Raw genomic sequence first — 42,466 nt, 5'->3', positions numbered from 1 at the left:
GTACTAAACCCACCAGCGGACCGCAGGGACACGAAAACGCTCGGCCGGACACCCCGGCCGAGCGTTTTCGCATGCCCGCATGCCCACGCGCATGCACGTCAGTGTGCCGCCGGGTCGATGTTGCAGCTGGCCCGGCGGCGCCCGATGGTGACCAGCGCATGGTGGAGGGCGTCGAGGTCGGCGCGCCGGACCTCGTGGATGGCCCCTTCGACCGGCTCGAGTCCCGGGCTGATCGCCTCGGCCGCCTCGTGCGGGTCGCGCCGCAGGATGATCCCCGTGGGCGGGTCGAAGGACCGAAGGGCGCTGACGAGGGTCCGGCGGTCACGTTCTCCCTGGGCGTCGGGACGGTGGAGGGTGACCACGGCGATGTCCGGAAGCAGCACACGGGCCTGAGCCAGGGCGACGTCGGCTTCGTGCGTGTGGGCAACGATGCGGAAGTGCGGCCCCGTGTGAATGCATGCACGCAGGGCTTCCAGCTCGGCACCGTCCGCCACACCCGTTACCAGAACCGTCATCATTTCCCCCATTCTTCACGAAATGTGAAATTTGGGTAGAGGGCGTGCGGCGAGGGGCCGAGCCCGGCCGGTGCTTCAGAGGGAGAGCGCCCGGCCTACTCCGCCCCCGCGCGCGGTACGACCAGTACCTCCGTGCCCATGCCGCGGATGGCCCGTACCTCGCGGTCGGGCAGGCCGTCGTCCACCACCAGCAGGTCGAAGGCGCCCAGTGAGGTCAGCGCGTACATCCCGTCGCGGGTGAACTTCGTGTGGTCGGCCAGCAGCACGGTCCGCGCCGCGGCCGCCATCATCGCCCGCTTGACCTGAACGGTCTCGGGTGACGTGTGGTAGCAGCGGCCCCGGGTGACCGCAGTGGTCGACATGAACAGCACATCGGCCCGCACCGCCGCCACGCTGTCGGCGGTGAGCAGCCCCATGAAGGCGTCGTAGGCCGGGAAGTAGCTGCCGCCCAGCGAGATCAGCGAGACCCCGCGTTCCTTGGCGAGGGCCGTGATGGCCGGCAGCGAGTTGGTGATCACGGTGATCGGGGTCCGGGCGGCGAACTCCCGTGTCAGCGGCAGGCAGGTGGTGCTGTCGTCGAGCAGCACCGTCTGGCCCGGAGCCACCAATGCCGCGGCGGCCCGGGCCAGTTGCCGCTTGATCCCGCTCATCGTCGACATCCGGGTGGAGACGCTGCCGTGGAACTGCGTCGAGTGCAGGCACGTCGCCCCGCCCCGCACCTTGCGCAACCAGCCCTGGGACTGGAGGAAGTCGAGGTCCCGGTGGATGGTCATGAGGCTGACGCCGTACTCGTCGGCGAGGTCCGAGGCGCGCAGGAAACCGTCGGTGGCGACCGAGTCCCGGATGTGGCGGCGGCGTTCCTCCCGCACCTCGGAGCGATCGGTTCCCGACATCGATTCCGTCCTTTCCCGCAGATTTTCCGGATTCCGTCCCGAGTGAACTTCGCACGTCTTTCACACGGTCGAACGGTGCCAATCCTGGGCTACCGCACGGAATGCGATAGCAGGTCAAAAGTCCTTGTCGCATGGCGAAAGACCCCTGCCGCGTGAGGTTTTCCACCGCGGTTGACGGGCGAATCGACGGGCTTGTTATCTCGTGATCACCCAGGCCGTCCGGTCTGGCGTACGGGCCGCGCACCCAGGCGTCCCGATCCGTTCATTGCAAGAAGGGGAGCTTCAATGGCGAACACCCCGGACACCGCGACCGCCCGACCCGGCACGATCTTCTCGCGGCTCGGCATTCCGCGCTCCATCTCGTGGGGCTATCTCGGCCTCCTGGTCTTCATGTCGGGCGTCGGCATCGAGGCGGGATATCTCTCGCCCTATCTGGAGGGCCTCGGCATAGCCGCCTCCAGCGTGGCGATGGTCTTCACCGTCTACGGAGTCACCGGCGCCGTCGCCGCCTGGTTCGCCGGCGCGCTGTCCGACCTGTGGGGCCCGCGCAAGGTGATGTGGCTCGGCCTGCTCACCTTCGCCGTCACCCACGTCTTCTTCCTGGCGGTCGCGATACCGAGCAAGTCGTACCCGCTGCTGCTGCTCGCCTACGCGCTGCGCGGCCTGGCCTTCCCGCTGTTCGCGTACTCCTTCCTCGTCTGGATCGCGGCCGTCGCCCCGGCCCGCCAGATGGGCAGTGCCATGGGCTGGTTCTGGTCGGCCTTCTCCGCGGGCCTGCCCACGATCGGCTCGCTCGGCGCGAGCCTGCTGATCCCGCACATCGGCGAGTACGCCACCCTGTGGGTCGCCCTCGGCGTGGTGGGGGCCGGCGGCCTGGTCGCACTGCTGATGGTGAAGGAGCCCACCGGCCGGGCGCGGCTCGCGCCGGCCGGCGAGAGCCCGATGGCCGGCCTGGTCGGCAGCCTCACGATCCTCTACCGCAACCCCAAGGTCGGTGCGGGCGCGGCGGTGCGCATGTTCAACACCGCCTCGCAGTTCGGATTCATGGTCATGCTGCCCGTGTGGTTCGTGAACACGATCGGCCTCACCAACGAGCAGTGGCTGCGCCTGGTGGCCGTCATGTTCGGCACGAACATCTTCACCAACCTGATGTTCGGCGTCATCGGCGACCGGATCGGCTGGCGCACCACGGTCACCTGGTGCGGCGGCCTCGGCTGCACCATCTCCACCCTCGTCCTCTACTACGTACCGACCGCCGTCGGCTCCCAGTACCTGCTCTGCCTCCTGGTCGCCGTCTTCTACGGCGCCACGCTCTCGGGCTACGTACCCCTCTCCGCGCTGATGACCGCCATCGCCCCGAGCCACAAGGGCCAGGCCATGGCAGCCCTGAACCTCGGCGCGGGCGCGTCCGCCTTCCTCGGCCCGCTCACCGTCAGCGTGTTCCTCGGACCGATCGGAGTCGGTGGCGTCACCTGGATCTTCGCCGGATACCACGCGGTGAGCGCCCTGCTCACGCTCCTGCTGAAGACCACCCCCACCCCCCGAACGCCGGCCGCTCCCGAGCCGTCGACCGAGGCCCTTGCCACGACCGGCGACGCCGCGCTGCTCGCCGCCCCCGCCCCGAAGGGACTGTGACCCGCCATGTCCGTACTCGCCATCGACGTCGGTACGACAATGATCAAGTCCGTGGTCTTCGACGACCACGGCAACGAGCTCGCCGTCTCCCGCCTCGCCACCGAAGTGCGCCGCCCGCACCCCGGCTGGGCCGAGCAGGACATGGACACCGTGTGGAACACGGTCGTCTACACCGTCCGCAACGCCCTCGCCGACATCGACGACCCCGTGTGGCTCGTGACGTTCACCGCCCAGGGCGACGGCGCCTGGCTCGTCGACTCCGCGGGCCGCCCCACCGGACCGGCCGTCCTGTGGTCCGACGGCCGCGCCGGCGACATCCTCACCCGCTGGGAGCGCGAAGGCGTCCTCGAAGCCGCCTTCCGCCGCAACGGCTCCCTCACCTGCAGCGGAATGCCCAACGCGGTCTTCAGCTGGCTCGACGCGCACGAGCCGGACCGCCTCGCCCGCTCCAGCGCCTCCCTGACCGCCGCCGGCTGGCTGTTCCTGCGCCTCACCGGCGAGGTGGCCATGGACGAATCCGACGCCTCCGCGCCGTTCCTCGACCACGCCACCGGCGACTACGACCCGAAGATCATCGAGATGTTCGGGCTCACCGAGCACACGCGCCTCCTCCCCAAGGTCCTCCACGAGGAACAGCGCATCGCCGAGATCACCACCACCGCGGCCGGCCAGCTGGGCCTGCCCACCGGACTCCCCGTCGTGATGGCCCCGTACGACATCGCCTCCACCGCCCGCGGAGTCGGCGTGGTCAACCCCGGCCAGGCCTGCACCATCCTGGGCACCACCCTGTGCACCGAGATCGTCCGCAAGGACATCGACACCAGCGGGGAGCCCTCCGGCATCAACATCGCCTACCGGGGCCGCGAGCGCGTGCTGCGCGCCTTCCCCACCCTCAACGGCGCCGAAGTCCTCGGCTGGGCCGCCGGGCTCCTCGACCTCGACGGGCCGCCCGAACTGTCCGAACTCGCCTTCAGCGGCTCCCCGGGCGCCCAGGGCCTGATGTTCCTCCCCTACCTGTCACCCGCGGGCGAGCGGGCACCGTTCCTGGACCCGCACGCCCGGGGCCTGTTCTCCGGGCTCTCCCTGGAGCACACCCGCGCCGACATCGCCCGCTCCGTCTTCGACGGTCTCTCCCTCGTCCTGCGCGACTCCCTGGAGGCCGCCCGCACCCCGGTCACGGAGCTGCGCCTGTGCGGCGGCGGCGCCAACAGCGAGGAATGGTGCCAGCTGATCGCCGACGTCACCGGAGTGCCGACGGCCCGCTCGGGGGACACCGAGCTCGGCGCCAAGGGCGCCTTCCTCACCGGACTCGTCCTCAGCGGAGCCGAGAGCAGCATGCACAGCGCCGCCGCGAAGTACGTGCGGATGCGCTCCGTCTGGGAGCCCGACCCGGTCCGGTCCGCCCACTACGACGAGACGTACGCGGCCTTCCTCAACTGGCGCGGCCTCGCCCGCGGCGCCGGCTGGTCCGCCCCCGTACCCGCTTCCGCCCCCGTACCCGCTTCCGCACCCGCGTCCGCCGGAACCCCGCGGCCGCGCGCGGCGGACGAGAGCACCCACACCCCGCGAACCGGAGCGCACCATGCCTGACCAGCCCCTGCCCGCACCGCCGCGGCCCGAAGGGACCCCGCCCGAGGACGCCACCCTCCAGCTGGCGCCCGTCCGGCCCACTGCCGGGCACCTCCCCGCCGACTCCGTCTGGCTCGGACTCGACCTCGGCACCCAGTCCGCCCGCTGCGTCGCCGTCGACGCCACGGGCGAGGTCCTGGCCGCCGCCTCCCGCCCGCTGACCAGCCACCGCGAAGGCACGCACCACGAGCAGGACCCCGAGCAGTGGTGGGGCGCACTGGCCGCCGCCTGCCGCGAAGCCCTCGCGGACATCGACCCGCGCCGGGTCCGCGGCCTCGCCATCGACGCCACCTCCGGTACGGTCCTGCTCGCCGACGCGGACGGTACGCCGCTCACCCCGGGCCTCATGTACGACGACGGGCGCGCCGCCGCCCAGGCCGAACGGGCCAACGCGGTGGGCGGACAGGTCTGGGAAGAGCTCGGCTACCGCTCGATGCAGCCCTCCTGGGCCCTGCCCAAACTGCTCTGGCTGCTCGAACACCCGACGCCCGCCATCAGCGGGGCGGGGGAGGGGCTCCGGCTCCTGCACCAGCCCGACCTGATCACCTGGCGGCTCGCCGGGCACCAGGTCCCCGCCGACGCCAGCCACGCACTCAAGACCGGCTACCACCTCGTCGAGGAGCGCTGGCCGGACCCCGAACTGGAGAAGCTCGGCGTCGCCGCCGGTCTGCTGCCCGAGGTGGTCCGTCCCGGCACGGTGCTCGGCGCCGTCTGCGCGGCCGCCGCCGAGGCGACCGGCATCCCCGAGGGCACCGCCATCGTGGCCGGCATGACCGACGGCTGCGCCGCCCAGATCGGCGCGGGCGCCCTCACCCCCGGCGCCTGGAACTCGGTCCTCGGCACCACCCTGGTGTTCAAGGGAACGAGCCCGCACCTGGTCCGGGACCCCGACGGCGTCGTCTACTGCCACCGGGGCCCCGGCGACAGCTGGCTGCCCGGCGGCGCCTCCAGCAGCGGCGCCGGCGTCATCTCCCGGGAATTCCCCGGCGCGGACCTCGCCGACCTCACCCGTCGGGCCGCCGCGGCCCCCACCACCGCCGTCGCCTACCCCCTGGTCTCCACCGGAGGAGAGCGCTTCCCCTTCCGCGCACCCTGCGCGGAGCCCTTCGTCCTCGGCGAGCCGGCGGACGAGGCCGAGCGCTTCCACGCCCACCTCCTCGGTGTCGCCTGCGTGGAGCGGCTCTGCTTCGACTACCTCGACCTGCTCGGCGCCCCCGTCGACGGCCCGCTCACCCTCACCGGCGGCGGTGCGAAGAACCCGTACTGGAACCGGCTGCGCGCCGACGTGCTCGGCCGCCCGGTCCACGTGCCCGCGCAGGCGGAGGGCGCGGTCGGGATGGCCGTACTCGCCGCCACGTCCAGCGGCGTCGGCGTGGTGGAGGCCGCCGCGCAGCTGGTCCGCGCCGGCGAGCGGATCGAACCGGACCCCGCGCGCACCGCCCACTGGACGCCGGTCTACCTCGGCTTCCTCGACGAACTCGTCCGCCGCGGCTGGCTGCGTCCCACCGTCGCCGCCCACGCCCGGGAAAGGGCCACCCAGCGATGAACACCCCGACCCCGAACACCCCGGCCCCGAACACCCCGAACACCCCGAACACCCCGGCCCCCGGCGCCGCGACCGAGTTCGTCCTCGTCCGCCACGGCGAGACCGTCTGGCACGCCGAGAACCGCTACGCGGGCCGCGCCGACGTGGCCCTCACCGCACGGGGCCTGCGCCAGGCCGAGGAACTCGCCGACTGGGCGCGCGGCCGGACCTTCTCCGCGGTGCTGCACTCGCCGCTCTCCCGGGCCCGGCTCACGGCGGCGCCCGCCGCCCGCGCGCTCGGCACGACCCCCCGCGAGGATCCGCGGCTCTACGAGATCGACTTCGGCCGGGGCGAGGGCCTGAACCTGGCCGAAATGGCGGAGCGGTTCCCCGAGGAGCACGCGGCCTTCCTCCGCGACCCCGTCACCCATCACCTGCCCGGAGGCGAGGACCCGAGGGCCGCCGCCGCCCGGGCCCGGGCCTGCCTGGAAGAGGTCCACCGGGAGTTCCCCGGCGGCCGGATCCTCGTCGTCGCCCACAACGCGCTGTTCCGCGTCCTGCTCTGCGAGTTGCTGGGCATCGACATGGCCGCCTACCGCCAGGTGTTCCCGGTGCTCGACAACGGCACCCTCACGGAGGTCCGCCTCGGAGCCGGCCGGCCGGCGCTCCTGCGCTTCAACGCCCAACCGGTGCCCGTACCGCCGCCCGAGGGCCGGTAGCACCGGCAGGCCCCGCCCCTCACTTCTCTCCCCCCCCCACGCACCGTCACCAGGAGTACCCATGTCCACCAAGGTCCTCGCAGCCGGCGACCACTTCGTCCTTCCCGGCCTCCTCACCCAGGAGGTCGTGGCCGCCACCGCCGCGGCGGTCGACGTGACCGAGATCCGGCTTCCCTGGCCGCACACCCCGTTCGGCCCGGTGGCCGAGGTCATCGAGGCCTCCGGCACCGAGGACGAGCTGATCGAAGCGCTCCAGGGCGTCGAGGTCTGCGTCACCCAGCTCGCCCCGCTCACCGAGCGCATCCTCGCGAACTGCCCCGACCTCAAGCTGATGTGCATCAGCCGCGGCGGCCCGGTGAACGCCAACCTCAAGGCGGCCACCGCACACGGGGTGGCCGTGTGCTTCGCCCCCGGCCGCAACGCCGTCGCCACCGCCGAGCACACCCTCACCCTGCTGCTCGCCGCGGCCCGCGGCGTCGGCGACACCCACGCCGACCTGCGTCAGGGCGTATGGCGCGGCGACTACTACGACTACGACAACTGCGGCATCGAGATCGACGGCGCCACCGTGGGCCTGATCGGCTACGGCGCCATCGGCTCCCGCGTAGCGAAGGTCCTCCTCGCCATGGGCGCCCGGGTCCTGGTCCACGACCCCTACGTGGACCCCGCGGCGCTCGCGGAAGGCGTCGAGCTCGCCTCCCTGGACGACCTGCTCACCCGCTCCCGCATCGTCTCGCTCCACGCCCGGGTGACCGAGGAGACGAAGGGCATGATCGGCGCCGAGCAGATCGCCATGATGCCGCGCGGCTCCGTCCTCGTGAACTGCGCCCGCGGCGCACTCCTGGACTACCCGGCGGTGTGCGACGCGCTGGACTCCGGGCAGCTGTCCGGCGCCGGCTTCGACGTGTACGACGCGGAGCCCGTCCCGGCCGGCTCGCGGCTCCTGTCCACGCCCGGCATCGTCATGACCCCGCACATCGCGGGCGGCAGCCAGGAGGTCGCGCACAAGGCGGCCCGCATCGTCGCCGGCGAGGTGGGCCGCTACCTGCGCGGCGAACCGCTCGCCCACTGCGCGAACCCCGAGGTCCTGGACTCACCGAAGGCCTGACCGCCCGCACCCGCCCGCCCCACACCACCCCGGGCGGCACGCTCCCACGCCAGGGACCTTCGTGCCGCCCGCCCCGTACCGAGAACAGCAGGAGAGATCATGGACCAGTCGAGCCGCTACGCCAACCTCGCCCTCACGGAGGAGGCCCTCACCGAGGGCGGCCGCCACGTGCTGTGCGCGTACACCATGAAGCCCAAGGCGGGCTACGGCGACTACCTCTCCACCGCCGCCCACTTCGCCGCGGAGTCCTCGACCGGCACCAACGTCGAGGTGTGCACCACCGACGACTTCACCAAGGGAGTCGACGCCCTGGTCTACGAGATCGACGAAGCCCGCGAACTCATGAAGATCGCCTACCCGGTGGAGCTCTTCGACCGCAACATCATCGACGGCCGCGCGATGATCGCCTCCTTCCTCACCCTGACCATCGGCAACAACCAGGGCATGGGCGACGTCGAGTACGCCAAGATGCTCGACTTCTACGTCCCGCCGGCCTACCTGCGCCTGTTCGACGGCCCCACGATGAACATCCGCGACATGTGGCGGGTCCTCGACCGGCCGGTCGAGAACGGCGGCATGGTCGTCGGCACCATCATCAAGCCCAAGCTGGGCCTGCGGCCCCAGCCGTTCGCGGACGCCTGCCACCAGTTCTGGCTGGGCGGGGACTTCATCAAGAACGACGAGCCCCAGGGCAACCAGGTCTTCGCCCCGCTCAAGGAGACGATGAAGGCCGTGGCCGACGCGATGCGCCGCGCCCAGGACGCCACGGGCGAGGCGAAGCTCTTCTCCGCCAACATCACCGCCGACGACCCGGCCGAGATGATCGCGCGCGGCGAGTACATCCTGGAGACCTTCGCGGAGAACGCCGACCACGTGGCCTTCCTCGTCGACGGGTACGTCGCCGGCCCGACGGCCGTGACCACCGCCCGGCGCAACTTCCCCGGCCAGTTCCTGCACTTCCACCGGGCCGGCCACGGGGCCGTGACCAGCCCCCAGTCCAAGCGGGGCTACACCTCCTTCGTGCACTGCAAGATGACCCGGCTGCAGGGCGCCTCCGGCATGCACACCGGCACCATGGGCTACGGCAAGATGGAGGGCGACACCGCCGACAAGGCCATCGCCTTCATGCTGGAGCAGGACGCCGCGGACGGCCCCTTCTACCGGCAGGAATGGCTCGGCATGAAGGCCACCACCCCGATCATCTCCGGTGGCATGAACGCCCTGCGCCTCCCGGGCTTCTTCGACAACCTGGGCCACTCCAACGTCATCCAGACCTCCGGCGGCGGCGCCTTCGGCCACCGCGACGGCGGCACGGCGGGCGCGAAGTCGCTGCGCCAGGCACAGGACGCCTGGCAGCAGGGCATCGACCTGGTGGACTACGCCCAGGATCACCCGGAACTGAAGGGAGCCTTCGCCTCCTTCACCGCCGACGCCGACAAGCTCTACCCGGGCTGGCGCGACCTCCTCAAGGGCGACGCGTAGCCGTCCGCCGGTACGTGCCGGGTGCGGTCCCGTGCGCGCGCTTGAACGCGTGGGCGAAGGCGAACTCGGACGTGTAGCCCACCTGAGCGGCGATGGATCTCAGCGGTTCCTCCGATGCCCGCAGCAGCCGCGCCGCCGTGGTCATCCGCCACCAGGTCAGGTAGCCGAGGGGCGGTTGGCCGATCAGCAGGGCGAAGCGTCTGGCGAAGGAAGCCCGGGAGAGCCGGGCTTCCGCGGCGAGTTCCGCCACGGTCCAGGGCGCGGCCGGGTCCCGGTGGATCGCGTGCAGGGCGGCCGTGACCGACGGATCGTTCAGTGCGGCGGCCCATCCGGTGGTGGCACCCCGGGCGGGCTGCTCGCTGAACCAGATGCGCAGGATGTACAGCAGCAGGGTGTCCAGGAGGGCGGGGACGACGGCATCCGTGCCCAGCCGCGGGTCTTCCAGCTCGGCGGCCAGGAGGTGCACGGCGCTGAGCAGTCCGGGACGGGGGACCGGCTGCGCCGGCAGGTGGATCAGATCGGGCAGCGTCAGCAGGAGGGGGTGGGTGCGGGACGGGTCGAGCCGGTAGGCCCCGCAGAGCACCACGGTGGCCGGACCGCCGTCCCCGCTCCGGTCGACGCTGTCCGAGGCGTAGGCCTCGTAAGACACCTGGTCGGCGGGGCCGCATGCCGGGGTTGTCACCGGGGTGCGGGGGCCGTCGGCCAGGGTGTACCCGCTGCCGTGCGGAAGGAACACCACATCGCCCGCGGACAACCGCAGGGGCTCCCCGCTCGGGGGCAGCAGCCAGCAGGTCCCCTGCAGGATCACCTGGAAACCGGCCGAGCCCGGAACGGAGGCGAACTCCTGTGCCCAAGGGGCGTGCCACCGCACATGCGCCGACCGAGGCCGGCCGGTCCGCGTCACCGCGACCACGTCGCTGAGTACATCCACCCGCCGAGACTACGGGTGCGAGACGTACGCGCATGAACGGGGCAGCCTGACGCATGGATCGTCTCCGCGTGCGGTCATAGATTCGCGGCATGACGACGATGAAGAGCGCGCGCATCCACGAGTACGGCGATACCTCAGTGATCCGCTACGAAGACGTCCCCCGCCCTCGACCCGCCTTCGGGGAAGTGCTGGTCCGTGTCGCCGCGACCTCGTTCAACCCCACCGAGGCCGCCCTGCGTGCCGGACTGCTGCAGGCATTCCTTCCCGTGAGCCTGCCCCACACGCTCGGCTGGGACCTCGCCGGCACCGTGGCCGAAGTCGGCGCGGGAGTGGCAGGGTTCGCCGTCGGCGACCGGGTCGTCGGGCGGCTCGACGACGGGGGTGCGGCGGCCGAGTACGTCCGCGCGCCCGCCGCCGTACTGGTCGCCGCGCCGGCCTCCGTCCCGCTCGCTCACGCTGCGGCCCTTCCCGTGGCCGGCCTGACGGCCTGGCAGGCGGTGTTCGAGCACGGGAAGGTGGCCGCCGGTCAGCGGGTGCTGGTCAACGGCGCGGGGGGAGGCGTCGGCGGCTTCGTGACGCAGCTCGCCCGCCGCGCCGGGGCCGAGGTGATCGCCACGGCCAGTCCGCGAAGTACCGGGGCCGTCCTGCGGCAGGGGGCGGACCGAGTGATCGACTACACCGCCGGGCCGGTGGGCGCGGGGCTCGACGGCTCCGTGGACACACTGCTCAATCTGGTCCCGCTGAGTCCGCCGGACGCCGCAGCTCTGGCACGCGTGGTGCGGCGGGGCGGGAGGGCCGTGTCGATCGCGACCCCGATCGAGCCGGCTGCCGATGCCGGGGTGAGCGCCCTGCACATGGTCGCCCGCAACGACACCGCACAGCTTGCGGCGCTCGTGGAACTCGTCGACTCGGCTGTACTCACCTTGGACATAGGGGAAACACGCCCACTGGCCGACCTCGCCGACGTCCACCGCCTCAGCGAAGCAGGCCGGACCCGAGGCAAGGTCATCTTCATTCCCTGATCGAACTGACTCCCCCGGAGCGGGTTCACGGCCGGAGCGTGGAGAGGAACGTCCCGTTCACGCGAACAGCGCCCCGACGGTTTCGGCGGCCAGGTCCCGCAGCCAGCCGTGGGCGCGGTCGTTGTCGTAGCGCCGGTGCCACTGCAGGTACAGCGGGACGTCGGGAAGGGTGAAGGGCAGCGGCAGTGTGGCCAGGCCGAGTTGCTCCCGTGCCGTGCGGGTGACCGCGTCCGGCAGGGTGACGACCAGGTCGGTGTCGAGGGCGAGCTGCAGTGCGAAGGCGGCGGTGGGCCCGGCGGCGGCGACGCGTCGTTCGAGCCCGAGTGCGGTCAGGGCGTCGTCGACCGGGTCGCGCAGGCTCCCGCGCCGCGAAACGGTGAGGTGCTCGGAGGCCGCGTAACGCTCGGGACTGAGCGGGCCCGCGGTGAGCGGGTGGCCCGGTCGGACGGCGAGGACCAGCCGGTCCCTGCCGACGAGGTGGTGGCGGATGTCGGGGAGCGCAGGAACGCCGGAGCTCGATTCGAGGTCGACCTCACCCCGGCGCAACTCGGCGTCGTCCGTCCCTGGTTCGGCGGACAGGCGCAGCCGGACTCCCGGGGCCCGGCGGCGGACGGCGGTGATCAGGGCCGTGCCGCATGCCGCGGTCAGGGCGTCGTGCCAGCGCACGGTGAACACCCGGTCGAGGGCCGCCAGATCGAGCTCCTGCTGCGCGGAAAGCAGCTGGTGAGCATGCTGCACGAGCGCGTGGACCTCGGCGCGCATGGCCAGCGCGCGCGTGGTGGGCACCATGCTGCGGCCGGTGCGGACCAGGATCTGGTCACCGGTGGCCTTGCGGATGCGGCCCAGGGAGCGGCTCATCGCCGGTGACGTGACGTGGAGGCGTGCCGCCGCGCCGGCGACGCTCCCCTCCTCCAGCAGGGCATCCAGGGCCGTGAGCAGGTTCAAATCCAGTTGCATGACAGTAACTCTACAAGTGAAAAGCATGCACTTGTTGTTAATGATCGGGCGCCCTACCTTCGAAGTGCGGGTGAGACAACCACCCCGCTTCAACCGATCCCCAGGGAGCCCACCATGAGCACCGTCATGCCTTTCGCCGCCGGTACGACGCTCCTGTCCGACGTGACCGCGGCGGTGCGCGCCGCCGGCGTCACCCTGCGCGACCGCTACACCTCGCACGCCCGGGGCACGAGCCTGGACGAGGTCGTCGCCGAGATCCACGCCAACGACGACGCGGTGCTGGACGTGCTGCGCGGACCGCTGCTCCGGGCCCGCCCGGGGTCGCAGTGGGCCGAGGACGAGCTGGCCGGCGGCGCCCTCCCGGCCGGGGAGTGGTGGGTCGTCGATCCCGCCGAGGGCAACATCAACCACGTCCACGGCATGGACGACTGGGCCGTCACCGCCACCCTGGTCCGCGACAACCAGCCGGTGCTCACCGTCGTCCACCTGCCGCTGACCGGCGACACCTACACCGCGGTCGCCGGCGGCGGTGCCCACCTCAACGGCCGGCCGCTGACGGTGTCCGCCAAGACCGACCTGGGCGCCGCGCTCATCGGCACCGGCCAGGCCAAGCCCGGTGAGGACGAGCACACCTTCCGGCGGATCGGCGACTCCGTCACCGCGATGCTCGTCAACGGCCTGGTCGTACGGGTGTCCGTACCCGCCACCCTGCAGCTCATCCACGTCGCCGCCGGACGCATGGACGCGTTCTGGCAGTTCTCCGACGTCCGCTCCGGCCTGGTCGCCGGCGCCCTGCTGGTCGCAGAGGCCGGAGGCACGGTCACCGACCTGGCGGGCGAACCCTGGAGCACCGCCGGCCGTGACTTCCTGGCCGCGGCCCCCGGCATCCACGGCGCCGCGCTGAAGGTCCTCGCACCGATCGTCTGACCGGCAGCCCCCCCCCGCTCGTCCCCACCCTGATACGCAAGGAGCATCACCACATGAGCAACATCGGCATCCTGGGCGCCGGCCGCGTCGGCGCCAACCTCGCCGGCAAGCTCTCCGCAGCCGGACACCACGTCACCCTCGGCAGCCGCAGCCCCGAGGAAACCGCCGCCCGCACCATCGGGCCCGCCCCGCACCTCGCCTTCGCCGACCAGCGCACCACCGCCCGCACCGCGGACATCGTGATCAACGCGACGCCCGGCGACAGCTCCCTGGACCGACTCACCGACCTGCGCACCGAACTCGCCGGCAAGATCCTCATCGACGTCTCCAACGCCACCCGCGACACGGAGGACGGTCTGCCCGGAGACCTGTGCTACCCCGGCAGCAGCCTCGCCGAGAAGCTCCAGGCCGCGCTCCCCGACACCCGTGTGGTCAAGACCCTCAACACCATGCTGTTCATGGTCATGACGGCCCCCGACACCCTGGACACTCCGGCGACCGCCTATCTCTCGGGCGACGACCAGAACGCGAAGACGACCGTCACCGATCTCCTCGGCGACCTCGGCTGGAAGCCCGAACGGATCGAGGACCTCGGCGACATCACCACGGCCCGCGCCACCGAGGCCATGATCCTGGTCGTACCCCACATCCTGCGCCGGCGGGGCTTCCAGCCGTTCGCCGTCTCCCTCGCCCGCTGACCCGGCCGGCCCCGCGCCCCGGACCACGCGCCCCGCTGCCCCTCGGCGAGCTCCGCCTCAGGGGAGGCGGAGGACGAAGTGGTGGTGCCGGCCGATGCCGGGGACGGTGTACTGGTCGCCGACCGGGGTGAAGCCGTGGTGCCGGTAGAAGCCGGCTGCCACGAGGCGGCCGCTGCACCAGACGAGCCGGCCGCCGCGTGCCGTGCAGGCGTCCAGGCCGGCGCGCAGTACGGCCCCGCCGTAGCCCTGCCCCCGTACCTGCGGCGCACTGGCCATCTTGCGGAGCCGCCAGACCCCCTCGGTCACGAAGGGGGCCAGGGCGGGGGTGTCGGGCAGGGGTTCGGTGCTGAAGGTGGCGCAGGCGGCGAGTGCGCCGCTGTCGGTACGGGCGGCCAGGTGGAAGGTGTCGGGGAGCATGTCGACGTCGGTGAGCGCGCTCTCGCGGGGCTGCCCGGGCCGCAGGACCTCCTGCCGAAGGTCCAGGATCTCTTCGACCGGGACGAAGCTGACGAACACGGTGCTCCCTCTCATGCCGTGGCGGGTGTCGCCCGCCGGGCGCGTTCCGGATGGGTAGTTTTCCAGCAAAGGGGCCCGGAAACGATGCACCGCCACCCGGTGTGCCCAGGTGATGCCCCGGCGGGCGAGTGCGGCCCGGGGCGCCCCCGCGCGGCCCGTTGTCAGCCGGCTCCCGCCCCGGGGGAGCGGTCCGGGCGGGGCGGGGTCCGCTCCTGCCGTGGTCGTGCTCCGGCTTTGGGATGGCTGAGCTGCGCGGCGTGAAGTGCGTGGCGGGTGAGGGCTTCTGCGGTGTCGGTGAGGGTGCGGGCGTGCGGGTGGTTCGCGACGGCCGGCGGGGCGGTGGGCTCGGGGACCGGTGTGCCGGTGGCGGTGGCCGCCGTCCGGCGCAGGTGGGCTGCGAGGAGGCGCAGCTGCTGCGGGTCGAGCGCCTCGTCGGCCGCTTCGTAGGGCTGGTGGACGGTGATCAGGTCGCGGAGCTCTCCGGCGGCGTCGAGGGTGTCGTCGAGCGCGGTCAGGAGTTCCGGGGGCGTTGTGGGCCGCTGGGCGAGCCGGTTTCGGCCGGCTGCCAGTTCGGTGGCGGCGGCTTCGGCCTTGAGAATGTTGTGTTCGCGTTCGAGCGGGGGGCCGAACTCGATGACGGTGGCGACGCGGTCGATGAAGCGGGCGTGGGTGTCGAGGAGGAGCTGGAGGCCCGCGGGGATGCGTGCCTGCTCGTGCGAGGGCCAGAGGAAGAGCATGGTGGCGGCTGCCAGCAGGGCTCCGCAGATGTTGTTCGCGAGGCGCTCGGCGACATCGACCCAGCCGAGCCGGCTGTCGAAGTCGGCCAGGAGCAGGAGCATGGGGGTGGCGAAGACGGGCCAGAAGCCGTAGTTGATGCCGCGGACGGGGCGGGCGATCGCCGCGCAGACCATGACGGCGAGGGCTTCGGCGACGGGCGCCTGCGGGGTGAGGACGAGCAGGACCCCGGTCAGTACGCAGCCGATGACCATGCCCCCGAGTCGTTTGACGATGCGGGAGCGGGTTTCGCCCCAGGTGGGCCGAAGGGTGGTGAGGATGCCGGTGAGGACCCAGTTGGAGTGGGGGACGTCCAGGAGGGTCACGGCGGTGCAGGCGAGGGTGAAGCAGGTGCAGACACGGATCGCGTAGCGGAACTTCGGATCGCCCTCGGCCGCCGCCCGGAGCAGGGTGGTCCAGGACCTGCGGGCCCGCTCGGGGAGCGGCGGGCGCACGACGCGGGGGCGGGGTGGCTGAGCCTCGTACCGTCCGCTGGTGAAGGGGACCATCAGGAGGGCGGCGGCCCACAGGCCGCCGGTGAGGAAGAGGAGCAGGTACTCGGTCCCGCTGATGCCGGGCTGCGGGTGGGATGCGGTGATCATCATGATCAGCGGGATGATCCCGAAGCCGGGCAGGGGTACGGCCAGGCCGAGGACGGCGGCCGCGAGGAGGGTTGCGGCCAGGTGCCCGGCGACGAGGATGCCGAGCACGGTGGCCGACGCGAGCAGGGCGACGCGCCTGAGGAGTTGCCCGGCGCGGTCGCGGGGAGTCTTCCTCGGGGTTTCCAGCAGGGTGAGGAGGGCCGCGACGGCGACCACGACGGCCGGCCGGGTCTGCCCGGTGGCCAGCCCGACGATCAGGGGGATTCCCACTCCGGCGGCCGATCCCAGGGCCAGACGCCAGTCGAAGCGGGCGGCCGCGTCCCGGGCGAGAAACGTCTCGGTCAGCCCCCGCAGGGTGTGCAGGGCCCGGACGGGGAGGGCGGTCGGCATGGTCATCCTCCGGGAGAGCGGGACCCGGGGGAGTGGCGGATGCTCGTGCGCGCACGACCGCCCGTAGCGGGTTCCAGCAGGATACCAAGGTTACCTTTGCAGTTTTACTGTTTGTCCGTTATCGTCGTGTTGTGGGAGATGAGAATTCACTGCAGCAGATCGCCGAGGAGCTCCAGCTGGCCGTGGGCCTGCTGGTCCGCCGGATGCGGGCTGCCTCCGCCGAGGGCGGGGTGACCCTCTCGCAGAGCTCCGTCCTCAAGCGCCTGGGCCGCGACGGCGCCCACACCGCGACCGAACTGGCCCGGGCCGAACGAGTCCGTCCGCAGTCGGTGATCGCCACGGTCAACGTGCTCCAGGCCGAAGGCTACGTCGAACGCACCGCGCACCCCACCGACGGCCGCCGTCAGCTCATCGCCCTCACCGACAAGGGCCGCGCCTTCCTCGCCCACCGCGAGGAAGCCGGCCACGACCTGATCGTCCAGCGCCTGGCCGACCGGCTCACCCCCGCCCAGCTGGACGCCCTCGGCCAGGCCCTCCCGGCCCTGCACCGCCTGGCCGAGGACTGACCCGGCCCGCACCCCCGGGCTCCGCCCGCAGGCGCACGGCCACACCTCCCGTGCTCACGCACGCTCCCTGCGCGTGCCCGCACCACCAGCGAACGAAGGAAGATCCTCCATGTCCGAGATCACGCTCGACAAGAACACGGCCCTGGTCCTGATCGACCTCCAGAAGGGGATCACGGCCCTGCCCGTCGTCACCCCCGCCGAGCAGATCCTCGACAAGGGCATCCGGCTCGCCGACGCCTTCCGCGCGGCCGGCCTGCCCGTCGTCCTCGTCAAGGTCGCCTGGTCCCCGGACGGCGGCGACCTTCCCACCACCCACACCGACGCACCCGGACTCACCGCCGCGCCCCCGGCCGCGTTCTCCGAGCTCCCGCCCGCACTGGCCGCCGGCGCCGACGACATCGTCATCACCAAGCGCCACTGGGGCGCCTTCACCGGTACCGAACTCGACCTCCAGCTGCGCCGCCGCGGCATCAAGCGCATCGTGCTCGCCGGCATCGCCACGAGCATCGGGGTGGAGTCCACGGCCCGCTCCGCCTGGGAGCACAGCTACGACCTCGTCTTCGCCCAGGACGCCACCACCGACATGGACGCCGACGCGCACACCCACACCTTCACCAAGATCTTCCCCAGGCTCGGCCGTGTCAGCACCACCGACGAGATCCTGACCGCCCTCAAGCACCTCGGCAACTGACCCCGGCCCGGCCGGTCGAGCCGGCATGCCGGCCCCCGGTGCCCTGCTGCGCAGTGCCCCGCCGTCCGCGGTCGTCAGGGTGACCGCGGGCCGGCTCCGGGCCTTCGCGCGGCACCAGGTATCCCATCGGCCGCGACAACCGTGACTACCGCATCGCACTGCTGCGGCGCTTTCCAGAGGAACGCGCCGCCATCACCGCGTACTTCCGGCTCCTGCGGACCTGGCGCGGACTGTTCCTCGCCGGCCTCCCCAGGCTCCCCGGCCCCACCGTGCGCCTCGCCACGCGCGCCCTGTACCGGTCCACCCCCGCCCACCTGCTGCCCTCCGCGGCGGAGGTCCTCGATTCCCTCACCGCCACCACCGAACTGCGGCGGTGAGGTCTCCGTGCGGGCCGCCGTCGAGGAGATCCTCGTGGAGGACGGCAGAGTCCCCTGACGCAGGCCGACGGGGGCAGCGGAACGCCGTTCACGGGGCCTGGTTGCCGATGCCGGGCTGCGCAAACGTCTCGGGGATCGGCAGGGTGCTCCAGCGGGTCGTGGGCCAGGCGACCAGCACTGCGCGGCCGACGACGTCCCCCACCGGAACGAAGCCGTGGGTCGCGGGATCGTCCATGTGCCAGCGGGAGTCGAGGGACTTCTGGCGGTGGTCGCCCATGACCCATAGGGTGCCCGCGGGTACCGTGAGCGGCCCGAACGGCTTGTCGTCGCAGGCCGTGTTGCCCGGATACACGTACGGCTCGTCCAGAGCCTTGCCGTTCACTTCGACCGGCCCGCCGACGCGGCACTCGACCGTGTCGCCTCCGATCGCGACGACACGTTTGATCAGGTCCTTCTCGCCGCCCGAGGGGATCAGCCCGATCGTGCTCAGCACCCTCTGGGCGACGTTGCGCTCTTCGGGCTCGTGCTCCAGCCAGCCGCCCGGATCCTTGAAGACGACGACTTCGCCCCGCTCCGGTTCTGCCCCGAACCAGGGGGTCAGCTTGTCCACCAGGACCCGGTCCCCGATCTGGAGGGTGTTCTGCATCGACCCGGAAGGGATGAGGAACGCCTGGACGAGGAAGGTCTTGATCACCAAAGCGACCAACAGGGCGACGACGGCGAGAAGCGGCACTTCCTTCCACCAGGCAGACCGGCGAAACCGCTTCCCCCGGCGCCCACCCCTCGATCGCGGGGGCGCAGCAGCTCGCGCCGACGGCTCTTCGGCCAAATCCACGGGGTGGGCCTTTCGTGATGCTTCAACTCGTCCACAAGAAGTACCACGCAGCATGAACTACCAGCACATAGCGCTTATTTGACCCATACGCGTGAGAGCGGTCCGTTGTGCCGACAGAGACGAGGATCACCGTCGGCGGCGCAGGCCGCCGCGAGCCTTACGTCCTATGTTGGGTTGTATGCACCATTTTCCCGATCCTGGAGACATCGGTCCGACCCCGGCTCCGCACCACGCCGTCGGAGCCCCGGCCCAGGCCCAGGTCCAGGCCGGCCATGGACACGGAACCGATGCCGCGGTCGTCGCGATCATCCCGGCAGGCGGGACCCAGCCCGGGCGAAGCCGCGGGCTCACTCCCAGATCCCGAACCGACAGGGCCCGCCACCTTGCCGCAATGGCCTACCTGTCCGTGCTGGGAATCCTCGCAGCGGTGGCGACCGCCCACCGGTCGGGCATCCTCTGATCCACCTGGCGGCCGCAGGCGGCGCCGATGGCGGCACCGGTCTCGCGCAGCTCCTCGGTGATCCCCGCCACGACCTGCCGGTCGGCTGCGGTCGACTCCCTTACCTGTCGGGTGACCTGGGCGAGCGTCAGCCACGCGGTCGCGGCGGTGGCGGTGACCACGACGAGGATGAAGAGCGCGAACACCCGGACCCGGAAGCTCACGCGCCCGCCCCCGCGCCGTCGGCGAGCCGGTACCCCCGCCCGTACACCGTTTCGAGCAGCCGCGGCCGCCCCGGGTCCGTCTCCAGCTTCCGCCGCAGGTTCATCACGTGGGCGTCGACCGTCCGTTCCAGGACGCCCCGGTCCAGGCCGAAGACGTGCTCGATGAGCTGGGCCCGGGTGAAGACCCGTCCCGGTTCGCGGGCGAGGACCCGCGCCTTTTACACGCTGACGTCGACCGGCGGGTGTGTTCCCGTCGGTGTCAGGGCGTGGCCGGCAGGTCGACGCGGACGGTGAGGCCGCCGCCCGGGTTCGCCGTGGCGGCGACCGTGCCGCGGTGGGCGGTGGCGACGGAGCGGACGATGGCCAGGCCGAGCCCGTGGCCGCTGCGGTCGCTGCTGACCCTCGCCCGGACACGGTAGAAGGGCTCGAAGAGCCGCTCCAGCACGGCCCGGTCCACCTGCGGGCCGGTGTTGTCGACCTCGATCACCACGCCTTCGTCTCCGCCCGCCCCCTCCTCGCGGTGGACGGACAGGTGTACCGAGCCCCCCGCGGGGAGGTTGTGGGTGAGCGCGTTGTCCAGCAGGTTCAGCAGCAGCTGCCTCAGCAGCGTGGTGTTCCCGGCGACCTCGCAGTCCGGCTCGGTCTCCGCTTCGAGCCGGATCCCGTACGAGGCCGCCTGCCCGGCCCGCTCGGCGGCGGCCCGCTCCGCGAGGGCGCTGAGGTCCACCGGCTCGGGGTCGAAAGGAGCCCGGTCGGCGGCGGCCAGGTCGAGGAGGGCCCGTACGACGTGGATGTTGCGCTCGTTGGTCTCCCACAGCATGGGGACGAGTTCCGTCAGTTCCTCACCGGTCGGGTCGTCGCCCGCGAGCTGAAGCAGGGTACGGGTGGTGGCCAGCGGGGTCAGCAGCTCGTGCGAGGCGTTCGCGGCGAACCGCTGGTGCGCTGCGAAGGACTCCTCCAGCCGGCCCAGCATGCCGTCGAAGGTGTCGGCCAGCTGCTTGAGCTCGTCCTCGGGCCCGGCGGCGCCGATACGGTCCCGCAAATTGCCGTCGGCGGCCCGCGCCGCGGCCTCGCTGATCGTGTGCAGGGGGGCGAGGAGCCGTTTGGAGAGGACCCAGCCGGCGCCGAGGCCGAGGACCATCACCAGGAGCACCCCGCCGACGGAGAAGGTGAGGACGGTGGACCACACCTCCTCCTTCGTGGTGATGTCCGCGGGGGAGCCGGCCTTCACCCCCTCGGCGGGCGCCGGGCACGGGATGTTCCCGGGGTGCGACGGGAGGGCTCCGGGCGGGGTGCAGACCTGCGGCGGCACGGACCCGGCGGGGACGTCCACCGTCCGGGTGAGGTCGTAGGTCGGGACGAAGCGCATGCCGACGTAGATGATCGCGACCATCAGCGCGCCGCACACCCCCAGTGCGCCGCCGAAGCCGAGGAAGAGCCGGCCGTGGATGCTCAGCGACCGCCGTCCGGACCTGCGCGGCGCGGGCCGTCTCATTCGGTGCCCAGGTAGTAGCCCGCGTTGATCGCGGTGTGCACCAGCTGGGGTTCGCCGAGCTTCTTGCGCAGGGTGTGCACGACGAGGCGGGCCGCGTTGGTGAGGGGGTCGGTCTGCGCGTCCCAGGCCTTGTCGAGGAGGTACTGGGCGCTGAGCACACCGCCCTCGGCGCGCATCAGGAGTTCCAGTACGGCCAACTCCTTTCGGGTGAGCCGGATTTCGGCGCCCGCGCGGGTGACCCTTTGGCGGTGGGTGTCGAATTCGATGCCGGCGTACGAAAGGACCGGGGCGTGCGTCATCGGACTGCGGCGGTACAGGGCGCGCAGCCGCGCCACCAGTTCGGGAAAGTCGAAGGGTTTGGCCAGATAGTCGTCGGCGCCCAGGCCCAGGCCCTCGACCTTGTCGCCGAGGCGCCCGGCGGCCGTCAGCATCAGCACCCGGCATCCGAGCCGCATCTCCATGATCCGGCGGCACACCTCGTCCCCGTGGACCCCGGGCAGGTCACGGTCCAGGACCACGGCGTCGTAGTCGTAGACGGCCACCCGCTCCAGGGCCGTCGCCCCGTCGTGCACCACGTCCACCGCGATGGCCTCCCGACGCAGGCCCATCTCCAGGGCCCGTGCCATGTACTGCTCGTCCTCCACCACCAGCACGCGCACGCGCGACAACCTTTTCTTTTCATTAATTCACCGGGGCACGTCCCCGGCCCGGCCACCGCTTCCGGCCTCGTACCGCATCCGTCTTATCAAACGCCAGATTTGATCCGTGTATGAAACCCGTGGCGCCGCCGGGATTCGCATACACCGCTCAAAAACCCGCCTTCGTAGCGTGGCGGCCATGAATCTGTTCAAGCGAGCCTGGTGGCGGCTACGGGGCCATCTGGGCAAGACGGTGATGCTGGTCGGGCTCTTCTTCGTCATCTGCACCCTGGTCCTGTCGGGGTTCCTGATCCAGTCGGCCGCGGCACGCGCCGCCGAATCGGCGAAGAACAGCGTGGGCGCCGTGGCCACGATGCAGCTGGACCTCAACGCCCTGATCAACTCCGGGAAGTCGCAGAAGCCCTCCGGCGGGCAGGGCGGCATGATCGGCGCCGAGGGCGACCTGAGCCGCGGACTGGTGGACAAGATCTGCAAGTCCTCGGTGGTGGCGCAGTGCAACTACTCGAAGGACGGCGGCGCGGCCCCCACGGACCAGGTCAAGCTCCACCAGCCGGTCCCGAAGCCGGCCGGCCAGGACTCAGGCGGCGCGGACTTCTTCAAGGCGGACGGCGTCCGGGACCTGGACGCGGTCTCCGCCTTCCGCAACGGCGACTCGAAGATCATCGCCGGTTCCGGCATCAAGCCGGACACGAAGAACGACATCGTGGTCATCGAGGAGCGCGTGGCCAAGGACAACAACCTCAAGGTCGGAGACAAGGTCAAGCTCAACGCCAACATCCAGAACCCGGACGGCCGGCTCGGCACCAAGGAGATGGACTTCACGGTCGGCGGCATCTACACCAACGGCGTCCCCGACCCCCGCACGTACGTCCCGCCGATGATGGCCCCCTCGAACCAGATCTACGTCAGCCCGGACGGCGCGACCCGCCTGGACGGCAAGGAGCCGGCCGCCGACGGAGGCGTCCTCAAGCAGGCCACCTTCACCCTGCGCGACCCCGGCGACATGGACAAGCTGAAGGAGGACGCGAAGGCGGCCGGAGCCGACCTCAAGATCTTCCCGCTGACGATCAACGACAAGCAGTACAAGACCCTCGTCGGCCCGATCGGCAAGACGGCCGACTTCGCCTCCATCACGGTCTGGCTCGTGGCCGTCGCCGGCACGGTCATCCTCGCCCTGATCATCGCCTCCAACCTGCGCGAGCGCCGCAAGGAGATGGGCATCCTGCTCTCCCTCGGCGAGAAGAAGCCCAAACTGCTCGGCCAGCACCTGGTCGAGGTGATCGTCTGCGCGGTCCTGGCCATCGGCTTCGCCGCCGCGGGCAGCCAGTTCCTCTCCCAGGCCATAGGCAACCAACTGCTCTCCGGCGAGGTCTCCTCCGCCAACGAACAGGCCGCGAACGAGGCCAACAAGCCCGACCCCTCCAACGTCAACGGCGGCCCGAGCAACAACGACGAACCGAAGATCGAGCCCATCGACTCGATGGACATCCGGCTCGGCCCCGCCGACATAGGCAAGATCGGCGCCACCGGACTCGGCATCGCCGTCCTGGCCACCCTGATCCCCGGCGCCCGTGTACTGCGCCTCAATCCGCGCGACATCCTCACGAAGGGCGACTGACGTGGCCACCCCGATCCTCGAACTCAGCGGCCTCAGCCGCGCCTACCAGAGCGGAAACCGGCGGCGCACCGTCCTCAAGGGCATCGACTACGCTTTCGAAGCGGGCCGGATGTACGCCGTGGTCGGCCCCTCCGGCAGCGGCAAGACCACCCTCCTGTCCCTCGCCAGCGGGCTGGACTCGCCCACCACGGGCAGCATCCGCTTCCAGGGCCAGGACGTCGCCCGGCTGGGCCTCGGGCGCTACCGCAACCGCCATGTCGCCACGGTCTTCCAGTCGCTGAACCTGCTCACCTACATGACCGCCGTGCAGAACATCACCTCGGCCATGGAGATCACCGGGGTCAAGGGCGTCAACCGGAAGCGGCGCGCCGTCGAGCTCCTCGACCTCCTCGGCATCGACAAGGCGGACCAGAACCGCCGCACGCTCCAGCTCTCCGGCGGCCAGCAGCAGCGGGTCGCCATCGCCCGGGCCCTGGCCTGCGAGGTCGACATCCTCTGCGCCGACGAACCGACCGGCAGCCTCGACCACGATACGGCGGCCGGAATCATCGAGGTGTTCCGCAAGCTGGCCCACGACGAGGGCAAATGCGTGATCGTGGTGACCCACTCGCGCGAGGTCGCCGGCTCCTGCGACGAGGTGCTGCAGCTGAAGCGGGGCAAACTCATCAGCGTGTGAGCGGGGGCCCGCCGGGGTCCGGCCTTCCGGCCCGTCCCTCCGCCCCCGCGCCCAGGTCTGTCTTGAAGGTCCCGGCCCCAGCTCTCCACCCACGGCTGGGGCCGGTGGCCCGCAGCACGTTTGCGGGCTCCCCGCACGACGTAGGGCGTGCGATTGCTCCACATGGCAGGAACGGATCACTCCGCTTAGCGTGATCCGTATGGGTACACCCGGAGAGCCCGTATCGCTGACCGAACCCGGCGCACCTCGCTCCCCGGAGCCGAGGGGCAGACGCGGACCCGACGTCGATCATCCCTCCCACCGGTGGTGGGTGCTGGGCGTCATCGGGCTCGCGCAGCTCATGGTGGTGCTCGACGCCACCATCGTGAACATCGCGCTGCCCTCCGCCCAGGCCGACCTCGGCTTCAGCGACGGCAACCGGCAGTGGATCGTCACCGCGTACGCACTCGCCTTCGGCTCCCTGCTGCTGCTCGGCGGCCGGATCGCGGACCTGATCGGCCGCAAGAAGGTCTTCCTCATCGGACTCGTCGGCTTCGCGCTGGCCTCGGCACTCGGCGGCGCCGCCACCAGCTTCGGCATGCTGGTCTCCGCACGCGCACTCCAGGGCGTGTTCGGCGCGCTCCTCGCACCGGCCGCGCTGTCGCTCCTCACCACCACCTTCACCGACCCCAGGGAACGGGCGAAGGCCTTCGGGATCTACGGCGCGATCGCCGGCGCCGGCGGCGCGGTGGGGCTCCTGCTGGGCGGGCTGCTGACCGAGTACCTCGACTGGCGCTGGTGCCTCTACGTCAACCTCATCATCGCCGTGGTCGCCTTCGTCGGCGCGGTCCGCCTCCTGCAGCCCGGAGCCCCCGCCGACCGGCCCAAGCTCGATGTGCCGGGCACGATCCTGGTCTCCGCCGGGCTCTTCTGCATCGTCTACGGCTTCTCCAACGCCGAGACGCACGCCTGGAGTTCGGCCCAGACATGGGGCTTCCTGGTGGTCGGCGCCGTACTCATGGCCGCGTTCGTGTGGCGGCAGACACGAGCCGCGCATCCACTGCTCCCGCTGAGGGTCGTCCTGGACCGGGACCGCGGCGCTTCCTTCGCGGCCATGTTCATCTCGGGCGCCGGAATGTTCGGGGTCTTCCTGTTCCTGACGTACTACCTCCAGCAGTCCCTCCACTACTCGCCCGTGAAAACCGGCTGCGCCTTCCTTCCGATGGTCGCCGTGATGGTCGTCGTCTCGGTGGTCACGACCAACAACCTGGTCCCTCGCTTCGGCGCCAAGCCGATCGTCCCCACCGGCATGCTCCTCGCGGCCGGCGCCATGGTCTGGATGACACAGCTCGACCTGACGAGCACCTACGTCCCGCACGTGCTGTTCCCGCTGATGCTGATGGGCCTCGGCCTGGGTCTCGTCTTCGCGCCGGGCATGAGCCTGGCGACCTACGGCGTGGCCCCGCACGACGCGGGTGTGGCCTCGGCCATGGTCAACACCAGTCAGCAGGTGGGCGGTTCGATCGGCACCGCGCTGCTGAACACGCTCGCCACCAGTGCGGCCACCAGCTACCTGGTGGGCAGGAAGCCGACTCCCGGCGCGCAGGCGCAGGCACAACTGGAAAGCTATTCCACCGCGTACTGGTGGTCGGCCGCGTTCTTCGTCCTGGGAGCCCTGATCACGGTGGCCCTCTACCGGCGCGGTGCGCCGCGGATCCACCCGGTGGACGAAACCGCGGCCCCGGCCGTCCACATGTGACCGTCCACTGGGAGATCAGGCCCTTCTCCACCATGGTCTCGGCAGCGGCGACGACGGCTTCACACCCGGACAGGCCGGCATCAGCAACGAGTACTACCTGCGGCTCGAAGACACACGACCGACAAGAGACCGCAATACTGGAGCGGAATCGGCGCCCGGCCGAAGGCCGTTGATGCCGGCATGACCATCGGAGTAGTTCTTCACACGACCGGCCCCGAGAACCAGATCGACGCCACCGTGCGGCTCGCCGAACAGGCCGCGCAGGCGGGGCTGCGCTCGGCCTGGTTCGGGCAGACCTTCGGGGCCGACTCCCCGCAGCTCGCCGCCATCGTCGGGCGGGAGGTACCGGCCCTGCAGGTCGGCACGTCCGCCATCCCCGTGTTCGGCCGCCACCCGCTGATCGTCTCCAGCCAGGCCCAGACGGCGCAGGCCGCCACGCACGGCCGCTACCACCTGGGACTGGCCCTCGGCACGAAGCTGCTGACCGAAGGCGGCTTCGGCATCCCCTTCGAGCGTCCCGTCGCCCGACTGCGGGAGTTCCTCACCGCCCTGCGCCCGCTCACCGAGACCGGCACGGCGGACTTCCGCGGCGAGCTGCTCACCGCCACCACGCCGATCCCGGCGCGCGTACCGGGAGCCGAGATCCCGGTACCGCTGCTCGTTGCCGCGATGGGACCGCAGGCCCTGCGCGTCACCGGAGAGCTGGCCGACGGCGTACTGCCCTACCTCGCCGGTCCGCGCGCCCTGGCCGAGCACATCGTCCCGGCCGTCACCGCGGCGGCCGAGGCCGCAGGGCGGCCCGCACCCCGCATCGTGGCCCTCGTCCACGGCGTGGTCACCGACGACGTGGAATCCGTTCGGGAGAAGGCCACCGAACAGCTCGCCTTCTACGAACAGATTCCCTCCTACGCCAGGATCGTGGAACTGTCCGGCGGCCGACGGGCAGCCGATGTGGCCGTCATCGGCGACGAGAAGACGGTGGCTGCCGAGGTCCGGCGCTACCGGGATGCCGGGGCCACCGAAGTGGTGTTCTCGGGAACCGACCTCGCCGGAGAGGCCGACCGGCTGCGCACCTGGGCCCTCCTGGGAGAACTGGCGAACTGACCTTCCCCGGGGACGGGCCCGACCATGAAGTTACCGCGGGGTAGTCTCGGGTCCAGCCGGAGCGGCCGCGCCCGGCCCTGTGAAGGGGGAACCATGCCTCGTACGCTGACGGTGTCCGACAGCATCGTCGTCCGTGCCCGTCCCGCGGAGGTCTACCGGCGCGTGTCCGATCCCGCCCGGATGGGGGAGTGGAGCCCGGAGAACCTCGGCGCCACCGTACACGGCGGCGCCCGTGAGTCGAAGGTCGGGATGGTCTTCGACGGCCGCAACAAACGCGGTGCCTTCCGCTGGACCACCCGGTGCACCGTGACGGCGCTCGAGCAGGACCGGCTGTTCCGGTTCCGGGTGCATGCCATCGGTGTCACGCGGCCGCGGCTGCCGGGGCCCATCGCCACGTGGGAGTACCGCTTCGAGCCCGTACCGGAAGGGACCCGGGTGACCGAGACGTGGACCGACGACCGCCGCTCGTGGCCGGACTTCGTGGCGAACGCCTTCGACCGGGTCGCGACGGGCGGAAGCGTCTTCGCCGACTTCCAGCGCAGGAACATCGGCACGACCCTGCGCAACCTCAAGAAGGCCCTGGAAACCGGCTGAACCGCCGGGCTCCCGGTTGATCACGGGCCCGCCCGCCCCTCACCGGTTCGGGTGGTTCTCCGTACCGGCCGATTCCTCAACGCACCCCTTCCGACCGGCTCGTATGCCCGTCGGGCACGTCTGCGACGTCAATCCGCGCGTTTGCTCAGGCTGTTGCCGAATGCGAGAAAAGGGCGGCGCAGGCGCGATTGCCTGAGGCAACGAGGGGAGCAGTACGTGGGCGGTATCACTCTGGTGACGGACGAGCAGGCCGCTCCGCGGCCGGCTCCGGTCCGCTTCGAGAAGACGAGCCGTCCCGAGCCGGAAGGCCGGGACATCGCGAGCGGGCCGCCGCCCTCCGCCGAAGTGGGTGCGGCGCCCGCGGAGTTCAGCCCGCGCCGGATCCGGCTGGTGTTCGTGGGGCTGATGCTGGCGCTGCTGCTCGCCGCGCTGGAACAGATGATCGTCGCCACGGCGCTGCCGAAGATCGTCGGGGAACTCCAGGGCCTGGACCGGATGTCGTGGGCCATCACGGCCTATCTGCTCACCTCCACCATCGGGCTGCCGCTCTACGGCAAGCTCGGTGACCTCTTCGGCCGCAAGAGCGTCTTCCAGTTCGCCATCGTGGTCTTCGTCATCGGTTCCGCGCTGGCGGGCTGGTCGCGCACCATGAACGAGCTCATCGCCTTCCGCGCGGTCCAGGGGATCGGCGCCGGCGGCCTCATGATCGGTGTGCAGGCGATCATCGCGGACATCGTGCCGCCCCGGCAGCGCGGCCGCTTCATGGGGCTGATCGGCGCGGCCTTCGGCCTCGCTTCCGTCGCCGGACCGCTGCTCGGCGGATTCTTCACCGACCATGCGTCGTGGCGCTGGTGCTTCTACATCAACGTCCCGTTCGGGCTCATCACCATGGCTGTCATCGCCGTCGTGCTGAAACTCCCCAAGCCCAGGGTCCGGCCCCGCCTCGACGTGATCGGCGCCGTGCTCCTCGCCGCGGCCTCGACCTGCCTGGTGCTGCTGACCAGTTGGGGCGGCACCGAGTACGCCTGGGACTCCCGGATGATCCTGGGTCTCGCCGTCGGCGCTGCCGGAACGTCCCTGCTCTTCGTGGTCGCCGAGCACCACGCGGCCGAACCGATCATTCCGCTGCGGTTGTTCCGCGACCCGGTGTTCACGGTCACCGCTCTGGTCGGGGCCGTCGTCGGCATCGCGCTGTTCGGCGCCGCCAGTTACCTGCCGACCTACCTCCAGATGGTCGAGGGCGCCACCGCCACCGAGTCCGGGCTGCTCATGCTGCCGATGATGGGCGGGGTCGTCGTCGCCTCCATCGTCTCCGGCCAACTGATCAGCAGGACCGGCCGGTACAAGGTCTACCCGGTCCTCGGCGGGGCACTGTCCACCCTCGGCATGTGGCTGCTGTCCCGGCTGGAGACCGGCACGACCCAGCTCGCGTACAGCGTGTGGATGGCCGTCCTCGGCGTCGGCATCGGGCTCGTGCTGCCGGTGCTGGTCCTCGCCGTGCAGAACTCGGTGCGGCCCACCGACCTCGGCACCGCCACCAGCGCCAACAACTACTTCCGGCAGATGGGCGGCAGCATCGGCGCCGCCGTCTTCGGCACGGTCTTCGCCGGCCGGCTTGCCGATGCCCTCGCCGACCGGCTGCCCGCCGGCGCCGGGCTCCCCGACCCCTCCGCCATCACCCCGCAGCTGGTGCACTCCCTGCCGCCGGCCATCAGGGACGCGTACATCGCGGCCTACGCCGAAGCGATGCCGCGGATCTTCCTCTACCTCGTGCCGGTGCTCGCCCTCGGCCTGCTCATCGCCTGCTTCCTCAAGGAGAAACCGCTGGTGTCCCACAACGCTCCCGCAGCCGATCCGCTGCTCTCCGAGGCCCTCCCGCAGCCGCTCCCCGGCGAGGTACCGGCAGCACGGACCTCGACCTCCGCCTCCGAGCCCGGCGGACTGCCCGTCTGCGGAACGGTCCGGCACCCCGACGGCAGCACGGTCCCCGGCGCCGCCCTGACCCTGATCGACGTGAGCGGCCGTCAAGTCGGCCGGAGCGCCGGCGGAGCCGACGGACGCTTCGCACTGAGCGTGCGCGGCCCCGGTTCGTACGTCCTGATCGCGGCGGCCGGCGGCCATCAGCCGCAGGCCGTCAGCGTGACCGTGGGCGAGCGGCCGGTCGAGCTCGACGTGGTGCTCGGCGGCGCCGGACGGCTCGCCGGCGCCGTCGTCACGGCCGACGGCACCCCGGTCCGCGACGCGGCCGTCACCCTCACCGACGTCCGGGGCGAGGTGGTCTCCTCCACCCGGACCGACCCGGAAGGCATGTACGTCATCCCGGACCTGGTGGCGGGGGAGTACACGCTTGCCGCGAGCGCACCGGCGTTCAGGCCGGCCGCACTGCCGGTGAGCGTGCAGGCCTCCCGCGAGACCCGCCAGGACGTGGAGCTCGCCGGCGGCGCGGTCCTGCGCGGCACGGTGCGCGCCGCCGCGGGGAGGCCGGTCGAGGACGCCAGGGTCACCCTGCTCGACTCGGCCGGCAACGTGGTGGACACCCTGACCACCGGTTCGGACGGGACCTTCCGCTTCATCGACCTGCCCTCGGGCGAGTACACGGTCATCGCGGCGGGCTATCCGCCCGTGGCGACGGTCCTGCAAGTCGCGGGCGGCGCGCGCACCGAGCGGGACGTACGGCTCGGACACGAGGACTGACGGCCTGCTGCTCGCCGTCCTCACACTGGTCGGGGCCTGGGGGATCGTGCCGTCAGTACACGGCGATCGCCCGGTCCTCGATCCGGTGGACCCGGACCGGGGTGTCGAAGATGCCGGTCAGCACCTCGTCGCGCATGAGTTCCGCCGCGCTCCCGGAGGCTGCGATCCGGCCTTCGCGCAGGGCGATGATGCGGTCGGAGTAGGCGGCCGCGAAGTTGATGTCGTGGACGATGAGCACGATCGTCTTGCCGAGTTCGTCGGCGGCCTGCCGCAACTGCCGCATCATGCGCACCGAATGCTTCATGTCGAGGTTGTTCAGCGGCTCGTCGAGCAGGATGTAGTCCGTGTCCTGGGCCAGCACCATGGCCACGTACGCCCGCTGGCGCTGCCCGCCCGAGAGCTGGTCGAGGTAGCGGTGGCTCAGCTCGCCGAGCTCCAGGAACTCCAGGGCCTGCTCCACGAGGGCGGTGTCGCGGGGGGTGGTCCGGCCCCGGCTGTGCGGGAAGCGGCCGAAGCCGACGAGCTCGCGGACGGTGACCCGGGCCGTGAAGTGGTTCTCCTGGCGCAGCACGGACAGGATCCGTGCCACGTCCTGGGACTTGGCGGTGTGCACGTCGATCCCGTCGACCGTCACCGTTCCGGCCGTCGGCTCGCAGATCCGGCCGAGCACGGTGAGCAGCGTGGACTTCCCCGCCCCGTTCGGGCCGACCAGCGAGGTCACCCCGCCGGCCGCGATGGTCCCCGACACGGGTCCGAGCACGGTCCTGCCCTGGTACTCCTTGCGGACGTCGCGGAACTCGATCACAGGGATCCCTTTCGGAGCAGGTGGGCGAGGAAGAGGATGCCGCCGAGGAACTCGATGACCACGGTGAGCATTCCGGACGCGTAGAAGACGTGCTCCATCACGAACTGGCCGGTCACCAGGGTCAGCAGGCCCATCAGGAAGGCCAGCGGCAGGACGACCGCGTGCCGGTGCGTGCCCGCGAGTTGGTACGCGAGCGTGGCGACGACGAAACCGAAGAAGGTCATCGGGCCGACCAGCGCGGTGGACAGTGCGAGCAGCACCGAGACCAGCACCAGGGACCCGGTCAGCTCCGCCTTGTACGGGATCCCGAGCCCGGTGGCGGTGTCCCGGCCCAGCAGCAGGACGTCAAGGCGGCGGTGGCGACGCCACACGAGGACTCCGATCACCGCGCACACGCCGAGCGCGAGCGGCAGATGGGTCGGGTCGGCGGCGCTGAGCCGGCCGAACAGCCGGGCGGAGAGCACGTCGTACTGGGACGGGGACAGCAGCCGCTGGAGGAAGGTCGACAGGCTGGCGAAGGCGAGCCCCAGGCAGACCCCGACGAGCAGCATGACGTGCAGGTTGCCGAGGCGCCCGGCGAACAGGGAGCGGAAGAGGAGCGTGGAGAAGCAGACCATCAGGCCGGTCTGGGCGAGGAGTTTGGGCAGCCCGTCGGTGGCGGCGAGCACGCTGCCGCCGAACACGAACACCGTCAGGGTCTGCATCAGGGTGTAGACGGACTCGAAGCCCATGATCGACGGCGTCAGCAGCCGGTTCCGGGTCACGGTCTGGAACAGCACCGTCCCGACGGCCTGGCAGAACGCCGCCACGGCCATCGCCCCGAGCAGCGTGAGCCGCCGCTCGAAGGCGAAGGCGAAGGAGCCGCGGACGAAGAGGAAGAGGAAGGCGGCGACGGCGGGCACCAGCAGCCCGGCCGCGATCAGGACCCGGGTGCGCGGGGCGGGCGCGCGCAGCCCCGTAGGGACCGGAAGGAACGAGAGCTCAGCCATGGAGGGTCCGCCGCTGTCGCAGGATCATGCCGATGAAGAGGGTGGCGCCGACCGCGCCGAGGATCACCGAGGCCGGGATCTCCAGCGGGAAGACCACCACGCGCCCGATCAGGTCGCACAGGGTCATGAGCGCGACGCTGCCGATCACCACCCAGGGCAGGTTGGCCCGTACGTCGTCGCCGCGCAGGAGGGAGACGAGGTTGGGGACGACCAGGCCCAGGAAGGGGACGAACCCGACGACGATGGTGGTGACCCCGGTCGCCAGGGCCACCATCGACACCCCGATGAGCAGGATCCGTTCGTGGCGCAGGCCGAGGTTGGTGGCGACGTCCTTGCCGAGTCCGGCGATGGTGAACCGGTCGGCGGCCAGATAGAGGCCCGCCACGATCAGGCCGACGACCCACAGGGGTTCGTACTGGCCGCGCACGATGCCGCTGAACCCGCCGGAGCGCCAGGTGGTCAGCATCTGCAACAGGTCGGCGCCGGAGGCCAGGTACAGGGTGAGCGCGCTGACCACCGAGCCCAGCATGATGCCGACCAGCGGGACCACCACCGAGGAGCGCAGCCAGACCCGGCGCAGCACCCCGAGGAAGGCCATGGTCCCGGCGAAGGCGAAGGCACTGGCCGCGCCCATCCGTACGAGGACGGGCGCGGCGGGGGCGAACAGCGCGAGCAGCAGGATGCCGAGGGCCGCCCACTCGCTCGCCCCGGTGGTGGTCGGCTCCACGAAACGGTTCTGCACGAGCATCTGCATGATGACGCCGCTGACTCCCATCGCGGCGGCCGAGAGGACCAGGGCGAGGGTCCGGGGGACGCGCGAGATGAGGAACATGTCCCGCGCGTCCGGGTCTTCGAGCAGGGTGCGCAGGGAGATGTCGTACCCGCCGACGAACAGGGAGGTGACGACGAGGGCAGCGGTCCCGCAGGCGGCGGCCAGGAGCGGGAGGCTCTTGCGCATGCGCCTGGGGGCGGGCGTGGGCGGGGACACGGGTGGGGACACGGGCGTGGACACGGGTGGGGGCATGTGCGTGGCTCCGGCGCGGGCGGCTGTGGGGTCAGCTCTTGGCGGTGAAGGCCTGGGCGACCTGGCCGAAGGCCTCGGTGTAGGCCTGGATGCCCTCCGTGACGTAGAAATCGGGGGCCAGGTGCACGATCTGGTCCTTGGTCCGGAAGGTGGTCTTCGCCCAGGCCTGCTGGCCGTCGACGAGCGTCTTGGCCGGGGTGGTGTCGCCCTTGCCCACGGCGGCGTCGCGGTCGAAGAGGATCATCCAGTCGGGGTTGAGCTGAGCGATGGTCTCGGGGGCCAGGCCGGAGTTGTTGTGCACCGAGGTGCTGTCCTGGCCGGCGGGGTCGAGCACGTTCTTCAGGTCGAGCGGGGCCATCAGGCGGCCGATGCGGCTCGCGCCGTTGTCGATCTTTCCGGCGCTGGCGACGCCGAGGAACACGCTCTCGCCGTTGGTGGCCCGGCCGGCGGCCTCCGCGGACGCGTCGAGGGCGGCGACGAGTTCCTCCGCCTTCCCCTCCTGGCCGAAGATGGCGCCCAGGGTGCGGGTCTGCTTCTTCAGGGAGGCCACGTAGCCGCCCTCGGCCTCGTCGTCGGGGGAGACGTCGATGGTCTTGGCGATCTTGTTGAGCTTGCCGGTGTGCTCCGCGAAGCGGTAGCCCCCGATGATCAGGTCCGGCTCGGCCTCGTTGACGGCCTCGAAGAGCGGCTCGCGGTGACCGCCCGCGTCGGCGACCTTCCCGTCCTTGGCCCAGTCCTCGAAACCGGTCTTGGGGAGCAGGGACTTCGGCACGGCGACCGGGGTCACGCCGAAGGCCCGCAGGGTCGCGAAGGAAGTGTTGTCCAGGGCGGCGACGCGGACCGGCTTGAACGGAACGTCCATCGCGCCGTCGGCCGTCTCGACGGTACGGCTCTGGCCGGCTGCCTCTCCGCCGCTACCGGTGCCGGAGCAGGCGCCTAGTACGAGTACGGAGGCCGTGACCGCAGCCGTGGTGATCGCCGTTTTACGCAGCCGCAGGGAACGCAAGGGTGCCCAACTCCTCAGAATCACAGGTCAGGACGGGGGATCGCCCTGGAACTTAGGTAACCCTAACGTTGACCTGTGGACCGGCAGTGCCGTCCGGGGCGAGCGGTGAGGAGGACGAGCCCAAGGCCTGACGAGGACAGGGCCTAAGTCCTGCGGACGATCCGTCAGGCGGTGTCCTGAAGTACCGGAACGGCCGGCCGCGCCGGATGGCCGTGGAGTCAGCCGAGGCGGGATCCGATCCGCACCCTCATTTCGACGACCGCCCGGCGCAGATCCTCGGGCGGCTCGGTGTCTTCGAGCAGCCCGAGGAGCACCATCAACGCCCGTGCCTCGTCCGCGCTGATGAGCTTCAGGCGCGGCTCGGTCACCCCGTCGAGCAGTACGTCCAGGAGTTCCGTGGTCTCGTCCATGCCGGGAACAACGCCGGACCGGCTCGCTGGTCACCCTGCCCTCGCACGCCGTACCGGACGGGATGCGGCCAAGGCCGAGGGTCCCCGCCGGGCGCGGAGATCACCAGACCGTGCCGAAGAACCGCGTCCACCAGCTGGGCCGCGCCGCGAAAGGCTCCAGAGCGCTGGGGCCCTCGTAGTCGCTCTCCAGCAGCTCCTCGGGCACGCTCACGTAGCCCAGTTCGGCCAGCGCCCGCTCCACGGTGGCGAGGTCGGCGGGGTCCAGCGCCCCCTCCTCCCGGGCCTCGTCCGTGCCGAGGAACGCCCCCGGATTGTCGGCGCAGACCTCGGCGAGGTAGCCGAACTTGCTCACGCAGACGACGATCCGCGTCCCGCAGACCGTCGCGTCCGCGGGCACGTGGACGCGCCCGTACTCGCTGGAGTCCTGGGTGTCCCGCTCGGACTCGCAAGGGGCCCCGAAGTCCGCTTCGAGCCGGCGCACCAGCCCACTGAACGCGAGGCCGGTCGCGGCGCGGTCGTAGTGCAGCGGCCGTTGAAGCCGTTCCGGGTCGTCGAGTTCCTTCAGGAGGGCCAGCAGTTCAGTCTCGCTCATCGCCATCCGTACATCCTGCCGCCCGGTACGAGCGGGCCCTTGCCCTGCTGCGGGGGCACACCCCGCCGCCCGGGCCCTATCGCCCACTCCGCTCCATCAGCGCCGAGCACCGCTTCACCGCGCGGGTCGGGTCCGCAAGTGGAGTTCATGCCACTGTCATACTCACCCCTTGCCACCCCCAGGTCCGCTCGCTGATGATCTGCGCATGCCAGCAGACCTCCGTGCCCACCGCGCACCGGCCCCGCCCCTGCCGCGTCGCGTGCGGATCGGGTACGGGCTCGGCTCCCTGTGCACCGGCACGTTCGCCACCGTGCCGGGGCTGATCCTGCTCTACTACCTGACCAACATCCTCGCGGTCCCGGCGGCCGTCGCCGGGGCGGCGGTCTTCCTGCCCAAGGCGTGGGACGTCCTGATCAACCCCCTGGTCGGCGTGGTGTCCGACCGCAGCCGGCTGCGCGGCGGCCCTCGCCGCCCCTTCCTGCTCGCCGGTGCCTGCACCCTCCCCCCACTGTTCGTCCTGCTGTTCGCGGCGCCCCCGCTGCGCGGTGCGGCCGCCGCCGGATACGTGGCCGTGGTCTTCCTGCTGGCCGCCACCGCGTACGCCGTCTTCCAGGTGCCGTACGTGACGATGCCCGCCGAGATGACCGAGGACCCCGTCGAACGCGGCCGGATCCTCGGCTGGCGCGTGGGCTTCCTGGGCGTCGCGATCCTGCTGTCCGGAGCGCTCGCCCCGGCCCTCGCGCAGGCCGACGGGGGCAGTCCGGCGAGCTACCGGCTGATGGGGGCCGCCGTCGCCGTGCTGCTGGCCTTCGGCATGTTCGGCGCCTGGTTCACCACCCGCTGGGCACCGCGGGCCGCCCGCAGCGAGTCGGAGCCCTCGCTGCGCGCCCAGTTGGCGACCGCCCGCTCCCACCGGCCGTTCCTCCACCTCGCCGGTATGTGGACGCTCCAGGCCCTCGCCGTCGGCGTGATGCTCGCCGGTGTGCAGTACTTCGCCACGTACACCCTCGGTTCGCCCACCGCCGTCACCCCGCTCTTCGCCTGCCTCATCGGCCCCCTCGTCCTCTTCATGCCGCTGTGGAGCGGACTGTCCCGACGGTGGGGCGTGAAGAACGCCCAGTGGGCGGCCTCCCTGCTGTTCCTCGCCGGCGCCCTGCTCCTCGCCCTCACCCCGACGGTCGGACCCGGTCTCGGCTACGCCGCGGTCGCGGTCGTCGGAGTGGCCTACGCCGGACTGCAGCTGCTCCCCCTGACCATGCTGGCGGGCACCCTCGCCGCGGACGCGGCCCGCACCGGCAAGCGCCGTGCCGCGACGTTCACCGGGCTGTGGACGGCCGCCGAGACCCTCGCGTTCGCGCTCGGCGCGGGCGTCTTCGCCCTGGTCCTCACAGTCACCGGGTTCCGCTCCTCCGACGCGGACCACCGGGTCGCCCAGCCCGAGGCGGCCCTCACCGGCATCACGGCGGGCATGAGCGTGCTCCCCGCCGTCCTCACCGCCGCCAGCCTGTGGCTGCTGCACCGGTACCGCGAGGAGCCCGCCGAGGCCACCGCGCACGACCCCGCACCCGTAGCCGCACCCGTACCGTCCGAACCGCCCCGGCAGGAAGAGAACAACACCCGTGTCGACTGAACCCACCCGCGCCCTGCCGGGCGGCCGCACACCGGACGACGTACTCGCCGAACTGCGCTCCCTGCGGGAGGCCGACGCGCCCACCCGGGGCGGCCGGACCTTCGCCTACGTCTACGACGCCGGCCTCGACGGCCTCGACGAGCTGGCCGCCGCCGCGTACACCGCGTATGCCACCGTCAACGGGCTCGACCCGACCGTCTTCCCGAGCGTGGCCCGACTGGAGAACGACCTGGTGGGCGCCGTCGCGTCGGTCCTCGGCGCGCCGGGCGCCCAGGGCACCTTCACCAGCGGCGGGACGGAGAGCATCCTGCTCGCGGTGAAGACCGCACGGGACCACGCGCGGGCCGTGCACGGGATCACCGCGCCGCAGCTCGTGCTCCCGTCCACCGCGCACGCCGCCTTCCACAAGGCCGCCCACTACCTGGGCCTGGAGACCGTCGTCGTCCCCGTCGATCCGGTCACCTTCCGCGCCGACGCCGACGCGATGGCCGCCGCCCTCACGGACCGCACGGCGCTCGTGGTCGCCTCTACGCCCTCGTACGCCCACGGGGTGATCGACCCGGTGCCCGAGATCGCCGCGGCCGCCGCCCGGCGCGGCGTGCTCTGCCACGTCGACGCCTGCATCGGCGGCTGGCTGCTGCCTTACCTGCGGCGGGCCGGACGCGAGGTCCCGCCGTTCGACCTGTCCGTGCCCGGGGTCACCTCGCTCTCCGTGGACCTGCACAAGTACGGGTACGCGGACAAGGGCGCCTCCGTCGTCCTGTACCGGGACGCCGAGCTGCGCCGCTACCAGTACTTCGCCCACGCGGGCTGGCCCGGCTACCCGGTGGTCAACCCGACGGTCCAGGGCACGAAGTCCGGCGGCCTGCTCGCCCAGGCATGGGCGGTGCTCCAGTACGTCGGCGAGGAGGGCTACACCGCGTTGGCCGCCCGGGTGGCCGAGGCATCGGACCGGCTGCTCGCGGGGCTGCGCGGGATCGACGGGCTGCGCGTCCTGGGCGAACCGGCCGCCGGGCTGGTGGCGTTCACGGCCGCAGCCCCCGAGGGCGACGGACCGGAGTCCGAGGCGGCGGCACCCGACCTCAGCCTCCTGCTGCACCTCGCCGACGAGATGCGGGAGCGCGGCTGGTACCTGCAGCCCCAGCTCTCCTTCGACGGTCTGCCGCCGAACCTGCACCTCACCCTGACCCCGGCCACCGTCGGCCAGGTGGACGCCCTGCTCACGGACCTCGCCACCGCCCTCGCGGCGGCCCGCGCGCTCCCGCCGGTGACCGTGGACCCGGGTCTCGTCGAGCTGGCCGTCGGACTCGACCCGGACACTCTCGGGCCCGACGAGATCGCCGCCGTCCTGGCCTTCGCGGGCCTCGGCGGCGACGGGAAACTGCCCGCCCGGACGGCTCCCGTCCTCATGCTGCTGGACGCACTGCCGGGACCACTGAAGGAACGCCTCCTGGCGGAGTTCGTGGGATCGGTCTTCCACATCTGACCGACGATTGCCGGCTGCCGGCTACCAGCTGCCGGTGGCCCGACACCGGCGCCCGCCATGCTCCTTCCTCGACCTTGCGGCAATTACCTCCGGGGTAATCGCACAGCCCAACCGCCCACAGCTACGTTCGCGGTCATCCCCCACCCCGGAACAAAGGAGCCCCGTGGTGCCCGCTTACGGCTTCGCCCATCTCCGCAGCCGCCGCAATCACTCCGACACCGTCGAGTACCTGGAGCGCATCCAGGCGACCCTCGACCCCTTCGCGGGCCGGTTCGTCATCCACGGTCCGCCGGCCGAAGTCGTAGAAGGCGGTTGGCCCGGCAGCATGGTCCTGATCGAGTTTCCCCGGCCTGGCCGAAGCCCGCGCCTGGTACGACTCTCCGCCCTACCAGGCCATCGTGCACCTGCGCACCGACCACATCGAAGGCGACCTCCTGCTGATCGAAGGTGTCGGGCCGGAATACCACCCGGCCGAACGAGCCCGCAAGCTGCAAGCCGAAGCCGGCCAAGCGAACTAGTACTCCAGCTGTAGATCGCTGTTGGGCTGCCGGTGCCTACGCTTTCCGTGGCTTGCGCCGCTTGCCCCAGCTGCCGTGTGGCCGGTTCCGGTCCTGGTCCAGCATCGTCGCGTCGAACTGGGCTTTGCTGGTCACTACTCGTAGTTCAGGCACGAGCGTGGTCGCCGTCGATCGCCATGGGACAGCCGAGGCCCATCCGACCAGGGGCATGGTCTCGTCGTAGTGCGGAGCGAACTGCGCGACGGCGATGGTGGGCATCTGGCAGTTCAGGCTGCGGACGTGTTCGAGGAACATCCCGGGCAGCGCAACGTGGTGGGCTTCCAGGTAGTGCGGGAAGTCCTGGCGCCACAACCAGGTGCCGTCGGTCACCAGGGAGGAGCATCCCTGAGAGTGCCGGTGGGTGCTGCCGGTGATGACGTCGTGTCCGGCTTCCATGACGTCGATCAGGACGTGGCCGGCGTCGAGGTAGGCCACCACGTCCGCCTCGTCCGGCTCGCCGACGGACCCGACGGCGTCGCGGATCGATCCGCTCGGCTGCCCGGAGCGGTCGTCCAGTTCGTCGTAGAAGCCCAACAACCCCAGCACTGCGACTCCTTCTACGAGCCTTTCCGCCCTGCTGGCTCTGACAGGTGCGGCCACCGTTGATCATCGGTGTGTGAAGACAAACGATCACGCGGTGGCCGCAGGTCACAGCGTAGACGCTGCCCGCTGGCAGGAAGCGTTCGAGGGCCTGATGGACCGCATCGCAGGCCGGTTCGCACGGGTCGAACCCCGACGCCGAATACGGAATCTGGTGCTGGGACTGCTCGCGGACCTGCCGCGGAAGAACTGCTGGACCATCGTCGAATGGGCCGGGGAGGCCACTCCGGACGCCATGCAGCACCTGCTGAGCCGCGCCAAGTGGGACGCCGACGCCGTCCGTGACGACCTGCGCGACTACGTGGTCGAGCACCTGCACGACGACCAGGCAGTGCTCGTGGTCGACGAGACCGGCGACGTGAAGAAGGGCATCCACACCGTCGGCGTACAGCGCCAATACACCGGCACCGCGGGGAGAATCGAAAACTCCCAAGTCGCCGTCTACCTCGCCTACGCAGGCCGGCACGGACACGCCGCACTGGATCGAGAGCTCTACATCCCGCGCTCGTGGACCGACCTGCCCGACCGCTGCCGGGCCGCCGGACTCGACCCGTACACCACGTTCGCCACCAAACCCGAACTGGCCACCCGCATGATCACGCGATTCCTGGACTCCGGCCACCATGCACCCTGGCTAGCCGGAGACGAGGTCTACGGCGGCAACCCCACCCTGCGCGCCGCCCTGGAAGACCGCGTCACCGGATACGTGCTCGCAGTGGCCCGCACCCACGAGGTCACCACCGGGGCGGGTAAGTTCCGCGCGGACAACTTGGCCAAGAAGCTCCCCAAGCGAGCCTGGCAAAAGCTGTCCGCCGGAGCCGGAGCCAAAGGACACCGCTTTTACGACTGGGCCCACATCGACCTGCCCAGCACTGCGCCAGGCCACCGCCACCTGCTGATCCGCCGCAACCGAACCACCGGCGAACTCGCCTACTACCGCTGCTACTCACCCAAGCCGGTACCCCTGACAACCTTGGTGCGGGTCGCGGGATCCCGCTGGCGGGTCGAAGAGACGTTCCAGTCCGGAAAAGGTCTGGCCGGACTGGACGAGCACCAGCTCCGCCGCTACACGTCCTGGTCCCGCTGGGTCACCCTCGCCATGCTCGCCCACGCCTTCCTGGCCGTCGTCCGCGCACACGAGCACCGTCTCCGCCCCGGCCCCGACGACCTGATCCCGCTGACCTGCAACGAAATCCAGCGGCTCTTCATCGCCTTGGTCGGCCGACCTGTTCACGCGGCCGACCACTGGCTCCGCTGGTCCCACTGGCGGCGTCGTCATCAAGCCCGTTCTCGGGCCAGCCACTACAGCCGTCAAGCCGCGGGCAAAGCATGATCGTTATCTACAGCTGGAGTACTAGGTCGTGTCCGATGGGTCGTGAAGTCGCTTGGGCGTAAGCGAAGCGGTGAGGCGATGATGTGTGGGTGTTCTACGAAGATCTCAGCGAGTACGACTACCAGGACGAGGATGCGTTCACGGACAGGGATTCGGGCGTCTACGCGTGCTGGTACCGCCCGGCGTACACCCGCCTGAACATCGGTTGGCTGGAGGCCGGCAAGCCGTACTCGACGGGGACGGTCCCCACGGTGTTCGTGGAGAAGCTGAGGGCTGTTCAGGAGGTCCAGTGGATGAACGTCTGCCTCGGGGTGCACGCGTGCGACCTGTGTCCTGCGGATGAGGCTTCGGAAGGAAACGGCGAGGTACGGATTCCGGGCCGGCCCGGCGTTGCTTATGCCGCTCCGTTCCTGATCACGCACTATGTCACCGCCCACGGCTACCGGCCGCCGCAGTCCTTCGTGGATGCCGTTCTCGCTGTTGATCTCGACGCATGGGCCGCCACACGGTGGCCTGACGTTCCCTTTCCCTGGGTTCCGGATGATGCGGAACGCATGCTGGAGTAGCGGCGAGCGAGGCTCACGTGCGCAGCCAGAGCCGTATCGAGGCGACGGTGACCGTTCCGTGAACTGCACGGAAGATCTTTGGTGGGTTGATCGTCCGCTCCACTTCGTTGCGGCGCGATGAATAGGCTTTGTCGCCCCCAAGGTGATCGGGTCGAGTACGCGGGTGTCCGCCCGCGGGCCGCGGAACCGAGATCTGTTCCAACACGGGGATCAGCTGCGGGGCGTCGCCCCATTGACCGGGCGTGATGACGAAGGCGAGTGGGCGAAGCCCGCCCTCACCCACCAAATGGATCTTGCAGGTCAGTCCGCCTCTTGAACGGCCCAGGGCCTCGTCTCCCTGGTGACGGAAGGGAGTGCTTCTTCTGCCGGTAACTTTTGGCGGGCGGGACTGGGCTCCAGCCGCGTGCTGATGAGCCCGGCAGGAGGTGGAGTCCACGCTCACCATGCTCGAGTCGATCCGACCCTCAGCGTCCGCGTCAGCCTGGACGGCGCGCAGGACCTTCTCCCACGTGCCGTCCGCTGACCACCTGCGGTGACGGTCGTGAACGGTCTTCCACCTCCCGAAACGGGACGGCAGGTCCCGCCACGGCAGACCGGTCCGCTGCCGAAAGAGGACCCCGTTGATCACCCTCGGTGACACTGCCTCCGCCCACCCCGACCAACGCTCTCGGCAAATGAGGTTCCAGCCGAGCCCATTCCTCATCCGAGAGATCACCCCGTCCCACGTTGACCGCAACGATCCACCGGAGGCGGAGTCACGCGACCCATCGGACACGCTCCAGGCCGTGCGCGGTCGAGAGACAGGCCTTAGTCGCGCGCCCGTCTGCGGCGCAGGATGATGCCGACGCCCGCCCCGGCCAGAGCCGTTGCCGCCACTGCCGCCGTCGTCCACCAGACGGCCGCACCCGTGGCTGGTTCCGCCGGAGTCTCGGAAGCCTTCGCAGCTGTCGGGGTCGGCGTCGGGGTCTGGGCCTGCGTTCCGGTCGGTGCGGACGACGGCTCCGCGGGGCGGGGGCCGCCGGTGGTCGGAGCCGGATCCACCACCGGTACGCCGACTTCGAGTTCGCCGTGCCCGAGGGCGGGGAAGCCCACGTCCACGCTGATCTTCCAGGCACCGGGCGGCAGGGACTCGGCCGTGGTCCAGCCGGCCGGCGCCGCCGCGGGATCGCGCACCAGCTGCCAGGGTCCCAGCGTGCGGGCACCGTCCGCGCTGACCGCGTTCACGGTGGCGGCGACCGTCTCTTCGACGGCGTCGCCGTCGTTCTCCCAGGTGACGTCCGCGGTGACGTGGCCTTCCCGCTGCCCGGTGACCACCACCTTCACGGTGTTGCCGTGGGCGTGTGCCACGGCCGGGGACAGCAGGATCAGGCCGACGGCGGTCAGGACGGCCTGGAAAGCGATTCGTATGCGCATCGTGGCGTGCTCCGGGTGGGGT

The 42,466-nt window shown here is 71.1% G+C and carries 38 protein-coding genes and 5 pseudogenes; 23 read left to right on the top strand and 20 right to left on the bottom strand.

Translation table 11 applies throughout. From position 1 onward, the window contains the following. Positions 1-98: 98 nt before the first annotated feature. Together ACFWNV_RS23870 and ACFWNV_RS23865 are read right to left on the bottom strand one after the other, a co-directional pair. A complete protein-coding gene (locus tag ACFWNV_RS23870) occupies positions 99-518 on the bottom strand; it encodes a hypothetical protein (protein ID WP_383950532.1) in 420 nt (139 codons plus the stop codon). Positions 519-610: 92 nt separating this feature from the next. Next, complete coding sequence (locus ACFWNV_RS23865; protein WP_383950529.1) at positions 611-1,408, bottom strand: DeoR/GlpR family DNA-binding transcription regulator; 798 nt, start codon at positions 1,406-1,408, stop codon at positions 611-613. Positions 1,409-1,693: 285 nt separating this feature from the next. Here ACFWNV_RS23865 and ACFWNV_RS23860 point away from each other — a divergent pair, with 285 nt between their 5' ends. The 6 genes from ACFWNV_RS23860 to ACFWNV_RS23835 all read left to right on the top strand — a co-directional run bounded on the left by ACFWNV_RS23860 (position 1,694) and on the right by ACFWNV_RS23835 (position 9,506). After that, positions 1,694-3,043 (top strand): MFS transporter, encoded by a 1,350-nt coding sequence (locus tag ACFWNV_RS23860; protein ID WP_383950527.1) that lies wholly within the window; start codon positions 1,694-1,696, stop codon positions 3,041-3,043. Positions 3,044-3,049: 6 nt separating this feature from the next. Next, positions 3,050-4,633, top strand: coding sequence for an FGGY family carbohydrate kinase (locus ACFWNV_RS23855; RefSeq protein WP_383950524.1), 1,584 nt, complete (start codon positions 3,050-3,052; stop codon positions 4,631-4,633). Then, positions 4,626-6,218 (top strand): FGGY-family carbohydrate kinase, encoded by a 1,593-nt coding sequence (locus tag ACFWNV_RS23850; RefSeq protein WP_383950521.1) that lies wholly within the window; start codon positions 4,626-4,628, stop codon positions 6,216-6,218. Before ACFWNV_RS23855 ends, ACFWNV_RS23850 begins: the two co-directional genes overlap by 8 nt. Next, a complete protein-coding gene (locus ACFWNV_RS23845) occupies positions 6,215-6,916 on the top strand; it encodes a histidine phosphatase family protein (protein ID WP_383950518.1) in 702 nt (233 codons plus the stop codon). The genes ACFWNV_RS23850 and ACFWNV_RS23845 overlap by 4 nt, the downstream gene beginning before the upstream one ends. A gap of 61 nt (positions 6,917-6,977) precedes the next feature. Next, on the top strand, positions 6,978-8,024 hold the full coding sequence (locus tag ACFWNV_RS23840; protein WP_383950515.1) for a 2-hydroxyacid dehydrogenase: 1,047 nt from the start codon (positions 6,978-6,980) through the stop codon (positions 8,022-8,024). A 99-nt stretch (positions 8,025-8,123) separates the two neighbouring features. Then, complete coding sequence (locus ACFWNV_RS23835; RefSeq protein ID WP_383950513.1) at positions 8,124-9,506, top strand: ribulose-bisphosphate carboxylase; 1,383 nt, start codon at positions 8,124-8,126, stop codon at positions 9,504-9,506. Here the strand turns inward: ACFWNV_RS23835 and ACFWNV_RS23830 are convergent. Continuing rightward, on the bottom strand, positions 9,490-10,437 hold the full coding sequence (locus ACFWNV_RS23830) for an AraC family transcriptional regulator (RefSeq protein ID WP_383950511.1): 948 nt from the start codon (positions 10,435-10,437) through the stop codon (positions 9,490-9,492). The two genes, ACFWNV_RS23835 and ACFWNV_RS23830, sit on opposite strands and share 17 nt — an antisense overlap. Before the next feature lie 89 nt (positions 10,438-10,526). Here ACFWNV_RS23830 and ACFWNV_RS23825 point away from each other — a divergent pair, with 89 nt between their 5' ends. Further along, positions 10,527-11,459 (top strand): NADP-dependent oxidoreductase, encoded by a 933-nt coding sequence (locus ACFWNV_RS23825; protein ID WP_383950509.1) that lies wholly within the window; start codon positions 10,527-10,529, stop codon positions 11,457-11,459. 57 nt (positions 11,460-11,516) lie between these two features. Here the strand turns inward: ACFWNV_RS23825 and ACFWNV_RS23820 are convergent, their stop codons facing one another. After that, positions 11,517-12,416, bottom strand: coding sequence for a LysR family transcriptional regulator (locus ACFWNV_RS23820; protein ID WP_383950506.1), 900 nt, complete (start codon positions 12,414-12,416; stop codon positions 11,517-11,519). A 114-nt stretch (positions 12,417-12,530) separates the two neighbouring features. Between ACFWNV_RS23820 and ACFWNV_RS23815 the strand changes: the two genes are divergently transcribed. Then, entirely contained in the window at positions 12,531-13,343 is an 813-nt protein-coding gene (locus tag ACFWNV_RS23815) for an inositol monophosphatase family protein (protein ID WP_383950504.1), read from the top strand. Between the two features lie 53 nt (positions 13,344-13,396). Beyond that, on the top strand, positions 13,397-14,041 hold the full coding sequence (locus tag ACFWNV_RS23810) for an NADPH-dependent F420 reductase (protein WP_383950502.1): 645 nt from the start codon (positions 13,397-13,399) through the stop codon (positions 14,039-14,041). A 57-nt stretch (positions 14,042-14,098) separates the two neighbouring features. Here ACFWNV_RS23810 and ACFWNV_RS23805 read toward each other — a convergent pair whose 3' ends face one another. Together ACFWNV_RS23805 and ACFWNV_RS23800 are read right to left on the bottom strand one after the other, a co-directional pair. After that, complete coding sequence (locus tag ACFWNV_RS23805; protein ID WP_383950499.1) at positions 14,099-14,572, bottom strand: GNAT family N-acetyltransferase; 474 nt, start codon at positions 14,570-14,572, stop codon at positions 14,099-14,101. A gap of 146 nt (positions 14,573-14,718) precedes the next feature. Beyond that, a complete protein-coding gene (locus tag ACFWNV_RS23800) occupies positions 14,719-16,323 on the bottom strand; it encodes an FUSC family protein (protein ID WP_383950496.1) in 1,605 nt (534 codons plus the stop codon). A gap of 131 nt (positions 16,324-16,454) precedes the next feature. On the opposite strand from ACFWNV_RS23800, the gene ACFWNV_RS23795 reads away from it, so the two are divergent. After that, positions 16,455-16,889, top strand: coding sequence for a MarR family winged helix-turn-helix transcriptional regulator (locus ACFWNV_RS23795; protein WP_383950493.1), 435 nt, complete (start codon positions 16,455-16,457; stop codon positions 16,887-16,889). A gap of 109 nt (positions 16,890-16,998) precedes the next feature. After that, complete coding sequence (locus ACFWNV_RS23790) at positions 16,999-17,580, top strand: hydrolase (protein ID WP_383950491.1); 582 nt, start codon at positions 16,999-17,001, stop codon at positions 17,578-17,580. 471 nt (positions 17,581-18,051) lie between these two features. Here the strand turns inward: ACFWNV_RS23790 and lepB are convergent. The 5 genes and pseudogenes from lepB to ACFWNV_RS23765 form a co-directional block, all read right to left on the bottom strand. Further along, positions 18,052-18,846 (bottom strand): annotated as a pseudogene (gene lepB, locus ACFWNV_RS23785) (signal peptidase I); the annotation flags it as partial. A gap of 342 nt (positions 18,847-19,188) precedes the next feature. Continuing rightward, entirely contained in the window at positions 19,189-19,455 is a 267-nt protein-coding gene (locus ACFWNV_RS23780) for a hypothetical protein (protein ID WP_383950488.1), read from the bottom strand. Then, a pseudogene (locus tag ACFWNV_RS23775) lies at positions 19,452-19,664 on the bottom strand (helix-turn-helix domain-containing protein); the annotation flags it as partial. The gene ACFWNV_RS23780 and the pseudogene ACFWNV_RS23775, both read right to left, overlap by 4 nt. 50 nt (positions 19,665-19,714) lie before the next feature. Next, entirely contained in the window at positions 19,715-20,950 is a 1,236-nt protein-coding gene (locus ACFWNV_RS23770; protein WP_383950485.1) for a sensor histidine kinase, read from the bottom strand. Then, complete coding sequence (locus ACFWNV_RS23765) at positions 20,947-21,609, bottom strand: response regulator transcription factor (protein WP_383950482.1); 663 nt, start codon at positions 21,607-21,609, stop codon at positions 20,947-20,949. The genes ACFWNV_RS23770 and ACFWNV_RS23765 overlap by 4 nt, the downstream gene beginning before the upstream one ends. A gap of 178 nt (positions 21,610-21,787) precedes the next feature. On the opposite strand from ACFWNV_RS23765, the gene ACFWNV_RS23760 reads away from it, so the two are divergent. From ACFWNV_RS23760 to ACFWNV_RS23735, 6 genes are all read left to right on the top strand, one after another. Further along, entirely contained in the window at positions 21,788-23,227 is a 1,440-nt protein-coding gene (locus ACFWNV_RS23760) for an ABC transporter permease (protein ID WP_383950479.1), read from the top strand. 1 nt (position 23,228) lies between these two features. Continuing rightward, a complete protein-coding gene (locus ACFWNV_RS23755) occupies positions 23,229-23,903 on the top strand; it encodes an ABC transporter ATP-binding protein (RefSeq protein WP_383950476.1) in 675 nt (224 codons plus the stop codon). A gap of 199 nt (positions 23,904-24,102) precedes the next feature. Continuing rightward, positions 24,103-25,641 carry an MFS transporter gene (locus tag ACFWNV_RS23750; RefSeq protein ID WP_383950473.1) on the top strand — a complete coding sequence of 513 codons (1,539 nt, stop codon included), beginning with the start codon at positions 24,103-24,105 and terminating at the stop codon, positions 25,639-25,641. 180 nt (positions 25,642-25,821) lie between these two features. After that, positions 25,822-26,745, top strand: coding sequence for an LLM class F420-dependent oxidoreductase (locus ACFWNV_RS23745; RefSeq protein ID WP_383950471.1), 924 nt, complete (start codon positions 25,822-25,824; stop codon positions 26,743-26,745). A gap of 93 nt (positions 26,746-26,838) precedes the next feature. Beyond that, positions 26,839-27,339, top strand: coding sequence for an SRPBCC family protein (locus tag ACFWNV_RS23740; protein WP_383950468.1), 501 nt, complete (start codon positions 26,839-26,841; stop codon positions 27,337-27,339). Positions 27,340-27,555: 216 nt separating this feature from the next. After that, on the top strand, positions 27,556-30,033 hold the full coding sequence (locus ACFWNV_RS23735) for an MFS transporter (protein WP_383950465.1): 2,478 nt from the start codon (positions 27,556-27,558) through the stop codon (positions 30,031-30,033). 52 nt (positions 30,034-30,085) lie between these two features. On the opposite strand, the gene ACFWNV_RS23730 is transcribed toward ACFWNV_RS23735, so the two are convergent. The 6 genes from ACFWNV_RS23730 to ACFWNV_RS23705 all read right to left on the bottom strand — a co-directional run bounded on the left by ACFWNV_RS23730 (position 30,086) and on the right by ACFWNV_RS23705 (position 34,859). Continuing rightward, positions 30,086-30,838, bottom strand: a complete 753-nt coding sequence (locus ACFWNV_RS23730) for an ABC transporter ATP-binding protein (protein WP_383950462.1) — start codon at positions 30,836-30,838, stop codon at positions 30,086-30,088. Then, positions 30,835-31,827, bottom strand: a complete 993-nt coding sequence (locus tag ACFWNV_RS23725) for an iron chelate uptake ABC transporter family permease subunit (RefSeq protein ID WP_383950461.1) — start codon at positions 31,825-31,827, stop codon at positions 30,835-30,837. Before ACFWNV_RS23725 ends, ACFWNV_RS23730 begins: the two co-directional genes overlap by 4 nt. Next, positions 31,820-32,785: an ABC transporter permease gene (locus ACFWNV_RS23720; protein WP_383950458.1), complete on the bottom strand. Its 966-nt coding sequence runs from the start codon at positions 32,783-32,785 to the stop codon at positions 31,820-31,822. The genes ACFWNV_RS23725 and ACFWNV_RS23720 overlap by 8 nt, the downstream gene beginning before the upstream one ends. Before the next feature lie 97 nt (positions 32,786-32,882). Beyond that, positions 32,883-33,857: an ABC transporter substrate-binding protein gene (locus ACFWNV_RS23715; protein ID WP_383950455.1), complete on the bottom strand. Its 975-nt coding sequence runs from the start codon at positions 33,855-33,857 to the stop codon at positions 32,883-32,885. Positions 33,858-34,075: 218 nt separating this feature from the next. Beyond that, positions 34,076-34,267, bottom strand: coding sequence for a hypothetical protein (locus ACFWNV_RS23710; RefSeq protein WP_383950453.1), 192 nt, complete (start codon positions 34,265-34,267; stop codon positions 34,076-34,078). Positions 34,268-34,367: 100 nt separating this feature from the next. Beyond that, the gene (locus ACFWNV_RS23705) at positions 34,368-34,859 is read right to left on the bottom strand and encodes a hypothetical protein (protein ID WP_383950451.1); all 492 of its coding nucleotides are present in this window, start codon (positions 34,857-34,859) and stop codon (positions 34,368-34,370) included. A gap of 205 nt (positions 34,860-35,064) precedes the next feature. On the opposite strand from ACFWNV_RS23705, the gene ACFWNV_RS23700 reads away from it, so the two are divergent. From ACFWNV_RS23700 to ACFWNV_RS23685, 4 genes and pseudogenes are all read left to right on the top strand, one after another. Beyond that, positions 35,065-36,489, top strand: coding sequence for an MFS transporter (locus tag ACFWNV_RS23700; protein WP_383950448.1), 1,425 nt, complete (start codon positions 35,065-35,067; stop codon positions 36,487-36,489). Then, positions 36,479-37,975: a pyridoxal phosphate-dependent decarboxylase family protein gene (locus ACFWNV_RS23695; protein WP_383950445.1), complete on the top strand. Its 1,497-nt coding sequence runs from the start codon at positions 36,479-36,481 to the stop codon at positions 37,973-37,975. Before ACFWNV_RS23700 ends, ACFWNV_RS23695 begins: the two co-directional genes overlap by 11 nt. Before the next feature lie 34 nt (positions 37,976-38,009). After that, positions 38,010-38,261, top strand: a pseudogene (locus ACFWNV_RS23690) (hypothetical protein); the annotation flags it as partial. Between the two features lie 64 nt (positions 38,262-38,325). Continuing rightward, positions 38,326-38,493 carry a DUF1330 domain-containing protein gene (locus ACFWNV_RS23685; RefSeq protein WP_383950537.1) on the top strand — a complete coding sequence of 56 codons (168 nt, stop codon included), beginning with the start codon at positions 38,326-38,328 and terminating at the stop codon, positions 38,491-38,493. A 36-nt stretch (positions 38,494-38,529) separates the two neighbouring features. Here the strand turns inward: ACFWNV_RS23685 and ACFWNV_RS23680 are convergent, their stop codons facing one another. Further along, positions 38,530-39,078, bottom strand: a complete 549-nt coding sequence (locus ACFWNV_RS23680) for a hypothetical protein (RefSeq protein WP_383950442.1) — start codon at positions 39,076-39,078, stop codon at positions 38,530-38,532. A gap of 148 nt (positions 39,079-39,226) precedes the next feature. Here ACFWNV_RS23680 and ACFWNV_RS23675 point away from each other — a divergent pair, with 148 nt between their 5' ends. After that, a complete protein-coding gene (locus tag ACFWNV_RS23675; RefSeq protein ID WP_383950534.1) occupies positions 39,227-40,465 on the top strand; it encodes an IS701 family transposase in 1,239 nt (412 codons plus the stop codon). An 89-nt stretch (positions 40,466-40,554) separates the two neighbouring features. Beyond that, complete coding sequence (locus tag ACFWNV_RS23670) at positions 40,555-41,031, top strand: hypothetical protein (protein ID WP_383950439.1); 477 nt, start codon at positions 40,555-40,557, stop codon at positions 41,029-41,031. Positions 41,032-41,044: 13 nt separating this feature from the next. On the opposite strand, the pseudogene ACFWNV_RS23665 reads toward ACFWNV_RS23670, so the two are convergent. Together ACFWNV_RS23665 and ACFWNV_RS23660 are read right to left on the bottom strand one after the other, a co-directional pair. Next, positions 41,045-41,756: pseudogene (locus ACFWNV_RS23665) on the bottom strand (IS5 family transposase). Between the two features lie 82 nt (positions 41,757-41,838). After that, a pseudogene (locus tag ACFWNV_RS23660) lies at positions 41,839-42,466 on the bottom strand (hypothetical protein); the annotation flags it as partial.

This window comes from Streptomyces sp. NPDC058401 (genome assembly GCF_042722885.1).
Classification (GTDB): Bacteria; Actinomycetota; Actinomycetes; order Streptomycetales; family Streptomycetaceae; genus Streptomyces.
Note: the sequence above shows the minus strand (reverse complement) of the source record. Positions and strands in the feature narration are given on the sequence as shown.

Bases quoted from the DNA above. Each gene is read 5' to 3' on its own strand.
- ACFWNV_RS23870 (WP_383950532.1), bottom strand. From the start codon at position 518: ATGATGACGGTTCTGGTAACGGGTGTGGCGGACGGTGCCGAGCTGGAA.
- ACFWNV_RS23865 (WP_383950529.1), bottom strand. From the start codon at position 1,408: ATGTCGGGAACCGATCGCTCCGAGGTGCGGGAGGAACGCCGCCGCCAC.
- ACFWNV_RS23860 (WP_383950527.1), top strand. From the start codon at position 1,694: ATGGCGAACACCCCGGACACCGCGACCGCCCGACCCGGCACGATCTTC.
- ACFWNV_RS23855 (WP_383950524.1), top strand. From the start codon at position 3,050: ATGTCCGTACTCGCCATCGACGTCGGTACGACAATGATCAAGTCCGTG.
- ACFWNV_RS23850 (WP_383950521.1), top strand. From the start codon at position 4,626: ATGCCTGACCAGCCCCTGCCCGCACCGCCGCGGCCCGAAGGGACCCCG.
- ACFWNV_RS23845 (WP_383950518.1), top strand. From the start codon at position 6,215: ATGAACACCCCGACCCCGAACACCCCGGCCCCGAACACCCCGAACACC.
- ACFWNV_RS23840 (WP_383950515.1), top strand. From the start codon at position 6,978: ATGTCCACCAAGGTCCTCGCAGCCGGCGACCACTTCGTCCTTCCCGGC.
- ACFWNV_RS23835 (WP_383950513.1), top strand. From the start codon at position 8,124: ATGGACCAGTCGAGCCGCTACGCCAACCTCGCCCTCACGGAGGAGGCC.
- ACFWNV_RS23825 (WP_383950509.1), top strand. From the start codon at position 10,527: ATGACGACGATGAAGAGCGCGCGCATCCACGAGTACGGCGATACCTCA.
- ACFWNV_RS23820 (WP_383950506.1), bottom strand. From the start codon at position 12,416: ATGCAACTGGATTTGAACCTGCTCACGGCCCTGGATGCCCTGCTGGAG.
- ACFWNV_RS23815 (WP_383950504.1), top strand. From the start codon at position 12,531: ATGAGCACCGTCATGCCTTTCGCCGCCGGTACGACGCTCCTGTCCGAC.
- ACFWNV_RS23810 (WP_383950502.1), top strand. From the start codon at position 13,397: ATGAGCAACATCGGCATCCTGGGCGCCGGCCGCGTCGGCGCCAACCTC.
- ACFWNV_RS23805 (WP_383950499.1), bottom strand. From the start codon at position 14,572: ATGAGAGGGAGCACCGTGTTCGTCAGCTTCGTCCCGGTCGAAGAGATC.
- ACFWNV_RS23800 (WP_383950496.1), bottom strand. From the start codon at position 16,323: ATGCCGACCGCCCTCCCCGTCCGGGCCCTGCACACCCTGCGGGGGCTG.
- ACFWNV_RS23790 (WP_383950491.1), top strand. From the start codon at position 16,999: ATGTCCGAGATCACGCTCGACAAGAACACGGCCCTGGTCCTGATCGAC.
- ACFWNV_RS23770 (WP_383950485.1), bottom strand. From the start codon at position 20,950: ATGAGACGGCCCGCGCCGCGCAGGTCCGGACGGCGGTCGCTGAGCATC.
- ACFWNV_RS23760 (WP_383950479.1), top strand. From the start codon at position 21,788: ATGAATCTGTTCAAGCGAGCCTGGTGGCGGCTACGGGGCCATCTGGGC.
- ACFWNV_RS23750 (WP_383950473.1), top strand. From the start codon at position 24,103: ATGGGTACACCCGGAGAGCCCGTATCGCTGACCGAACCCGGCGCACCT.
- ACFWNV_RS23745 (WP_383950471.1), top strand. From the start codon at position 25,822: ATGACCATCGGAGTAGTTCTTCACACGACCGGCCCCGAGAACCAGATC.
- ACFWNV_RS23740 (WP_383950468.1), top strand. From the start codon at position 26,839: ATGCCTCGTACGCTGACGGTGTCCGACAGCATCGTCGTCCGTGCCCGT.
- ACFWNV_RS23725 (WP_383950461.1), bottom strand. From the start codon at position 31,827: ATGGCTGAGCTCTCGTTCCTTCCGGTCCCTACGGGGCTGCGCGCGCCC.
- ACFWNV_RS23720 (WP_383950458.1), bottom strand. From the start codon at position 32,785: ATGCGCAAGAGCCTCCCGCTCCTGGCCGCCGCCTGCGGGACCGCTGCC.
- ACFWNV_RS23710 (WP_383950453.1), bottom strand. From the start codon at position 34,267: ATGGACGAGACCACGGAACTCCTGGACGTACTGCTCGACGGGGTGACC.
- ACFWNV_RS23705 (WP_383950451.1), bottom strand. From the start codon at position 34,859: ATGAGCGAGACTGAACTGCTGGCCCTCCTGAAGGAACTCGACGACCCG.
- ACFWNV_RS23700 (WP_383950448.1), top strand. From the start codon at position 35,065: ATGCCAGCAGACCTCCGTGCCCACCGCGCACCGGCCCCGCCCCTGCCG.
- ACFWNV_RS23675 (WP_383950534.1), top strand. From the start codon at position 39,227: ATGGACCGCATCGCAGGCCGGTTCGCACGGGTCGAACCCCGACGCCGA.